This window comes from Rhodococcus sp. WB9 (genome assembly GCF_007558985.1).
GTDB lineage: Bacteria > Actinomycetota > Actinomycetes > Mycobacteriales > Mycobacteriaceae > Rhodococcus_F > Rhodococcus_F opacus.
In genome coordinates, this window is the sequence record NZ_CP041769.1 from 3,982,718 (window position 1) to 4,039,397 (window position 56,680).

General features: G+C 67.6%; 57 protein-coding genes and 1 pseudogene (2 of these 58 cut by a window edge). 14 read left to right on the forward strand and 44 right to left on the reverse strand.

All coding sequences use genetic code 11. From position 1 onward, the window contains the following. From FND50_RS18415 to FND50_RS18440, 6 genes are all read right to left on the reverse strand, one after another. A protein-coding gene (locus FND50_RS18415) for a DMT family transporter (protein WP_144286620.1) crosses the window boundary here: on the reverse strand, positions 1–738 show its 5' portion. It extends 141 nt beyond the left edge of the window; the window shows 738 of its 879 coding nt (coding positions 1–738); it begins with the start codon at positions 736–738; its stop codon lies beyond the left edge, outside the window. Positions 739–743: 5 nt separating this feature from the next. After that, the gene (locus FND50_RS18420; protein ID WP_144286621.1) at positions 744–2,141 is read right to left on the reverse strand and encodes a DEAD/DEAH box helicase; all 1,398 of its coding nucleotides are present in this window, start codon (positions 2,139–2,141) and stop codon (positions 744–746) included. Between the two features lie 96 nt (positions 2,142–2,237). Continuing rightward, a complete protein-coding gene (gene gndA / locus FND50_RS18425) occupies positions 2,238–3,689 on the reverse strand; it encodes an NADP-dependent phosphogluconate dehydrogenase (protein ID WP_005255084.1) in 1,452 nt (483 codons plus the stop codon). A gap of 151 nt (positions 3,690–3,840) precedes the next feature. Then, positions 3,841–5,703: a DEAD/DEAH box helicase gene (locus FND50_RS18430; RefSeq protein WP_144286622.1), complete on the reverse strand. Its 1,863-nt coding sequence runs from the start codon at positions 5,701–5,703 to the stop codon at positions 3,841–3,843. Between the two features lie 225 nt (positions 5,704–5,928). Further along, positions 5,929–6,882 (reverse strand): M56 family metallopeptidase, encoded by a 954-nt coding sequence (locus tag FND50_RS18435; RefSeq protein WP_005255089.1) that lies wholly within the window; start codon positions 6,880–6,882, stop codon positions 5,929–5,931. A 26-nt stretch (positions 6,883–6,908) separates the two neighbouring features. Continuing rightward, a complete protein-coding gene (locus FND50_RS18440; protein WP_005246077.1) occupies positions 6,909–7,322 on the reverse strand; it encodes a BlaI/MecI/CopY family transcriptional regulator in 414 nt (137 codons plus the stop codon). Positions 7,323–7,497: 175 nt separating this feature from the next. Between FND50_RS18440 and FND50_RS18445 the strand changes: the two genes are divergently transcribed. Further along, the gene (locus FND50_RS18445; protein WP_144286623.1) at positions 7,498–10,086 is read left to right on the forward strand and encodes a phosphatidylglycerol lysyltransferase domain-containing protein; all 2,589 of its coding nucleotides are present in this window, start codon (positions 7,498–7,500) and stop codon (positions 10,084–10,086) included. A gap of 6 nt (positions 10,087–10,092) precedes the next feature. Here FND50_RS18445 and FND50_RS18450 read toward each other — a convergent pair whose 3' ends face one another. Genes FND50_RS18450 through FND50_RS18460 form a run of 3 tightly spaced genes read right to left on the reverse strand, consistent with a single transcriptional unit; the run spans position 10,093 to position 13,495 of the window. Continuing rightward, positions 10,093–10,926, reverse strand: a complete 834-nt coding sequence (locus tag FND50_RS18450) for an ABC transporter ATP-binding protein (protein ID WP_007300695.1) — start codon at positions 10,924–10,926, stop codon at positions 10,093–10,095. Continuing rightward, positions 10,923–12,029: an iron chelate uptake ABC transporter family permease subunit gene (locus FND50_RS18455; RefSeq protein ID WP_144286624.1), complete on the reverse strand. Its 1,107-nt coding sequence runs from the start codon at positions 12,027–12,029 to the stop codon at positions 10,923–10,925. The genes FND50_RS18450 and FND50_RS18455 overlap by 4 nt, the downstream gene beginning before the upstream one ends. Continuing rightward, positions 12,026–13,495: an iron ABC transporter permease gene (locus FND50_RS18460; protein ID WP_144286625.1), complete on the reverse strand. Its 1,470-nt coding sequence runs from the start codon at positions 13,493–13,495 to the stop codon at positions 12,026–12,028. Before FND50_RS18460 ends, FND50_RS18455 begins: the two co-directional genes overlap by 4 nt. Before the next feature lie 185 nt (positions 13,496–13,680). Here FND50_RS18460 and FND50_RS18465 point away from each other — a divergent pair, with 185 nt between their 5' ends. Next, on the forward strand, positions 13,681–14,454 hold the full coding sequence (locus tag FND50_RS18465; protein WP_144286626.1) for a hypothetical protein: 774 nt from the start codon (positions 13,681–13,683) through the stop codon (positions 14,452–14,454). A gap of 250 nt (positions 14,455–14,704) precedes the next feature. After that, entirely contained in the window at positions 14,705–15,166 is a 462-nt protein-coding gene (locus tag FND50_RS18470; protein WP_144286627.1) for a PaaI family thioesterase, read from the forward strand. Positions 15,167–15,245: 79 nt separating this feature from the next. On the opposite strand, the gene FND50_RS18475 is transcribed toward FND50_RS18470, so the two are convergent. From FND50_RS18475 to FND50_RS18500, 6 genes are all read right to left on the reverse strand, one after another. Beyond that, entirely contained in the window at positions 15,246–16,640 is a 1,395-nt protein-coding gene (locus FND50_RS18475; protein WP_144286628.1) for an NAD(P)/FAD-dependent oxidoreductase, read from the reverse strand. Between the two features lie 182 nt (positions 16,641–16,822). Then, positions 16,823–16,996: a hypothetical protein gene (locus FND50_RS18480; protein WP_009480519.1), complete on the reverse strand. Its 174-nt coding sequence runs from the start codon at positions 16,994–16,996 to the stop codon at positions 16,823–16,825. A 13-nt stretch (positions 16,997–17,009) separates the two neighbouring features. Next, positions 17,010–17,810: a helix-turn-helix domain-containing protein gene (locus FND50_RS18485; RefSeq protein ID WP_144286629.1), complete on the reverse strand. Its 801-nt coding sequence runs from the start codon at positions 17,808–17,810 to the stop codon at positions 17,010–17,012. A 60-nt stretch (positions 17,811–17,870) separates the two neighbouring features. Continuing rightward, positions 17,871–18,695 (reverse strand): MBL fold metallo-hydrolase, encoded by an 825-nt coding sequence (locus tag FND50_RS18490; protein ID WP_144286630.1) that lies wholly within the window; start codon positions 18,693–18,695, stop codon positions 17,871–17,873. Between the two features lie 17 nt (positions 18,696–18,712). Further along, the gene (locus FND50_RS18495) at positions 18,713–19,036 is read right to left on the reverse strand and encodes an AzlD domain-containing protein (protein WP_144286631.1); all 324 of its coding nucleotides are present in this window, start codon (positions 19,034–19,036) and stop codon (positions 18,713–18,715) included. After that, entirely contained in the window at positions 19,033–19,707 is a 675-nt protein-coding gene (locus tag FND50_RS18500; RefSeq protein ID WP_144286632.1) for an AzlC family ABC transporter permease, read from the reverse strand. The genes FND50_RS18495 and FND50_RS18500 overlap by 4 nt, the downstream gene beginning before the upstream one ends. A 93-nt stretch (positions 19,708–19,800) precedes the next feature. On the opposite strand from FND50_RS18500, the gene FND50_RS18505 reads away from it, so the two are divergent. From FND50_RS18505 to FND50_RS18515, 3 genes are all read left to right on the forward strand, one after another. Beyond that, positions 19,801–20,355, forward strand: coding sequence for a helix-turn-helix domain-containing protein (locus FND50_RS18505; protein WP_144286633.1), 555 nt, complete (start codon positions 19,801–19,803; stop codon positions 20,353–20,355). A gap of 119 nt (positions 20,356–20,474) precedes the next feature. Then, on the forward strand, positions 20,475–20,834 hold the full coding sequence (locus tag FND50_RS18510) for a YciI family protein (RefSeq protein ID WP_144286634.1): 360 nt from the start codon (positions 20,475–20,477) through the stop codon (positions 20,832–20,834). Position 20,835: 1 nt separating this feature from the next. After that, the gene (locus FND50_RS18515; protein ID WP_144286635.1) at positions 20,836–22,047 is read left to right on the forward strand and encodes an RNA polymerase sigma factor; all 1,212 of its coding nucleotides are present in this window, start codon (positions 20,836–20,838) and stop codon (positions 22,045–22,047) included. A 13-nt stretch (positions 22,048–22,060) separates the two neighbouring features. On the opposite strand, the gene FND50_RS18520 is transcribed toward FND50_RS18515, so the two are convergent. From FND50_RS18520 to FND50_RS18545, 6 genes are all read right to left on the reverse strand, one after another. Then, positions 22,061–22,537 carry a hypothetical protein gene (locus FND50_RS18520; protein WP_144286636.1) on the reverse strand — a complete coding sequence of 159 codons (477 nt, stop codon included), beginning with the start codon at positions 22,535–22,537 and terminating at the stop codon, positions 22,061–22,063. 90 nt (positions 22,538–22,627) lie between these two features. After that, positions 22,628–23,176, reverse strand: a complete 549-nt coding sequence (locus FND50_RS18525; RefSeq protein WP_397492099.1) for a Fic family protein — start codon at positions 23,174–23,176, stop codon at positions 22,628–22,630. A gap of 105 nt (positions 23,177–23,281) precedes the next feature. Further along, positions 23,282–24,208, reverse strand: a complete 927-nt coding sequence (locus FND50_RS18530) for a metal ABC transporter permease (protein ID WP_144286637.1) — start codon at positions 24,206–24,208, stop codon at positions 23,282–23,284. A 6-nt stretch (positions 24,209–24,214) separates the two neighbouring features. After that, complete coding sequence (locus FND50_RS18535; RefSeq protein ID WP_005255114.1) at positions 24,215–24,952, reverse strand: metal ABC transporter ATP-binding protein; 738 nt, start codon at positions 24,950–24,952, stop codon at positions 24,215–24,217. Further along, positions 24,949–25,875, reverse strand: a complete 927-nt coding sequence (locus FND50_RS18540) for a metal ABC transporter substrate-binding protein (RefSeq protein ID WP_186301334.1) — start codon at positions 25,873–25,875, stop codon at positions 24,949–24,951. The genes FND50_RS18535 and FND50_RS18540 overlap by 4 nt, the downstream gene beginning before the upstream one ends. Before the next feature lie 335 nt (positions 25,876–26,210). Beyond that, positions 26,211–27,383: an epoxide hydrolase family protein gene (locus FND50_RS18545; protein ID WP_144286638.1), complete on the reverse strand. Its 1,173-nt coding sequence runs from the start codon at positions 27,381–27,383 to the stop codon at positions 26,211–26,213. Between the two features lie 103 nt (positions 27,384–27,486). Between FND50_RS18545 and FND50_RS18550 the strand changes: the two genes are divergently transcribed. Further along, entirely contained in the window at positions 27,487–28,074 is a 588-nt protein-coding gene (locus FND50_RS18550; protein WP_144286639.1) for an ABATE domain-containing protein, read from the forward strand. 27 nt (positions 28,075–28,101) lie between these two features. Here the strand turns inward: FND50_RS18550 and FND50_RS18555 are convergent, their stop codons facing one another. Together FND50_RS18555 and FND50_RS18560 are read right to left on the reverse strand one after the other, a co-directional pair. After that, entirely contained in the window at positions 28,102–28,731 is a 630-nt protein-coding gene (locus FND50_RS18555) for a hypothetical protein (protein ID WP_144286640.1), read from the reverse strand. Positions 28,732–28,940: 209 nt separating this feature from the next. Then, positions 28,941–30,332, reverse strand: a complete 1,392-nt coding sequence (locus FND50_RS18560) for an NAD(P)/FAD-dependent oxidoreductase (protein ID WP_144286641.1) — start codon at positions 30,330–30,332, stop codon at positions 28,941–28,943. A 161-nt stretch (positions 30,333–30,493) separates the two neighbouring features. Between FND50_RS18560 and FND50_RS18565 the strand changes: the two genes are divergently transcribed. After that, positions 30,494–31,039: an Lrp/AsnC family transcriptional regulator gene (locus tag FND50_RS18565; RefSeq protein ID WP_144286642.1), complete on the forward strand. Its 546-nt coding sequence runs from the start codon at positions 30,494–30,496 to the stop codon at positions 31,037–31,039. Positions 31,040–31,091: 52 nt separating this feature from the next. On the opposite strand, the gene nrdH is transcribed toward FND50_RS18565, so the two are convergent. Next, complete coding sequence (nrdH, locus tag FND50_RS18570) at positions 31,092–31,319, reverse strand: glutaredoxin-like protein NrdH (RefSeq protein WP_144286643.1); 228 nt, start codon at positions 31,317–31,319, stop codon at positions 31,092–31,094. A 1,081-nt stretch (positions 31,320–32,400) separates the two neighbouring features. Here nrdH and FND50_RS18575 point away from each other — a divergent pair. Further along, a pseudogene (locus FND50_RS18575) lies at positions 32,401–33,322 on the forward strand (magnesium transporter). A gap of 47 nt (positions 33,323–33,369) precedes the next feature. Here FND50_RS18575 and FND50_RS18580 read toward each other — a convergent pair. Then, on the reverse strand, positions 33,370–33,552 hold the full coding sequence (locus FND50_RS18580; protein ID WP_005257869.1) for a hypothetical protein: 183 nt from the start codon (positions 33,550–33,552) through the stop codon (positions 33,370–33,372). 255 nt (positions 33,553–33,807) lie between these two features. Here FND50_RS18580 and FND50_RS18585 point away from each other — a divergent pair, with 255 nt between their 5' ends. Together FND50_RS18585 and FND50_RS18590 are read left to right on the forward strand one after the other, a co-directional pair. Then, complete coding sequence (locus FND50_RS18585) at positions 33,808–34,689, forward strand: universal stress protein (protein ID WP_144286644.1); 882 nt, start codon at positions 33,808–33,810, stop codon at positions 34,687–34,689. Positions 34,690–34,726: 37 nt separating this feature from the next. After that, positions 34,727–35,320 carry a hypothetical protein gene (locus FND50_RS18590; RefSeq protein ID WP_144286645.1) on the forward strand — a complete coding sequence of 198 codons (594 nt, stop codon included), beginning with the start codon at positions 34,727–34,729 and terminating at the stop codon, positions 35,318–35,320. Positions 35,321–35,336: 16 nt separating this feature from the next. Here the strand turns inward: FND50_RS18590 and FND50_RS18595 are convergent, their stop codons facing one another. The 9 genes from FND50_RS18595 to FND50_RS18635 all read right to left on the reverse strand — a co-directional run bounded on the left by FND50_RS18595 (position 35,337) and on the right by FND50_RS18635 (position 44,882). Beyond that, positions 35,337–36,662 (reverse strand): wax ester/triacylglycerol synthase domain-containing protein, encoded by a 1,326-nt coding sequence (locus FND50_RS18595; RefSeq protein ID WP_144286646.1) that lies wholly within the window; start codon positions 36,660–36,662, stop codon positions 35,337–35,339. After that, positions 36,659–38,086: a wax ester/triacylglycerol synthase family O-acyltransferase gene (locus tag FND50_RS18600; RefSeq protein ID WP_144286647.1), complete on the reverse strand. Its 1,428-nt coding sequence runs from the start codon at positions 38,084–38,086 to the stop codon at positions 36,659–36,661. Before FND50_RS18600 ends, FND50_RS18595 begins: the two co-directional genes overlap by 4 nt. A 61-nt stretch (positions 38,087–38,147) precedes the next feature. Beyond that, complete coding sequence (locus FND50_RS18605; protein WP_144286648.1) at positions 38,148–38,747, reverse strand: hypothetical protein; 600 nt, start codon at positions 38,745–38,747, stop codon at positions 38,148–38,150. 65 nt (positions 38,748–38,812) lie between these two features. Next, on the reverse strand, positions 38,813–39,667 hold the full coding sequence (locus tag FND50_RS18610) for a universal stress protein (protein WP_144286649.1): 855 nt from the start codon (positions 39,665–39,667) through the stop codon (positions 38,813–38,815). Between the two features lie 110 nt (positions 39,668–39,777). Further along, positions 39,778–40,794, reverse strand: coding sequence for an Acg family FMN-binding oxidoreductase (locus FND50_RS18615; protein ID WP_186301079.1), 1,017 nt, complete (start codon positions 40,792–40,794; stop codon positions 39,778–39,780). A 160-nt stretch (positions 40,795–40,954) separates the two neighbouring features. Continuing rightward, the gene (locus FND50_RS18620) at positions 40,955–42,253 is read right to left on the reverse strand and encodes a DUF4010 domain-containing protein (protein WP_144286650.1); all 1,299 of its coding nucleotides are present in this window, start codon (positions 42,251–42,253) and stop codon (positions 40,955–40,957) included. Continuing rightward, a complete protein-coding gene (locus FND50_RS18625) occupies positions 42,240–43,178 on the reverse strand; it encodes a universal stress protein (RefSeq protein WP_144286651.1) in 939 nt (312 codons plus the stop codon). The genes FND50_RS18620 and FND50_RS18625 overlap by 14 nt, the downstream gene beginning before the upstream one ends. Before the next feature lie 2 nt (positions 43,179–43,180). Beyond that, positions 43,181–43,981 (reverse strand): ABC transporter permease subunit, encoded by an 801-nt coding sequence (locus FND50_RS18630; RefSeq protein WP_144286652.1) that lies wholly within the window; start codon positions 43,979–43,981, stop codon positions 43,181–43,183. Next, complete coding sequence (locus FND50_RS18635) at positions 43,971–44,882, reverse strand: ABC transporter ATP-binding protein (RefSeq protein ID WP_144286653.1); 912 nt, start codon at positions 44,880–44,882, stop codon at positions 43,971–43,973. Before FND50_RS18635 ends, FND50_RS18630 begins: the two co-directional genes overlap by 11 nt. Positions 44,883–45,038: 156 nt before the next feature. Here FND50_RS18635 and FND50_RS18640 point away from each other — a divergent pair, with 156 nt between their 5' ends. Further along, entirely contained in the window at positions 45,039–46,052 is a 1,014-nt protein-coding gene (locus FND50_RS18640; protein WP_144286654.1) for an Acg family FMN-binding oxidoreductase, read from the forward strand. 25 nt (positions 46,053–46,077) lie between these two features. Here the strand turns inward: FND50_RS18640 and FND50_RS18645 are convergent, their stop codons facing one another. The 9 genes from FND50_RS18645 to FND50_RS18685 form a co-directional block, all read right to left on the reverse strand. Continuing rightward, positions 46,078–46,545 carry a hydrogenase maturation protease gene (locus FND50_RS18645; protein ID WP_144286655.1) on the reverse strand — a complete coding sequence of 156 codons (468 nt, stop codon included), beginning with the start codon at positions 46,543–46,545 and terminating at the stop codon, positions 46,078–46,080. Next, positions 46,542–47,834, reverse strand: a complete 1,293-nt coding sequence (locus FND50_RS18650; RefSeq protein ID WP_144286656.1) for a Ni/Fe hydrogenase subunit alpha — start codon at positions 47,832–47,834, stop codon at positions 46,542–46,544. The genes FND50_RS18645 and FND50_RS18650 overlap by 4 nt, the downstream gene beginning before the upstream one ends. Further along, a complete protein-coding gene (locus FND50_RS18655; protein WP_144286657.1) occupies positions 47,818–48,603 on the reverse strand; it encodes an oxidoreductase in 786 nt (261 codons plus the stop codon). The genes FND50_RS18650 and FND50_RS18655 overlap by 17 nt, the downstream gene beginning before the upstream one ends. Beyond that, positions 48,603–49,451 carry an FAD/NAD(P)-binding protein gene (locus FND50_RS18660; protein WP_144286658.1) on the reverse strand — a complete coding sequence of 283 codons (849 nt, stop codon included), beginning with the start codon at positions 49,449–49,451 and terminating at the stop codon, positions 48,603–48,605. Before FND50_RS18660 ends, FND50_RS18655 begins: the two co-directional genes overlap by 1 nt. Next, positions 49,448–49,909 (reverse strand): cyclic nucleotide-binding domain-containing protein, encoded by a 462-nt coding sequence (locus FND50_RS18665; RefSeq protein WP_144286659.1) that lies wholly within the window; start codon positions 49,907–49,909, stop codon positions 49,448–49,450. The genes FND50_RS18660 and FND50_RS18665 overlap by 4 nt, the downstream gene beginning before the upstream one ends. After that, positions 49,906–51,063, reverse strand: a complete 1,158-nt coding sequence (locus FND50_RS18670) for a 4Fe-4S dicluster domain-containing protein (RefSeq protein ID WP_144286660.1) — start codon at positions 51,061–51,063, stop codon at positions 49,906–49,908. Before FND50_RS18670 ends, FND50_RS18665 begins: the two co-directional genes overlap by 4 nt. A gap of 126 nt (positions 51,064–51,189) precedes the next feature. Further along, on the reverse strand, positions 51,190–51,477 hold the full coding sequence (locus FND50_RS18675) for a DUF1876 domain-containing protein (RefSeq protein ID WP_005257904.1): 288 nt from the start codon (positions 51,475–51,477) through the stop codon (positions 51,190–51,192). A 69-nt stretch (positions 51,478–51,546) separates the two neighbouring features. Beyond that, a complete protein-coding gene (locus FND50_RS18680; RefSeq protein ID WP_144286661.1) occupies positions 51,547–52,968 on the reverse strand; it encodes a wax ester/triacylglycerol synthase domain-containing protein in 1,422 nt (473 codons plus the stop codon). A gap of 211 nt (positions 52,969–53,179) precedes the next feature. Further along, positions 53,180–53,431, reverse strand: coding sequence for an SHOCT domain-containing protein (locus tag FND50_RS18685; RefSeq protein WP_144289103.1), 252 nt, complete (start codon positions 53,429–53,431; stop codon positions 53,180–53,182). Positions 53,432–53,644: 213 nt separating this feature from the next. On the opposite strand from FND50_RS18685, the gene FND50_RS18690 reads away from it, so the two are divergent. Further along, positions 53,645–54,883 (forward strand): serine hydrolase domain-containing protein, encoded by a 1,239-nt coding sequence (locus FND50_RS18690; RefSeq protein ID WP_144289104.1) that lies wholly within the window; start codon positions 53,645–53,647, stop codon positions 54,881–54,883. Positions 54,884–54,905: 22 nt separating this feature from the next. Here FND50_RS18690 and FND50_RS18695 read toward each other — a convergent pair whose 3' ends face one another. Further along, the gene (locus FND50_RS18695; RefSeq protein WP_144286662.1) at positions 54,906–55,802 is read right to left on the reverse strand and encodes a universal stress protein; all 897 of its coding nucleotides are present in this window, start codon (positions 55,800–55,802) and stop codon (positions 54,906–54,908) included. A gap of 442 nt (positions 55,803–56,244) precedes the next feature. On the opposite strand from FND50_RS18695, the gene FND50_RS18700 reads away from it, so the two are divergent. After that, a protein-coding gene (locus tag FND50_RS18700; protein ID WP_144286663.1) for a flavodoxin domain-containing protein crosses the window boundary here: on the forward strand, positions 56,245–56,680 show its 5' portion. 98 nt of this gene lie beyond the right edge of the window; 436 of the gene's 534 nt are visible here — the first part of the coding sequence; the start codon lies at positions 56,245–56,247; its stop codon lies off the right edge, out of view.

A 56,680-nucleotide genomic window follows, 5' to 3' on the forward strand; every position in this document is an offset into this window, starting at 1 on the left:
GTCGAGGACGGTCATGCCGAGGAAAACGGCGGCGAGTGGTTCGGCGATGGTCAGTGCGGGCAGCGACGCGGACAGCGGACCCACCTGGAACCCGCGCTGCTGCAGATATACCCCGACCAGGCCGGCGGCGACGAGCGCCCACGCCTGCCAGCTGCTCAGCACCGCCCACAGCCCGCGGGGCACCAGTTCGACGACGTACTTGGTGAACGCGACCGCCACCCCGTACAGGATGCCGCCCGCCCCACCGAGCAGCAGCGCCCGCCATCCGGGGTCGATCTTCGACATCCCCGCGGCGGCCGCGACCGCCACCACGGCGAGGAGGATGCCGAGCGGCACCACCCATTCGCGGAACGGGGCGTCGATGTTGCCCTCGGTGGGGTCGCCGATCACCAGGAAGACGGCGAGCGCGACAGCCAGTGCGACGGCGAGGGCCCAGGTGGTGCGGCTGAGCCGGTACCCGGAGAACTTCGCCGACAACGGTAACGCGAACAGCAGCGCCGTCACCAGCAGCGGCTGCACCACGAGCACCGACCCGAGCGCCAACGCCACCGCCTGCATCGCGTACCCGCCGCCGTCGCCGACGAAGCCGGCCCACCAGCGGGGACTGCGCAGCAGGGTGGTCATCAACGCGGCGTCCTCGGGGACCGCGGACGCCGCACTCTGCTGGGCGACCGACGCGCACGCGAACAGCAACGCCGCGATCAGCGCGCACACGATCGACGCGAACGGCAGGGACATGCCTCTCAGTGTGCCCCGCGGTTGCGGTGTCCGTGCGGAGTTGACGCAGGTCCGGGTTTCCGGCCGCGTCGGGCACCCGCCCGCGGTGCTCCGCCGTCCCCGGGCCGGCCGCGGCGGGCCGGGCGCCCGCCGGTGTCGTGCGCCTGCCTGCCCTTCTTCGGGGTGTCCTGGGCCGGTGCCCGGGTGTCGGGTGCGCGGACCGCCTTCCCGGTCGGGCGGCGGGCGCCGGTGAGCTCGGCCAGCACCGTGTCGCCGGGCCGCACCCACACGCCGTCCACCTCGATCCCGGCCTTGCGGGTCAGCTTCTCCACCTCGGCGCGTTCGTCCTCGGTGACGAGGGTGACCACTACACCGGACTCGCCGGCGCGGGCGGTGCGGCCCGCGCGGTGCAGGTAATCCTTGGGGTCGGCCGGGGGGTCGACGTGGACGACGAGTGAGATGTCGTCGACGTGGATGCCTCGCGCCGCCACGTCGGTGGCGACCAGGACGGGGGTGGTGCCGTCGGCGAACGATTCGAGGGTGCGGGTGCGGTTGTTCTGCGCCTTGCCGCCGTGCAGGGCGCCCGCGGAGATGCCGACTTCGTGGAGTTGCTGCGCGAGCCGGTCCACCCCGTACTTGGTGCGCACGAACATGAGGGTGCGTCCCGCACGTGAACCAATATGTGCCACAACGGATTTCTTGTCGACCCGGTCGACGAACAGCAGGTGGTGGCGCATGGTGCCCACCGACGCGGTGACCGGCGCCGTCGAGTGGGTGACCGGGTCTCGCAGGTACCGGCGGACGAGTGTGTCGACCTCCCCGTCGAGGGTGGCCGAGAACAGCAGCCGCTGACCGCCCGCCGGGGTCTTGTCGAGGATCGTCGTGACCTGCGGCATGAACCCCAGGTCGGCCATGTGGTCGGCCTCGTCGAGGGTCAGCACCGTCACGTCGTCGAGCGACACCGACCCCTGCGCCACGTGGTCGGCGAGGCGTCCCGGCGTCGCGATCAGCAGGTCGACACCCCGCGACAGGACCTCGACTTGACGTTTGATGGGAATCCCGCCGACGACGTTCGCCACCCGCAACCCCACGGACAGCGCCGGCTCGTCCAGCGCGCGCTCGATCTGCAACGCCAGTTCACGGGTGGGCACCAGGACGATGCCGCGCGGGAAGCCCCGCCTGCTGGCGGCGCCCTTGAGCCGCACGAGCATCGGCAGTCCGAACGCGAGGGTCTTCCCGGAGCCGGTCGGGGCGCGGCCCAGAACGTCACGGCCGGCAAGGACGTCGGGAATGGTGGCCGCCTGGATCGGGAACGGCGCCCCGATGCCACCACGGGCGAGGGCATGGGTCATCACCGCGGGGAGACCGAGCGCGAGGAACGTCTCACCCACCGGTGCGGGGGAGGAGAACTCGTCGTCGGGCATATCGAGAAGGCTACCGCCTCCGAGCAGGGGCCTCCGACGCCTCGGCCGTGACGTACACGCGGTACGTCACGGCCGGGGACGGGCAGTCGGCGAGGCTCAGACCTGCACTTCGCTGCGGTCACCGCTCCACAGGGTGTGGAACTTGCCCTCCGCGTCGACCCGCTCGTAGGTGTGGGCGCCGAAGAAGTCGCGCTGCCCCTGCGTCAGGGCTGCGGGCAGCCGCTCCGCGCGCAGGGCGTCGTAGTAGGACAGCGACGACGCGAACGCCGGCACCGGGATCCCGAGCAGCGTGGCGGTGGAGACCACCCGGCGCCAGCTGTCGATGGCCGTCTCGATGGCGTCCCGGAAGTACGGGGCCAGGATGAGGCTCGGCAGCGTCGGGTTCTCGTCGTACGCGTCCTTGATGCGGTTGAGGAACCGGGCGCGGATGATGCAGCCGCCACGCCAGATGGTCGCGAGGTCGGCGGGGTGCAGGTCCCAGTCGTATTCGGCACTACCGGCCGCGATCTGGTCGAATCCCTGCGCGTAGGCCACGACCTTCGACGCGTACAGGGCCTGCCGGATGTCCTCGGTGAACTGGGCGGCATCGGTGGGCTTGTCGGCGAGCACGCCGGACGCCAGCCCGACCGCGGCCTTGCGCTGCTCGCGGGACCCGGACAGGGCGCGGGCGAACACGGCCTCGGCGATCCCGGTGACGGGGACACCGAGGTCGAGCGCGGACTTGACGGTCCAGCGGCCGGTGCCCTTCTGCTCGGCGGCGTCGACGATGACGTCGACGAGCGGCTTGCCGGTCTTGGCGTCCTTCTGCCGCAGCACCTCCGCGGTGATCTCGACGAGGTAGCTTTCGAGGTCGCCGCCGTTCCATTCGGTGAACACGTCGGCGATCTTCCCGGCGTCGTAGCCGAGGGCGGACCCGAGCAGGTTGTACGCCTCGCCGATGAGTTGCATGTCGGCGTACTCGATGCCGTTGTGCACCATCTTCACGAAGTGACCGGACCCGTCGGGGCCGATGTGCGTGCAGCAGGGGGTGCCGTCGACCTGCGCGGCGATCGACTCGAGCAGCGGGCCGAGGGCCGCGTAGGACTCCTTCGGTCCGCCCGGCATGATCGACGGGCCGTTGAGCGCGCCCTCCTCGCCGCCGGAGATGCCGGCGCCGACGAAGTGCAGGCCACGCTCCCGGAGGGAGGCCTCACGGCGGATCGTGTCCGTGTAGAGGGCGTTGCCGCCGTCGATGATGATGTCACCGGGCTCCATCGCCGCGGCGAGTTCCTCGATGACGGCGTCGGTGGGGTCGCCGGCCTTGACCATGATCAGCACGCGGCGCGGCTTCTGCAGCGCGCCCACGAACTCCTCGATCGTCTCGGTGCGGACGAAGTCGCCCTCGCTGCCGTGCTCCTTGATGAGGGCGTCGGTCTTGGCGATGCTGCGGTTGTGCAGCGCGACCGTGTGACCGTGCCGGGCGAAGTTGCGGGCGATGTTCGAGCCCATGACGGCCAGTCCCGTGACGCCGATCTGGGCGCGGGCACCCTCAGTGTTGTCGATAGTCATGGATACAGCATTCCCTCTCGCTCGGCGGTAGTGAAATCGGCGGCTACGAAAACCTCAACCGCCTAAGCCAAACATACGAAGGCCGGCCGTCGCACACGCGACGGCCGGCCTTCACTCACACTTCGTTATTCGGTTGTCCGATCAGGATCGATCAGCTGCGTCGCTCACGCCGCGGGCCGTCGAAGCCGTCGTACGAGCGACGATCCGTGCGGCTGCGGAACCCGCCACCGGTCGACGCGGGGCGCCGCTCCGACGCGGCCGCGGGCCGACGGTCGTCGCGACGGAACCCGCCCGCCGCACCGCGGTTGTCGCCGAAGTCGCGGCGCGGGGCGCTGCGGTCGAAGCTGCGCTCGCCGGTACCGCGGTGGCTGTCGCCGCGGTCACCGAAGTCACGGCGCGGGGCGCTGCTGCCGCCGCCGTACTCGCGGCGGGGTGCACTGTCACCGAAGTCGCGGCGCGGGGCCCGATCGATGAACGTCCGGTTGTCCCGGTCGCCGCGGTAACCGCCGCCACGGTTGTCACCGTCACGCTGCGGGCGGTCGCCCCGGTAGCCGCCGGACCGGTTGTCTGTTTGGTCGCGGCGCGGGCCACGACCCTCGAAGCTGCGACCACCCGAGGGACGGTCGCCGAAGCTGCGCTCGCCGCGGTCACTGCGATTGCCGCGGTAGCCGCCGCCGTCGCGGCCGGCGTAACCGCCCTCACGGCGGGGTCCGCGGTCGCCGAACTTGCGGTCGCCGCCACGCTCGCCGCGGGAGTAGGTGTCGCGCACCGGTTCTCCGCTGGGCGCCTTGGCGCCGGTGATGCTGGCCAGCTTCTCCGAGCCGGGGGTGACGGGCACGGCGGTGGCGTCGACGCCGGCCATCCCGGTCAGGCGGCGGAACGTGCGCTTCTGGTTGGGGAGCACGATCGCGACGACGGTGCCCTTCTCGCCGGCACGGGCGGTCCGGCCTGCGCGGTGCAGGTAGTCCTTGTGATCGGCGGGCGGATCGACGTGCACGACCAGGTCGATGCCGTCGACGTGGATGCCGCGGGCGGCGACGTCCGTCGCGACGAGCACCGGGGTGCGGCCGTTCTTGAACCGTTCGAGGACACGGGTGCGCTGATTCTGCGCCTTGCCGCCGTGCAGCGCCTCGGCGGCGATGCCCACCGCGCGGAGGCGGTCGGTGATGCCCTCGCAGCCGAGCTTGGTGCGGGCGAACATGATCGTGCGGCCGTCGCGGGCACCGATCTCCGCGAGGACGTTGTCCTTCTGGCCGCGGTCGACGAGCAGCACGTAGTGCTCCATCGTGTCGACGCTGGCGCGACCGTCCTCGGTGGAGTGCTGCACGTGGTCGGGCAGGAACTGGCGGACCAGCGACTGCACCTCACGGTCCAGGGTGGCCGAGAACAGGAGACGCTGGCCGTCGGCCCGGGTCTCACCGAGGATCGCCCGGACCTCGGGCAGGAAGCCCATGTCGGCCATCTGATCGGCCTCGTCGAGCGCGGTGATCTCGATTGAGTCGAGGATGCAGGTGCCCTGACGCAGGTGGTCGTTCAGCCGGCCGGGGGTGGCGACGAGGATGTCGACGCCGCGCCGCAGCTGGTCGACCTGCTTGGAGAACGGGGTGCCGCCGACGGCGGGGCGGACGGTCAGGCCCATAGCCCCGGCGTACGAGTTGAGGGAGTCGACCACCTGGAATGCGAGTTCCCGGGTGGGCACGAGCACCAGTGCGCGGGGACGCTTGGGTGCGGGCCGGTCCTCGTGGCGGGACAGGCGGGTGAGCATCGGCAGGCCGAATGCGAGGGTCTTGCCTGATCCGGTCTGTGCGCGGCCGAGGACGTTGGTGCCGGCCAGCGCATCGGGCACGGCCAGCGCCTGGATCGGCGATGGGACGGTGATGGAGTTGCGGGCGAGGGCCTGGACCAGGGGGGTGGGCAGGCCGATCTCGGCGAACGTCACGGTGGCGTTCTCATCAGGGGTTTCGGTCTCGGTCTGCTCTAGTGGGGCAGACGTCGTCTGGACAGCGTTGGTCACGCAAATACCTCTCCGGGCATAGGGCGCGTCGCGGAGCGGGGGCTGTCATGCAGCACGCACAAAGGGACGAGCCAGGGCACATGTCACCTGGTCAATCCATTCGCGGAAGTGCGGGGAATTGGGCTGTGTGCCGTTTCAGTGTTGATGGGCCGCAGTGGCGACCGTCGACCAGTGTACGCGACGGGGCACTCGGTTATCGAATGCGGCGGGTTGTGAGCTGGGTGACTATACGGCTCTGAACAACCGGCTCAGTTCGGTGAGCCAGGGGACGGCGACGGCGATGGTCGGCACCACGAGGATCGCCACCGACGCGGCGTAGGCGGCGAGTGCCACCGGGGTGCCCGCCTCCGAGGAGGACAGGCGCTGCACCCGCAGCAGGGTGCTGGGACCACCCGCGGCCATGGCACCCTTCGGGGCGATCGACCCCGAGCAGGCGACGAGTGCGCGGGCCAGTGCGGTCGGCCCGGTGGCGCGGACGGCGGAGTCGTCGGCCAGCATTTCGACCAGCAACTGCACCGACCCCAGCGCGGACTTGCTGCGCACGACGGTGGGGAAGGCGGCGTTGACGGCGGTGAACGCCTCGAGGACGAGGTCGTGCCGGGCCCGCAGATGGGACCGCTCGTGGGTGAGGATCGCGGTGATCTCGGCGTCGTCGAGGTTGGTGAACGTGCCCTGGCTCAGCACGACCCGCTGCCGCAGACCGGGCAGGCAGTAGGCGATGGGCTCGGTGACGTCGAGGACCCGCAGGTCCGGGGTGCGGGCGAGGGGCGACGACGAGTCGCAGCGGTCGAGGAGGTCGACGAGCATCCGGTGCCGGGCGCGTCTGCGCCGGGTGCGAACCCCGACCTGCACGATCGAGAAGATCAGTTTGGCGCCGACGAGGAGGGTGAGCGCGAAGACCACCACGTACAGCAGCCACAGGGGCAGGCCCAGGGCGTCGATCTCGGCGACCGGTGCCGTGGTGGGGCGCCCGTCCGGTCCGGGGACCAGCAGTTGGCTGGCGATCGCGAGACCCGAACTGAACGCGGACAGAACTGCGGCGAGGGCGATTGCCTGCCACAGCACGAGGGCTGCTCGGGGGGCGCGATGCGGCCATCGGGCACGACTCAGCAGCGCAGGGACAGGCCCTGCGAGAAGAAGTGCGAGTACTCCGAATACCAGCGCGGTGGTGGCGTCCATGTCCTACTCATCATGCATGACGAACGTCAGCCGGCGCGAACGGTTCCCGACTGATTGTCTCCGGTGGACCGCTCCTTGGCCTCGAGCGCGGCGAGGGCCTCGCGGAGCGCGTCGGCCTCGTCGGCGCCGACCTGCCCCACGAAGTGGACGAGTGCGGCGGCGCGACTTCCGGACTTGTCGGCCTGCTGCAGGGCATCCACCATGAGGCTCGCGACGAGCTCCTCGCGCTGGTGCACCGGCAGGTACCGGTGGGCACGGTCGTCGCGCTGCTGAATGACGAGGTGCTTCTTCGCCAGTCGCTGGAGCACTGTCATGACAGTCGTGTACGCGAGTTCACGGCGTGCCGCCAGTGCCTCGTGTACCTGCCGTACCGTCTGCGGTTCCGAAGTGGACCACAGGTGATCCATCACTGCGCGTTCGAGTTCGCCGAGTCCAGCCATAAATTGATTCTACGGATACGACGACGCAGATACGTACTACTGGTAGTAGTAAAACTGCGTCACGGCGTGTGGTATTGGCCATACTCCGAACGGGTGGATTACGGTCGAGTTGGCAGCGGCCGACCCGCCGGGCAAGCGTTCGTTCTCGACATCGCGGAGAGTGGGGACCTGGCGGATGAAGACCGACGACAGCGCGGCGACCGGACACGATGCGGCGGCCAGGGTCAAGGGTCAGACCGGGCGGGCAGCGGAACGGGTCTGGGTCGGGGTGCGGGGTGCACCCGTCAGCATCGCGCTGCTGGTCGTGATCTGGATCCTCGCGATCGCCACGTCCAGTGTGATCAGCGGTCCCTCCCACGACCTGTCCCAGCACGTCGCGATCGGGATCCGGGCATTCCAGAACGGCTGGGTGTGGACCCTGTTCACCGCCGGGCTGTGGGGCGACGACGTCCTGGCGTACCTGTCGACGACCGTCCTCGTCCTCGTGGCGGCCGCACCGCTGGAACGTCGCATGGGGTCGGCGCGGTTCGCGCTGGCGGCGGTCGCCACCCAGGTGCTCGGCGGACTGCTCGCACTGTCGGTGGCCGCCGTCGCGAAGGTCGTCGACGCAAACTGGGGTTTCCGGCTGCACGTGGGCATGGCCGTCGGTCCGAGCACGTGGATCGTCGGTGCCGCGATGGTGGCCAGTTCGAACATGGGCACGCTGTGGCGTCGGCGGATCCGCGTCGGCGTCCTCGTGTTCACCATCACCCTGGCACTGTTCAGTGGTTCGCTGCAGGACGTGGTCCGGCTCGCCGCGGCCGTCGTCGGCCTGGTGATCGGCCGCTGGATCGTCGGCCGCTCCGCCCGCGGCGAACGGATCGCGGGCACCCAGCGTGAGGGCCGGGTACTCGTCGCGATCATCGTGGCGGCCAGCGCGATCGGCCCCATGATCGCGGCACTGTCCGCGGAGGCGGTCGGTCCCCTCGCCGTGCTCCGCGACCTGTTCCGCGGCATCCCCTACACCGCCGGCGAAGTGCGCGACCTGTGCGAGGTGTCGGCGTCGGACCCCGAATGCCGGCGCGGGCTGCTCGAACTGCGCCTGTCCGGGGTCGGACCGACCCTGCTGAGTCTGATGCCGTCCCTGTTCCTCCTCACCCTCTGCGACGGCCTCCGACGGGGCCGTCGCTTCGCGTGGGTCGCGTCCGTGATCGCCCAGGTGATCCTGCTGATGCTGTCGCTGCTGAACTTCGCGGTCCGGTTCGTCGACTCCCTCGACGAGGACTCCCTGTTCTACGGTCTCGCCGACCCGAACCTGTACCGGACGCTGGTGCCGTTCCTGACACCGCTGGCGATCCTGATCGTGCTGCTCGCCACCCGCCGGTTCTTCGACGTCGCCGCCCCGGCCGGAACCTACCGCCGGCTGGCGATCGTCCTGGTGTCGCTGCTGGCCGGTCTCGCCGTTCTCTACGTGTTGGGCGGATTGTGGGCGCGGCACGGTTTCGATCCCCGGCCGGGGTTCACGACGCTGCTCGCCGACTTCCCGGAGCGGCTGATCCCGCCCGTGTACCTGCAATGGCTCGACCCCCGGCTGCTGCCGGAGAGCATTCCCGCGACCCTGCTGTACGAGTGGACCGGGGTGGTGTTCTGGGTGGCGGCGTGCGCGCTGGTCGCCGCGACGTTCCTCAGTCCCGCCATCGGATCGGACTCGGCGGCCGCCGAACGCGCACGCACCCTGTTGAAGTCGGGGAGCGGAAGCCCGCTGTCCTGGATGACGACGTGGCGCGGCAACCACTACTGGTTCTCCGCCGACGGCACGAGCTACGTCGCGTACCGGGTCCTCGCCGGGGTCGCCCTCACCACCGGTGACCCGGTCGGCCCGCCCGACCGGCTGCGGGACAACGTCGAACACTTCGCCGAATTCGCCGCCGCCAACGGGTGGATCCCGTGCTTCTACTCGGTGACCGGCGAGGTCCGCGCCGTCACGGACGCCCTCGGCTGGAGCGGTATCCAGGTCGCGGAGGAGACGGTGCTGGATCTGGGGCAGATCGCGTTCACCGGCAAGCGGTTCCAGGACGTCCGGACCGCCCTGAACAAGGCCAAGAAGTCGGGGATCACCGCGGAATGGGTCAGCTTCCCCAGCGCCCCGCGGTCGATCACCGACCAGATCACGGCGATCTCCGAGGAGTGGGTGGCCGACAAAGGGATGCCCGAAATGGGGTTCACGCTCGGCGGACTCGACGAGGTCGACGACCCGGAGGTGCGCTGCCTGATCGCCGTCGACGAGGACCGCACCGTCCACGGCGTCACGTCCTGGTTGCCCGTGTACCAGGATGGGCGGGTGGTCGGCTGGACGCTCGACTTCATGCGGCGGCGCTCGGAAGGGTTCCGGCCGGCGATGGAGTTCCTCATCGCGTCCGCGGCGCTGAAACTGGAGGAGGAGGGTGCGCAGTTCCTGAGCCTGTCCGGCGCCCCGCTCGCCAAGGTCGAGCAACCGGACAGCGACGCCGACGAGCGGGAACGGTCGGAGTCGTCGAGCCTGTCGGCGGTGATGGACAGCGTGCTGGATCTGCTCGGCCGGACCCTGGAACCGGTGTACGGGTTCCGTTCGCTGCTGGCGTTCAAGTCGAAGTTCCAGCCCCGGTACGTGGCCATGCACATGACGTTCGCCGATCCGGCCGCCCTGCCGAGCATCGGCAACGCCGTCGGCAGGGCGTATTTGCCGACGGTGTCGCTGGGGCAGAGCTACCGGCTGGTGCGGACGATGATCGGCGGCCGGCGCTGACGGCCGCTACTTCGGCTCCGGTCCGCCCACCGCCCCGTACACGTGGCGGGTGCCGATCGGCACCACCAGCGGGCGATCGGACACCGGGTCGGCGATGACCGCGGCCTCGAGACCGAACACCTCGAGCAGGAGTTCGGCGGAGATGATGTCCTTCGGCGCGCCGGCCGCGACGATGGTGCCGTCCCGCATCACGATCAGCTGATCGCTGTAGCGGATCGCGAGGTTCAGGTCGTGGAGCACCATCACCACGGTGCGGCCCAACTCCTCGTGCATCCGGTCCACCAGGTCGAGCACCTCGATCGAGTGCGCCAGGTCCAGGTAGGTGGTGGGTTCGTCGAGCAGGAGGATGTCGGTTCCCTGCGCGAGGGCCATCGAGATCCAGGCCCGCTGACGCTGACCGCCCGACAGCTGGTCGACGGGGCGGTCCGCGAGGTCGGACACCCCGGTCAGCGCGAGCGCCTCCGCGACCTCGCCCTCGTCGTCGGACGACCACTGCCGCAGCCACGACTGGTGGGGGTGTCTGCCGCGGGCCACCAGGTCGGCCACCGTCAGCCCCTCAGGGGCCAGCGGCGCCTGGGGGAGCATGCCCAGCGTGCGGGCGACGTCCTTGGTGCGCATCGATCCGATGGCCTTGCCGTCGAGCAGAACCGAACCGTTGCGCGGCTTCAGCAGCCGCCCCAGCGCACGCAGCAGGGTGGACTTGCCGCAACCGTTCGGCCCGATCACGGTGGTGATCACCCCGGTCCTCACCTCGAGGTCGAGATTGTCGACGATGACCCGGTCGCCGTACCCGAGGCTCAGGTTGTCGGCGATCAGTCGAGAGTCAGTCTGCACGGTCATGCCGAGACCTTCCGATTGTTGCGAACCAGCAGATACAGCAGGAATGGGCCGCCGAGCGCCGAGGTGACGATACCCACGGGCAGCTCGACGGGCAGGATCGTGCGGGCGACGACGTCGCTGCCCACCACGAGCACGGCGCCGGTCAGCGCCGACGCGATGAGCGGCGGGCCCGCGGACCGCACCAGCCGCAGCGCCACCTGCGGCGCGGCGAGCGCGACGAAGCCGACCGGACCCGCCGCCGCGGTCGCGATGCCGGCGAGGGCGACGGCCATGAGCAGGAGCCGGGCCTGCGACCACTGCAGGCGCACACCCAGCGACACCGCGTTGTCGTCGCCGAGGCGGAGGGCGCCCATCGTGAACGACGAGATCACGGCGTAGCCGCCGACGACGACGACGGCGATCGTGACGGGCCACACCTGACTCCAGGCGGCGCCGTTGAGGGAGCCGTTGAGCCACACCTGGGCCCGCGACGCGTCGTTGATGTCCGCGGAGATCAGCAGCCAGCCGGTGACCGCGATCAGCATGGCGTTGATGCCGATGCCGATCAGGATCAGCCGGTAGCCCTCCACTCCGCCGTGCCACGCGAGCACGTAGATGACCAGCGCGGTGAGAAGTCCGCCGAACAGGGCGGCCAGCGGGATCCCCAGGGTGGCGAGGAGGCCGACGAAGCTGCCGCCGCCGCCGAGGACGATCAGCGCGACCGCGGCGGCGCTGGCACCGGACGTGATGCCGAGGATGTCCGGGCTGGCGAGGGCGTTGCGGGCGATCGACTGGGTGATGGCGCCGGCCAGGCCGAGGGCCATGCCGATGAACACACCGGTCAGCGACCGCGGCAGGCGCAGATCCATGACGATGAAGTTCTGGGCCTTCGTGCCGCCGCCGAACAGCACCCTGGTGACCTCGGGGATCGACAGAGGGTAGTCGCCGCGGCCGATGTTGAGGCACAGCACCAGGAACAGCGCCACCAGCAGGGCCACGTTGACGGCGATACCGAGGGGCCGCAGGACCAGGGAGATCGGTCCGAGCCGGAACGCGGGGCGCGCCGGGACGCGGGACGCCGGGGCGGCCTCGAGGTCGGGGCGCACTTCGTCGCGAGTGCTCACAGGCTTGCCAACTTTCTGCGCCGAACCAACGCGATGAAGAACGGTGCGCCGAACACGGCGAGCACGATTCCCACCTGCAACTCACCCGGCCGGACCACGACGCGTCCGATGACGTCGGCGGTCACGAGCATGACGCCGCCGAGGAGGCCGGCGTAGGGGACCAGCCACCGGTAGTCGGGGCCGGTGATCGCCCGCGCGACGTGGGGGACCACGAGACCGATGAATGCAATCGGGCCGCACGCCGCGGTGGCCGCACCGGTGAGGAGGGTGATGGCGACGATGCCGAGTGCGCGGCTGGCCGCGATGTTGGTGCCCAGCGACCGTGCCACGTCCTCGCCGAGGCTGAGCACGTTCAGCCCGGGTGTGCTGACGAGGGCGAGGATCAGACCGATGATGAGGAACGGCAGCACCTGCCAGAGCACGTCGAAGCCGCGGCCGGCCACCGACCCGACCACCCAGAATCGGTAGGAGTCGAGGCTGGACTGGTCGACGATGATGATCGCGTTGGTCATCGCCTGCAGGAAGAACGCGACGGCGGCGCCGGCCAGGGCCAGGCTCAGCGGGCTCGCCGCCCCGTTGCCGATCGACGACAGCCCGAACACGACCACGCTGGCGGCGAACGACCCGGCGAACGCGAACCACAGGTATTCGCTGGGTGCGCTGAACCCGAACAGGTACATCGACAGCACGACGAGGAACGCGGCGCCCGCGTTGAGGCCGAGGAGTCCCGCGTCGGCGAGCGGGTTGCGGGTGTGTCCCTGGATGAGGGCGCCCGCGACGCCGAGCGCCATCCCGACGACGAGTCCCAGCGCGGTCCGCGGGCCGCGGAGTGTGCGGACGATGATGTCGGTCTGCGAACCGTCCGCATCGAACAGTGCGTGGAAGATCTCCGCGAACGACAGTGGCCGCGCCCCGACCGCGACGCTGGCAAGCAGGACCAGCCCGAGCAGGATCACGAGGACACCCAGCCCGATGAGCCGACGACGCCGGATCGCCGCGATGGACACGTCCTTCTCGCGGACGGTGAAGCCTTCGTCGGACGCGGTGCTTTCCTGGACGACCTCGGTTCCGGAGCGCCGGAACACCCGCTGCAGAGACCGTTTCGGGCCGATCGCGTCGTGGGTGTGGGTGTCGCGGGTGACGAGGCCGACCCAGCCCTTGCCCGAACTCTGCCCGGTGTTGCCTTCGCGAAATCCGCGGTTCCACAGGGCGAGCCCGAGGGCGATGGCGACGGCGGCGCCGCCGAAGACGACCCGGTCCGCCTGCCCGCCGCCGTTGTCGTCGCGGAGGGAGTCGACGATGTACCACCCGAGGACGAGGGGGATGGCCACTGTCCCGATGTCGAGCAGTCCCGCGAGTGCCCGGAGGTACAGCGGGGCGGGACCGCGCGGGACGTCGCGCTTCCCGTAGGGCTCGTCGGTCGGCAGGTGCGGGATGTCGCTGCCGAACTGTCTCGTCGTCGTCACTGGCGGGGGAAGCTCCTGACGTGTGTGCCTGTGCACCGGATCTGCACCGAATTCAACTACTTAGGTTACGGAACCCTATCCCTGATGCCACATCCGGCGGGACGTCCCGGGCGTTGCGGTCGGCGGGGGTGCCTCACATCACATGATGTCAAGTCTTGATATTTGGTTAGGCTCACCTATGTTTGGTGGTGTTCCATCCCGACCGATTGGAGTGCACGGTGACTTCGACCCTGTCCGCCCCCGCGACCGCACTGGACGTGTCCTGTTCACGACTTCGCGCGCTGAACGCCGAATATCCGCGCATGTACGCGGTCGCGACAATGGCAGACGAGGGTAAACGCCGGTGGTGGTCGCTGGCGGACGACCTCGACGGCGACCGGGTGTCCCGGATGTGGGCCCGGTCGCTCGAGGATGTTCCCGACCCGGACGTCGCCGCGATGCAGGTGGCCACCGCGCTCATTCACGCAGTGGTCGGGCGTGTCACCGCGCTCGTCGTCCTGCAGGGGCGCGCGTGGGATCCGGGGCTCGAGAACCTGTGGATCCACATGGACAGCGACGAGGGAATCGACTGGGCGGGTGTCGCCGACGACACCCTGCGCGTGCTGCCGGACGACCCGTATGCCGGCGCACCGCGGACGGTCACCGTGCCCTGCGAGCGGGCGCTGCTGCTGTGGACGGTGCACCGCAGTCTCACGTCGCTGCATGCGGTGTTCGACGCGATCGCCCGGTTGACGCCGATCGACGCGTCCCGATTCTGGGGGCTCGTGGGGGAGGCCGTGCTCGGGGCCGCGACGTACGTGCCAATTCTCGCCGGTGGCGGCGAGGCTGCCGCGCAGCGCCGCGGGCAGGGGATCCTGGACGCGTTCGTGGCGGCCGGGGTGCCGGTCCGCTCGAAGAGCCGGATCACGCGCCCGAACTGTGGCCGACTCGGGCAGGCGAGGAAGCGCTTGCTAAATTAGGGAAGCCTTGCCTATACTCGTTCCAGACGTCGAGCAGAAACACCGACGCCGAGAACCGAACTACCGGACCGCGCCGGAGTCCTGAGGGCTGCAGAGACTCCCAGGTCCATCCCACGGCGGGCCTCACTCTGACACAGTGTGGGGCCCGCCGATCCGTTTGCCCCACCTGCTTTTCCCACCGCCCGCCCCGTCGTGTAGGCAGGAGATCGGGTGCGCCGCGAGAGCGCACAGCGATCCGATGGAGAGTGTGATGGTGGATTCCGGGGAACAGCAGGCATCGAACGGTGACGGGCGGATCGACACCGCCGCACTGGCCGATCAATTGGGCAAGGGCTTCGACGCCCTCATCGGACTCGAATACACCGAACTCTCACGCGACCGCGTGCGCGCGCAGTGGACCGTCACCCCCGACCTGCAGCAGCCGGCCGGAATCCAGCACGGCGGCGTCTACTGCTCCGTCATCGAATCGGTGGCCAGCGCTGCGGGCACGGTGTGGCTCGGCGGCCGCGGACACGTCGTCGGCGTCAACAACAACACCGACTTCCTCCGCGCGACGCGGGAGGGCACGCTGACCGCCGAAGCCAGTCCCGTTCACCGCGGACGCACTCAGCAGCTGTGGGAGGTTCGGATCACCGACGAACAGGATCGACTCGTCTCCAAGGGGCAGGTCCGACTCGCGAACATCACCGACACCGGACGTCTCGGCAACTGAGACACCCCGCGCACGGTGGAGGGGACGGACCCGACAGGTCCGTCCCCTCCGCTCTGTTCACGTCAGGTGTGAAGCGGTGTCACCCCGCGGCTTTGCGCTGCGCGCCGCCGGACGACTTCTCGGCGGCCTCTTTCTCCCGCTCGTGCCGCTCCAGCTGCTCCATCGCATTGCGGGCGAACACCCACTGCTCGGTGGATGCCATCTGCGCGCGCCCGCGGCCGAGGAACGTCACCGTCCACGACAGCAGAGTGGACAGCCGGCTGCGGAACCCGACCAGGTACATCAGGTGGATCGCCAGCCAGGCCACCCAGCCGATGAAACCGCTGATCTCGAGCTTCCCGACCTTCGCCACCGCACTGAATCGCGAGATGGTGGCCATGCTGCCCTTGTCGAAATACTTGAACGGCGGCCGGTCCTCCGGCTTCTGACCGCTCAGGCCGGCCTTGATCTGCTTGGCCGCGTACTTGCCGCCCTGCATCGCGACCTGCGCCAGACCCGGCAACTTGTCGAGCGCCATCATGTCGCCGATCACGAACACCTCGGGGTGGCCGGGCACCGACAGGTCCGGGTTGACCAGGACGCGACCGGCCCGGTCGATCTCGGCGTCCGACTGCTCCGCGATCTGCTTGCCCAGCGGGCTCGCCTGCACACCGGCCGACCACACCTTGCACTGCGACTCGATCCGGCGCTGCGTGCCGTCCTTGTCCTTGACGACGAGGCCGTCCACGTCGACGTCGACGACCATCGCCCCCAGCTGGATCTCGATGCCGAGCTTCTCCAGCTGCTGGCGGGCCTTGCGGCTCAGCTTGCCGCCGTAGACGGGCAGCACGTCGTCCGCGCCGTCCAGCAGGATCACCCGGGCCTCACGGGGATCGATGTTGCGGAACGCCCCCGACAGGGTGCGCCGCGACAGTTCCGCGATCTGGCCGGCGAGCTCGACACCGGTCGGACCGGCGCCGACGACGACGAACGTCAGGAGCCGGGCGCGTTCGGCGGGATCACTCGACAATTCGGCCTGCTCGAACGCGCCCAGGATGCGGCCGCGCAGTTCGAGGGCATCGTCGATGGTCTTCATGCCCGGCGCGAACTCGGAGAAATGATCGTTGCCGAAGTAGGACTGGCCTGCGCCCGCCGCGACGATCAGGCTGTCGTACGGGGTGACCGTGGTCCGGTCCAGGAACCGGGAGGTGATCGTCTTCGCCTCGAGATCGATCTCGTCGACATCGCCGAGCAGAACCTTGGTGTTCTTCTGCTTCCGCAGCACCAACCGGGTGGCGGGAGCGATGTCGCCGACGGAGAGAATGCCGGTCGCCACCTGATACAGCAACGGCTGGAACAGATGGTGAGTGGTGCGCGCGATCATGGTGATGTCGACATCGGCATTCTTCAGCGCCTGTGTGCCGAACAACCCACCGAAGCCGGATCCAATGACCACGACGCGATGGCGGCGTGACTCTACCGACTTGATACTCATTCCGTGCTCCTCGAAAAATAGACGACTCCTGTCACGGTAGTCGCCTTGTCCCCGAGCGTCTCAGTAAGCGTTGCTTCGCCCGGCCTGCACAGCGGAATCGATCCAGAAACCGGCGGCCCGTCCATATGTGAAGGCGGGCAGCCCCTCCGTGAGGAACTGCCCGCCTTCCGGTGCGTACGCGGCTATTCCGCCCTGCCGATCCGCTTCCGCCCCGTGGGAGTCCCCGGGGATTCCGGCGGAATGAAATCCGATTTGATCGAGAACACGAACAGTGCCGACACCCCGACCACGACGACAAGAATGGTGAGGACTACGACCACGTAGCCGAAACCGACACCAATTGCTGTCAAGTCCATCAGACCTACCTCCTCAGTCGCTGCTCACGCTACTGCGGAGGGTAGCCGCTGTCACCGCGTCGGCGGGAAAGAACGATTCGATGGCCAGCTCCGCGACCGTCACGTCGAGGGGAGTGCCGAACATCGTGGTCGTGCTGAGGAACGCCAGCGCCGTGTCGTGGTGCCGGATCCGTAACGGCACGACGAGCGACCCCGGCAGTTCGGCGCTGCCGACGGTGCCACCGGGGTAGCCCTCCAGCTCGCCCAGCAGGTCACGCAGTCCGTCGTCACCGGTGACCGCGATTTGGTGCCGCAGCCGGTGCAGGAGATGCCCCCGCCACTGCGCCAGGTCCAGGATGCGCGGTGCCATGCCGTCCGGGTGCAGGCTCAACCGCAGGACGTTCACGGGCGGCTCGAGCAATTCCGCGGCGCACCCCTCGGTCAGCACTGCGACCGCGTCGTTGGCGTCCACCATGTTCCAGTGCCGGTCGACGACCACCGCCGGGTACGGGGAATGCGCGGTGAGGATCTTCCCGATGGCGTCGGCGATCGACGCCATCGGCACCTCCGACAGCCGGTGCTCCGGGTAGGCGGGCGCGAAACCGCCCGCGAGGAGCAGTGCGTTGCGTTCACGCAGGGGAATGTCGAGATGCTCGCTGAGGCGCAGCAGCATCGCCCGGGTGGGATTCGACCGTCCGGTCTCCAGGAAGCTGACGTGCCGCGCCGAGATGTCCGCCCGGTTCGCCAGTTCCAGCTGACTGAGCCGGCGGCGTTCCCGCCACGCCCGCAGATGGGTACCGACATGCGACGTTCGCCGATCGTCGAGGGTGGTCATGCGGCCAGCCTAGGTCGGGCGGATCGCCGCGACCATTACCTCGGACGTCATGGTCAGCGGTCACGTGAGGTGATCGAACTCCCCGGTCACCCACGCGCAGTGACGGGTGGCCGAGTATTCGAGCGCCTCCCGGCCGTCGCTGTCGATCACGTTGTCGAAATTGCCGATGATGCGGTCGAATTCGAGGTGCGACAACTGGTCCGCGATGCGCCGCACCACCGCCGCGGACAGCGGCAGCCGGTTGGGGTACGACCGGAGGAACGACACCGTGCGGCGGTCCGGGTTGGGGAACACGCCGTCCCCGGTGAGGAGGACACCCCGGCCGTCGGCGCCGTCCCGCCAATGCGCGACGGCGCTGCCCGGGAAGTGCCCACCGATCTGGTGCAGGGTCAGACCCGGCGTCACCTCGTGAGTGCCGGACCAGAACACGATCGGGCCGTCGGACCGCGCCAGCCATCCGCGGTCCGCGTCGGCCACCAGGATGGGCACGTCGCCGAGCGCCTTGGACCACTGCGTCTGGACGCCGAACATGTGCGGGTGGCTGCCCGCGACGGCGACGATCGGGCCGTGCGCGCCGACGGCGGCGACGGCGGCCTCGTCGACGAACCCGATCGGATCCCACAGCAGTGACCCGGCGGGGGTGCGGATCACGAGGGACTGCTGGCCGATCGCGGTCTTCGGGTCGACGTACAGGCCGTGCAGCCCCGGCTCGACCTCGTGCTCGACCGCGCGGTACCCCGCACCGGCCAGCTTCTCCACGGTGGTCCACTCCTGACCGCCCAGCGGAATGTACTGCCGTTCGTCCGCGCAGATCGCGCACTCGTCGGGGAGCGGGGTGTTCGGGTCCTGTTCGACGCCGCACGTGGCGCAGAGATGAAATAACACCCCTCGATCATGCATGCTCACGGCACGCCGAGGAGCCGCAATCCGGCAGCGGTGGCGGCCGCGGACAGGACGACGACGACGAAAGGCGCCTTCCGCCAGGCGAGTATGCCCGCGACGGCGACGCCGGTGGGACGTGCCACTCCGGCGAGGTCGTGACCTTCGGTGAGCGTCGTCGTGCCGACCAGCGCGGTGAGCAGAACGACGGCGGCCGTCGCCATGGTTCGCTCCACCCAGGGCCGGGTGGCGATCCGCGGCCGCAGCGCCGGGCCCGCGAATCGGAATGCGAAGGTGCCTGCCGCGAGAATCCCGACCGACCCGATCAGCACGAGGTTCCCGGTCACCGCAGCATCTTCCGCCGCACACCCGCGAGCAATCCGACCAGTGCCGCCAGCACCGGAAGCCCCGCGGGCAGGAAGGGAGTAGTGGCCAGGGCGACGACCCCGCCGGCCAGCGCCGGCACCCGCACAGTCCGCTCGCGCAACGCCGGCAGCACCAGCGCCAGCAGCACCGCCGGGAACATGGCGTCCAGTCCCAGCACGGCGGGGTCGCCGATCGCCGTGCCCGCCACCGCGCCGAGCAGGGCCCCGAGCGGCCAGCACACCGCGATCCCCACACCGCAGGCCCAGTACGCGGCGCGCCTGCGGCCGGGGTCCGTCTCGCCGAGTGCGAACACCACCGACTCGTCGTTCATCAGATGAGCGCCGAGGACGCGTCGCAGCCCGCGCCCCAGCACGTCCCCGACCGCCAGACCGAACGGCACATGCCGCGCGTTCACCAGAAGCCCGGCGATCGTCGCCGCGATCGGGCTGCCGCCTGCCGCGACGATGCCGATGAACAGGAACTCCGCAGAACCGGCGAGGACCAGCACCGACAGTGCGACGGGCAACCATGCGTCCAGGCCCGACCCCACCGCGATGGCGCCGTACGACATGCCGACCAGTCCGTCGGCGAGGCACACCAGCGCGATGTTCCGGAGTACCCGCGAATCGAGTGTTCGCTTCATCGAACGCATGACTTCTATACTGAACACATGGTGCGGTGTTCGTCAAGACGAACGCAGCGCACAAAATAATGAACACAATGTCGGAAGTCGGGAAGGGAAACCATGGCAGGGCAGTCCCCGCTGGGATATATCGGACCCTCGCTGCGTCGCGAACGGGAACGGTCGGGCATGTCCCTGACCGAGGTCGCCCGCCGCGCCGGGGTCGCGAAATCCACTCTGTCCCAACTCGAATCGGGGGGCGGCAACCCGAGCGTCGAAACCCTGTGGGCCCTCTGCGTCGCACTGGACGTGCAGATGTCGCAACTCCTGGACCCGCCCCGGCCCCGCGTCCAGGTCGTCCGGGCCGACGAGGGCCCGGAACTGACGTCCGACCGGTCCGACTACCGCGCGACTCTCGTCGCGTCCTGCCCGCCGTCCGCGCGCCGGGATCTGTACCGCCTCGCCGTCGAACCCGGCCCGGCGCGGGAATCCGAACCGCACATGCCCGGCGTGGTCGAACACGTCATCCTCAGCGCCGGGCGCGCACTGGTCGGCGTGGCGGGCGATCCGGTCGAACTCGGACCCGGCGACTACATCGCCTACCCCGGCGACGTCGCACATGTGTTCGAAGCGCTGGAGGCGGGCACCCGCGCCGTCCTGGTGTCCGAGCACAACTGAGGCCATTCGGCGAAATTCCTCCGTGCAGAGTGTCGAATCGGAAGGGTGACGTTCGTATAGGAGGTGAGGGCCGGCCACATCCGGAGGTGCCGGCCGGCCGATCCGAGGAGGAACCCGAGATGACCCAGTACCTGTTGAGCGTGTACCAACCCGACGGCCCCGCCCCCGAACCCGACGTCCTCGCGAAGATCGGGGACGATCTCGACGCCCTCAACCAGGAGATGGTGTCCGCAGGCGCGTGGGTGTTCAGCGGGGGACTGTGCGCCCCCACCACCGCGACCGTGCTGCGGGCCAGGGGCGGTGACGTGCTCGTCACCGACGGCCCGTACACCGAGGGCAAGGAGCATGTCGGCGGATTCACCATCGTCGAGGCGCCCGACCTGGAAGCCGCCCTCGAATGGGGTCGCAAGCTCACCCGGGCGACGACCCTCCCGATCGAGGTCCGGCCGTTCGCTCACCACGACGGAGCCGGCGACTGACGTGATCGCGTCCGCCGACATCGAACACGTGTTCCGTGAAGAACACGGTCGCGCGGTGTCCGTCCTGGTCGGGGTGTTCGGCGACATCGACATCGCCGAGGACGCCGTCCAGGACGCGTTCACCGAGGCGGTGCGGCGCTGGCCGTCGTCCGGGCTGCCGCCGAGCCCGGCCGGATGGATCATCACCACCGCCCGGCGCCGCACGATCGATCGGCTCCGGCGCGAGGCCTCCCGGCACGACCGCCACGCGCAGGCCGCCCTGCTGCTCGCCTGCGACGAACCGGTGGAGGAGGGCGTCGTGCACGACGACCGGCTACGCCTGATCTTCACGTGCTGCCACCCGGCGCTGGCCCCCGCCGCCCAGGTCGCGCTGACCCTCCGCCTCCTCGGCGGGCTCGGCACCGCGGAGATCGCGCGCGCATTCCTGGTCGCCGAGCCGACCATCGCACAGCGCCTGGTCAGGGCCAAGGGGAAGATCCGGGACGCCCGGATCCCGTACCGGATGCCGAACGAGGCCGATCTGCCGGACCGCCTCCGCGCCGTCCTTGCCGTCGTCTATCTGATCTTCAACGAGGGATACACGGCCAGTTCGGGGGACCGGCTGACGCGAGCGGACCTGTGCGCCGAGGCCATCCGCCTCGGCCGGGTCCTGGCCGCGCTGATGCCCGACGAACCGGAGGTCACCGGGCTGCTCGCGTTGATGGTGCTGATCGAGTCGAGGCGAGACGCCCGCACCGACGGCGACGGCCGGCTCGTGCTCCTGCCCGATCAGGACCGCAGTCGGTGGGATCGTGACCTCGTCGCCGAGGGGCAGTCGCTGGTGCGGAAATGCCTGCGACGGAACACGCCTGGGCAGTATCAGATTCAGGCCGCGATCAACGCCGTCCACAGCGACGCGGCGACGGCCGCTGACACCGACTGGTGGCAGATACTGCAGCTGTACGACCAGTTGATGCCGCTGGCGCCGAGTCCGGTGGTGGCGTTGAACCGGGCGGTCGCCGTGGCCGAGGTCAGGGGACCGGAGGAGGGGCTGGCGCTCGTCGACCAACTCGACCTCGACAACTACCACCTGTACCACGCTGTGCGGGCCGATCTGCTCCGCCGCCTCGGCCGTTCCGGTGAGGCGGCGCGCGCCTACGATGCGGCGCGCGACCGCACCGAGAACGTGGTCGAGCGGGAATTCCTTCGGGTACAGCGCGATTCGCTCCAGTGATACGGGCTGCCGGTCAGAGACCCAGCTCCGGTGGCAGGCACACCGAGCCGAAACACGTCTCCGTGCGCACAGTGACGGGGAGAGGGTCCGCCGTCGCCGGCTTCGCGTACGCGGTCTCCGGGAGCGGCGCCGAACCCCACACCTCGTCACCGGGGCCCGCGTTCTCACTGCAGATCCAGTGGATCAGGTAGTCGCCGTCGGGCACCGCGTCGAACACGAAGTCCCGCGGTCCCGGCCCGATCACCACATTCGATTCGTGGAACACCGCCACGGATTCGGGGTTCACGATGTCGTCCGCCGCATGCAGTCCGCCGAAGCCGCACACTACGTCGGCACCGGTGTCGTTCGTGATCGTCGTCGTGACGGTGCTCCCGGCCACGGCGGCGGTGAGGGTCACATCGGGCGGGTCCGCGGCGGCGGGAGCGGTCAGGAACAGGGCGAGGGGGCCTGCGGCGATCAGCGTGACCGCGGCCCGGGGCACGAGTGTCATCAGCGGAACCTTCGTTCTCGGCGGTCTCACTCCGGACGTCACGGTATTGATACCCGCCGTGTGGGCGGATAAACGGCGGCGGGCGACACGTCATGTTTCCGCCGGCGGATCATTCGACGGCACCCGCCGGGGATCGGAGCAGTCAGTGTCGGCGGCGTTTGGCGCGGGCGGCGAACTCGTCCAGCACCTGGACCACGTCCTCGGCCTGCCAGATCCGGTTCCGTCGCCCGTCGGTGAACTGGGCGAGTATCCCGGCGTCGACCAGGCGGTCGATCGCGATCTGGTGGATATGACGAGCTTGTTGTCGGCTCGAACCGCTTCCAGGTCTTCAACGAGGGTGCGGCCGTTGGCGACTGCACCGAACGATGCCTCTGCGATCGACCGGACGATCGGCTCGACGTTCCCGGACCGGTACTCGCCGAGCGCGTCGCAATACTCTGCGGTGTCGTGTAGGAGGCCCGCGGACACCGGAACGGCAACGCTGCGGGTGAGCTGTCCGCCGCGCGGCATCGCCTGGATCAGGGCGCGTCCGACACGCCCGTTGCCGTCCAGGCACGGGTGGATGGTTTCGAACTGCGCGTGCGCGACCGCTATCTGCGCGATCACGGGCACATCGACGTGGTTGGCGAAGACGATCAAGTCGTCGATCAGTTCGGGAACCCGGTCATGGTGCGGGGGACGAATTGCGCGGTGTGCGGTCCGAGGCTTCCGCCGCCGATCCAGACCTGCTGCTGCCGCCCTCGACTACGACTTCGGTTCCGGCGCCCAATCGCGTTCCTCGTGCATCTCGGTATTCCTGTGTTCGTCACGTGGTGTCCGGCGTCGCCGGGAGGCGGTGATTCGGCGACCGATGATTCCGTGCTGGGGTGCGAACAGATAGACCAGCGTGAATGCCGCGCCCTGGGACAGCACCACCATGCCGCCGCTGGCGGTATCGAGGTGATAGCTCAGGTACAGGCCGATGACGGCACAGGCCGCCGAGATCGCCGGGGCGATGACCAGCATGCGGTGGAAGCTATCCGTCAGTAGGTACGCGGTTGCCCCGGGAATGATCAGCATCGCGACGACCAGGATGACGCCGACGGCCTGCAGGGCCACCACCGCTGTCAGGGCCAGCAGCCCCAGGAGCGCCGACCCGAGTAGGCGCGGGTTCAGGCCGATGGCGTGGGCATGGGTGGGGTCGAAGGCGTACAGCGTGAAGTCGCGGCGCTTGACAATCAGGGCGATGAAGACGAAGGCTGCGAGTACGGCGATCTGGACGAGGTCGGAGCGGCTCACGCCCAGCAGGTTGCCGAAAATGATGTGGTTGAGATCGGTTTGGCTCGGGGTGACCGAGACCAGCACCAGTCCGAGCGCGAACAGGGTGGAGAAGACGATGCCGATCGCGGCGTCCTCCTTGACGCGGCTGGTGTCGCGGACCACCCCGATCAGTGCCACTGCCAGGAATCCGAAGATCACCGCGCCGATCGCGAACGGGGCGCCGACGATGTAGGCGAGGACGACGCCGGGCAGGACGGCGTGTGAGACCGCATCACCCATCAGTGACCAGCCGATCAGAACCAGCCAGCACGACAGCACCGCGCAGACCACGGCGGCGATCAGGGTGGTGATCAGTGCGCGGACCATGAAGTCGTAGCGCAGCGGGTCGACGAAGAAGTCGATGACGTCCATTGATTCTCAGGTCCTTGTCATCACGTCGAGGCCGAAGGCGGCCGCCAGGTTCTCCGGTTGCAGCACGACCGTCGGGTCGCCGTGCATGAGGACGGTGCGCATCAGCAGGATCGCCTCGTCGGCCAGGGTGGGCAGCGCGTGCAGGTCATGTGTGGAGACCAGGATCGCCGCGCCCGCGGCGGCGAGTTCACGCAGCAGCGCGGTGATGGTGGCTTCGGAGCGTTTGTCGACCCCGGCGAACGGTTCGTCGAGGAGAAGGATGGTGGCGCCCTGCGCGATTCCGCGGGCGACGAAGGTGCGTTTCTTCTGGCCGCCGGACAGTTGCCCGATCTGCCGGTCCGCCAGTTCCGTGAGTTCGACGCGTTCGAGGGCGTGGTCGACGGCCTCGCGGTCAGCTCTGCCGGGCCGCCGGGTCAGGCCCATGTGTCCGTACCGGCCGGTCATCACCACGTCACGCACCGAGAGCGGGAACGTCCAGTCCACGTCCTCGCTCTGCGGAACGTAACCCAGCACACCGGTCTTGCGGGCCGCGGCCGGCGCCGTGCCGTTGATCCGGACCGTTCCGGAGTCGGGTTTGACGGTGCCCATGATCGTCTTGAACAGGGTGGACTTTCCGGAACCGTTCATGCCGACGAGGCCGCAGACCCGTCCGGGCTGCAGGGCGAGCGAGACCTGTTCGAGCGCAAGGACATCACCGTAGTGGACGGTGACGTCCTGTACCTCGACGGCCGGCTGGGTGGTCATGATTGCTGCCCGTTCAGCGCGGCGGTGAGGGTGTCGGCGTCGTGCCGGATCAGATCCAGGTACGTGGGCACGGGCCCGTCCGCCTCGGACAGCGAGTCGACGTACAGAGTGCCACCGAACGCGGCGCCCGTCGCTTCGACGACGCGTTGCATCGGCGCATCCGACACCGTGGATTCGCAGAACACCGCCGGAACCCGATTGTCCTTGACGAACTCGATCGTCGAAGCGATCTGCTGGGGCGTGGCCTGCTGTTCGGCGTTGACCGGCCAGATGTACTTCTCGGTCAGCCCCGCGTCCCGAGCCAGGTACGAGAACGCTCCCTCGCACGTGACCAGCGCCCGTTCGTTGACCGGCAGCGCACCCAGCTCGGCCACCAATTCGTCCTGCACCTTCTGCAACTGCGCCTTGTAGGCGTCGCCGTTGATGCGATAGTCGGCCGCATGCGCGGAATCGAGTTCGCTGAACGCGGCGACCATGTTGTCGACGTAGATCTGCACGTTCAGTGGTGACATCCAGGCGTGCGGATTCGGTTTGCCCGCGTAGGCGTCCTCGCCGATGGCGATCGGCTCGACGCCGTCGCTGACGACCACGTGCTCGACGTCCACACCGTCGACGAACTGGGCGAACCACGCCTCCAGGTTCATCCCGTTGTCGAGAATCAGGTCGGCCTGGGCTGCCTTCTTGATATCGCCCGGGGTGGGCTCGTATCCATGGATTTCGGCGCCCGCCTTGGTGATCGATTCGACCGTCACGTGCTCACCGCCGACGTTCGCGGCGATATCGGCGAGAACGGTGAACGTCGTCAACACTACCGGTTTGTCGTCTGCAGGCCCGTCGCTCGTCCCGCACCCGGACAGCATCAGCGCTGTGGCAAGAGCTGTCAGTGCTGCGGCAGCCGTCGCCGACCACCGTCGCACACCCACCTTGAAACCCGTTGTTTTCACGGTCGAATCATAATGTTCGGGTCGCCGAAACCGCAAGGGTGTGACGCCCACGCAACGCCGTGAGATGCCGCAGTCCGGCGGTGAAGGGCCCTGCCAGCGGCTCGGGGTTCGCCGGTCGAGCTGACTACGCCACCGCGGGCGGCACCTGAGCACAGGGGGCAAGTGCCCCATGCGATCAACCCGGGCACACAACGACGGGGAAGAAGTCCATGAAGCTACCGCACAGGGTCTCACCGAGACTCCAAGCCGCGCAGAGTATTCGGCGCACAGCTCAAATCCCCGGACTAATTCCGAGTCCCCGCAGCCAGCCGCGTTCACCGATCAGCGGCCAGCACTGCCGCGAGGCCTTCTCGTAGATCCTTGACGAAATACTCGGGAACCTCCAGCGACGGGAAATGTCCCCCGGATTCGGGCGACCTCCATCGGACGATGTGCCGGTACCGCTCCTGCGCCCAGGGGCGCGGACACTTCTCGATGTCGCGGGGATACGTTGTGATTGCTGAGGGGACGTCGACCCGAAGTTCGGGGTCGAGCGAGTTGTGGCTTTCGTAGTAAATGCGGGCCGACGATGCGCCGGTCCGCGTCAGCCAATACAGGGTGACGTTGTCAAGAACGCGGTCTCTCGAAATCGCCTCGAACGGGCTGTCTTCGGTATCTGTCCACTCGGCGAACTTGTCGAGGATCCAGGCAAGAAGCCCGACCGGTGAGTCGACGAGCGAGTAGCCGATGGTCTGCGGGCGGGTCGCCTGCTGCTTCGCGTACGCCGCGCGGTGGCGCCAGAAATCACGGGTTTCCTCGGTCCATGTGCGCTCGACCGCCGTCAGCCCGTCCGTTGTCAAGCCGGGCGGTGCCTCCGCGAACGTTGTGTGGATGCCGAGAACGTGCGCCGGGAACCTGCCGCCGAGGACGGTGGTGATATTGCCTCCCCAGTCGCCGCCTTGGGCTGCGAACCTGCTGTAGCCGAGCCTTCCCATCAGTTCCACCCATGCGGCCGCGATCTTTTCGGTTCCCCATCCGGTGGTGGCCGGCTTGTCGCTGTAACCAAAGCCTGGTAACGACGGCGCCACGACGTGGAACGCCGGCGCGTCTGCATCTTTCGGGTCTGCCAGCTCGTCTACTACATCGATGAACTCGGCAATGCTGCCTGGCCAGCCGTGCGTCACGATCAGAGGAGTGGCGTCTGCGCGCGCGGATCGGCGGTGCAGGAAGTGGATTCCCAGATCATCAATTGTCGTGCGGAACTGGCCGATACGGTTGAGGCGCTCTTCGAACGACCGCCAGTCGTACCCGGTGCGCCAGTAGTTCACGACATCGACGAGGTCGGCGAGAGGAACGCCCTGTTCCCATCGGCGAGGGTCGGGCGCGGCGCGATAGACCGTCTCGGCCTCCGGTAGCCGCGCCGCGGCTAATCGCGCGCGCAGATCATCGAGGTCAGCGTCAGTTGCGTGGGCTTCAAATGCTTGCACGCCGCTGGTTGGACGGGGCATGAGACCTCCTGGCCATCGCGGAACCGGCAACGACCTATCGTGAACCGGCTAAGACGGTTCTAGCATGCCCGGGAGCCGGCATGCAACCTGCTAAGGTGGTTCCATGTGCGCTCGATTCCCTGACTTTCGTCTCGGAAACGTGCTGGCAACCAGCTTCACGGCGACTCTGACGGAGCGTCGTGGCGACGCCGTGGAGCGCATTCCGACGCCGCAGCGACTCGTCGACTGGCTGGCAGTGAACGGCCTGACCGTGGAGTCCTGCACCACCGCCCAGCTCGAACTCGCTCGGGAACTGAGGGAATCGATTCACGCCGCCGCGACCGCGACCGCGACCCAGGACGCTCTCCCTGCGTCTGCCATCCACACCATCAATGACTGCAGCATTCGGGGTCGGGCCGCGGCGATCCTGACGCCCGAGGGCAATCGTCAATGGCGACTGAGCTCGGCTACCTGCGTAGAAGACGCCCTGAGCGTGATCGCCGCCGACGCGATCAGCATCATCGCAGGCGAACGAGACGGGAAAATGGCCTTGTGCGCATCGCCAACCTGCCAGGCCGCCTTCTTCGATACCAGTCAAAGTCGCACCCGCAAGTGGTGTGACATGAACACGTGCGGGAATCGTCAGAAGAAGGCGCGGTTCAATGCCAACCAGCGCAAGAACGGGACTGCCGCACGAACGGGTGTCATCTGATCCGACTGGGCGGTCGCACCGAACTGATCACTTCGGCGTCCAACCTCGGGCCCGCCCGATCGTGGGCGCGAGCCGCCACAATCCTGCGGCGGCGAGAACATGCCACAGCGCGTGCCCCTGCAGGACACTGCTCGGCCGGCAGATCGACGTCCGGTCGCCGATGGTACCGAGTAGAGCGCCGGACGCGAGAAGCAGCACCGCGACGATGGTCGCGCGCCGCAGTTGCGGACGGATGCGGGCGCGTTCCAGACCGGATCCCACGGCGACCGCGGCGAGCATTGCCTGCACGATCGTGGATACCGTCGGGCCGGCCGCCACGGCGGGAATCATCACGACCGGGACGACGAACCACCACACCGGCGACAGTCGACGGCCGATCCGGTCGGAAGCGGCGTCGACGGCGATGTAGGTGAGCAGTGTCGCGATCGGGATGTCGTGTGCGTAAGCCTGCCACGGCGGGTTGGGTCCGTGCGCAACGAGCGACCCGGCGCCCACTGCGACGACGAGCAGACCGTAGGTCACGGTCGGTGCGCCGTGCGGACGACGTGCGACGACCGCGAGGCCGGCAACTACGAAGGCCAGGCTGGTGACAGCGGCGGCCGGCTGCCCGATGAAGCCTGCGTCTCGATACAGCTCGCAGGCGTTCGCCAACATCATGGATGCTGGTCCGTCAACGCCCATTCTTCGAGGTTTCCAAAGTGGTCCTCCGGTCGCAATCGCGCTCGGCGTGATCGCGCCACGATGCACACATCTGTCGGACAACACGGCCGCGCCCGGCCGGGGGTTGGGCGGACAGTGCCTGGATCCGCGTGGTTGAGCTTCGTCGCATGGGGATTCGGGAAGGCAAGGCCTCAGTCAGTGGTGCGTCAGCTCGCTCGCGCGACGTCGGCTTCCGTGTCCTCGATGCGGCGTTCGAGGTAGTGCAGCTGCGCGATCGCGTTGCGGGCGGTGATCTGCTGGTGGGTGTTGGTCAGTTGACCGCGCCAGGTGCCGAGGAAGGTCCAGGCCCACGAGAGCAAGGTGGCGAGGCGGCTGCGGAAGCCGACGACATAGACGACGTGCACGGCCAGCCACATGATCCACGCGAGGAAACCGGTCACCTCGAGGCCGCCGATCTCGGCGACCGCGTTGAATCGGCAAATCGTTGCCATCGAGCCTTTGTCGCGGTACCGGAAAGGGGTCCGTTCCGGTACCGGGCGCCCCTTCGCTGCCGCGGTGACCTCGGCGGCGATCTGTTTCGCGGCGTAGCGGCCCCCTTGGATCGCGACCTGGGCGACGCCGGGGAGACGGTCGCGCGACATCATGTCGCCGACAACGAACACGTTCGGATTGCCGGGCAGGGTGAGGTCTTCGTCGACGGCGACGCGACCGGCACGGTCGATGTCGGCACCGGACTGTTCGGCGAGCCGGCGACCGAGGGGACTCGCTGCCACTCCCGCGGACCAGACCTTGCAGACGGACTCGATGCGGTGCTCGGTGCCGTCGGCATCGCGAACGGTCAGTCCGCCGGCGTCGACGTCGGTCACCGACGCACCCAGCCGTACCTCGACGCCCAGCTTTTCGAGGGTTTCCGCCGCCTCGGATCCGAGGTTGTCTCCGAACGGCGGCAGTACCGCCGAGGCTGCGTCGAGCAGGACGATCCGTGCATCCCGCGGATCGAAGTTGGAGTACGCCCCGACGAGCGTGCGGTGTGCGAGCTCGGCGATCTGGCCGGCCATCTCGACGCCGGTGGGACCGGCGCCGACCACGACGAAGGTGAGCAGGCGTGCCCGCTCCTGCGGGTCGGTGGTGACCTCTGCCTGCTCGAACGCGCCGAGGATCCGGCCGCGGAGTTCGAGGGCGTCGTCGATCGTTTTCATGCCGGGTGCGTGTTCGGCGAAGTGGTCGTTGCCGAAATAGGACTGCTGAGCGCCGGCGGAGACGATGAGGCTGTCGTACCCGGTCACCGTGGTCTGTCCGAGATGTTCGGACGTCACCGTACGTTCGGTCAGGTCGATGGTGGTGACGTCTCCGAGTCGGACGGCGGCGTTGGCCTGGTCCTTGAGGATCATCCGCGTCGACGGGGCGATCTCGCCTTCGGAGAGGATGCCGGTGGCAACCTGATACAGGAGCGGTTGGAACAGGTGGTGGGTGGTGCGGTCGATCACCGTGATGTCCACGTCCGCGCGGCGGAGGGCTTTGGTCGCGAACAACCCGCCGAAGCCAGATCCGATGACGACGACGCGGTGACGCGCGGGCGGTGACTGGTGGTTGCTCATGGTGAGCCTTTCCGATCACGCCCAGGGGCGACGATCTCGGTGTCGGGGGAGATGCGGGTGTTGTGTTCACTTGCGACCAGAATTCGACCAATAGGCATCAATAGTGAACAATCGGCACAGAGAATCCAAGGTGATGGAACAAAATTCTTTAGACTGAGTCGATGAAGAAGAATGTTCCGAGCAAGCCGTATTCGGAAGGCTCTGTATCGAACGATGTTCGGGCCGGGGCGCCGATCGATGACATCGACCGGATACTCCTCGATCAACTCTCGCGGGACGCGCGTACCCCGAACAACGCCCTCGCCGCCCTCGCGGGCATCGCCCCCTCGACCTGCCTGGGCCGCGTGCGGTCTCTGATCGACCGCGGAGTGATCCGCGGCTTCCATGCCGACATCGATCCCGCCACCCTCGGCAGGGACCTGCAGGCAATGATCGCAGTTCGAGTGCAAGCCAATGCACGACAGCATCTCGGGCAGCTCGCCGAGCAACTCGCCACCGTCGACGAGGTGCTGAACGTGTACTTCATCGCCGGCGCCGACGACTACCTCATCCACGTCGCCACCGCGAGCAGCGAGGAGTTGAGGCGCTTCGTCCTCGACCACCTCAGCGCGCATCCTGCGGTCGCCTCGACCGAGACCATCCTGATCTTCGAGCACGTGCGTCCACGACATCGAGCGCCGGCGACCGAGCACTCCTCGGGCCGCTGAGGATCTCCCCGTGGGCGCTGTCGTCGTTTCAGGGCGCCGAGGCCCGCACCTGTCAGGCTGCGGCGAGCGCTTTGATGCGGTCGGGCCGGAAACCTGCCCAGTGGTCGTCGCCGGCTACGACCACTGGGGCCTGCCGGTAGCCGAGACCCCTCACGTAGTCGTGGGCGTCGGGGTCTCGCGTGAGGTCGACGATCGTGTAATCGAGCCCCTCGTTGTCCAGGGCACGGTAGGTGGCGGTGCATTGCATGCAGGCTGGTCTGCTGTAGATCGTAATGATCAAGGTGCGCTCCGCTCCGTGTGTGGTGTGACGGCGAGGGACCGGAAGCATATGCGCTCCGGCCCGGGTACGCGCGGTGCGACGGAGGTAGCGACAGCCCTCCGCGCTGATCGAATATAAGTTCGACTATCTGTAATGGCGATCGTTCGGTGCCAGTGGCGGTGTAGGGAAGACTCCGTCGCTGGCGCCGCCAACGGGTTCGGAACCTGCGATTAGCGTTGTCGCTGGAGGGTTATCGCTGGATTTCGACAATCGGCGTGGGGGAGAAGCGTCGAGATGCGGCCTGCATCCATGCCTCAGTGAGTCCAGCACGGCGTGGGACCGGCCGCCGGCAAAGTCCGGTGGCAGCACACGCCCATGACTTCGTGTCAGGTTCCTCGCGAGCGAACCGGCGGATTCTCGACGAAGGACGTCGCGGCCGGTTCGGCCCGGATGTTCTCGCGTCATGTTCTCGCGTCCAATCGGTTCTGGTCGCCGCGTCGTTCAACCGATCGCAGGGCCAGCGGTGCGCGGCGGAGGGCGGATGGACCCGGCATGCCGCGGGGGCGGGTCCTGCCTTCAACTAGTTGACATAATGTCGATTATCGGCAAAAAGTGGCGTTCTATCACCGCAGGTCAGAGACCCGGATTCGGCCTGCCTCTATACCCACACAGCCTGTTCTGCGACGGCCTGGTGTCCGGGTCCGTCCGGCGCTCGTTCGTCACCCATTCGGCTCGGTGCGTCGACGTCGAACCGTCGCGGCGCGATGCGTCCGTCGGCGTGCTGAATAATATTCACGTCGCCGGATGTGCGGCGCCGGACCGCTAAGGCCAATTCGGCGTCGTCGCCGAGTGGTCGACTCTTCCGAATGAATGTTCGGTTTCGGGTGTCCCCTCCTCCCGCCCACCCTCCTCATTTCGTCACTGTGACGTAATGACGGTGGCTTGGTTCATGTGGAATGTGGCCGGTGTCGGATAACGCGCACCCCCTTGCCGTGCCAGGATCGAAGGGCATTCACAACACGTTCGGAAAGGTGTGCCGGTGTCCGAATTGCTGGCCTTCGACGATGGGCCCGAACCCAGGACCGCGCTCTGGCACGCCTGCATGCGGGTTCCGACCGCCGCCCCGGGCGACTCGGTGAGGGCCGTACTGAGCGACATGGCCACCAAGCGATACGACTGCGCTTCGGTCGTCGCCGTACTGGTCGCCGGCCGGCTCGTGGGTGTCGCACCGAATCGAACGTATGTTCGGTGCCCCCGGCTGTGCGGCGCTACGCGACGTCATGGATCCGAATCCGCCCGCGGTCCGACCCGATACCCACCAGGAACGGGCCGCGTGGCAGGCGGTTCAGCACGGGGAGCCGGGGCTGGCCGTGGTCGATGACGACGGTCGGTTCCGTGGTCTGATAGCGCCACAACAACTTCTCACCGTGCTGCTCCAGGAGCATGAGGAGGATCTCTCACGCCTGGGTGGCTTCCTCCATTCGGTCGAGACCACCCGTGAGACGAGCGTGGAGAGCGTGCGGCGCAGGCTGTGGCACCGTGTGCCTTGGCTCCTCGTCGGATTGCTGGGTGCCATGGTCTCGGCCGTGTTCATGGCGGCGTTCGAAGTCACTCTCGAAGCGAACGTGGCCGTCGCCTATTTCATACCCGGAATCGTCTATCTCGCGGACGCGGTGGGGACGCAGACCGAGACTTTGGCGATCCGTGGCTTGTCCGTCGGAGTGGGAATTCGACGTATCGTGCGGCGCGAAGCGCTCACCGGTCTGTCGGTGGGTGCGCTCCTCGGAGCCGTGATGCTCCCGGTCGTCAGCCTGATGACCGGTGACGCGATGCTCGCGGTCGCGGTGGCCGCAGCGGTTCTCGCCGCGAGTGCGATCGCGACTATCGTCGCCATGGTGTTGCCGTGGCTCCTGCAGCGACTCGGCAGGGACCCGGCATTCGGCTCCGGTCCACTTGCGACTGTCGTACAGGACCTGCTGTCGATCATGATCTATTTCGCGGCCGTCACGGCGCTCGTGAGTTAGATCCCCCTGCCCGAACCCGCAGCGGGGAGGCGGGACACCGAAAGCGCCTACCCTGCAAGGACCTTGAACACGTCGTAGACCATCCACGCCGGCCAGAACAACCCTTGGATGATCGCGAGAACATACTCCCAGAATGCGTCCGCCTGCTGCCAGAACCATACCCAGGCTCCGAAGATGCCCAGCGCGTAGATCGCTCCGCCGCCCGCGGCGCCGGTGTTGCCGTCGCTCATGGTCACATACCTTCCCCAGGCCGAAGTGCGTGACACCGGATCGCGGGAAACACGATCGGGCGCCTCGTCTCAGTGTCATTACCGCCGGTCTGCGGTGACAGAGTCATTGGTCACCCGCGGCGCTGCGGCTTTGCCGTAGGGAATCGGGTCCAGGGTCTCAGCCTGGTGACCTTCTCCCCTACGGGTATCACCCGCGGGCCGCAACGATGAAGATCGAGGCAGAAACTCGGCGCCAGGAACCCGTAGGAGTGAATCATGTCCGGCCACCGCCCGATCGTTGTAGGGATCGACGGCTCCCCATCGTCGCTGCAGGCCGTTGCATGGGCGGCGAGGGAGGCCGCGCTCCGCAGCTCGCCCCTGTCACTGGTCACGACGATGTTCGTTCCCGGAAGGTACGGCGTCCCGATCGGTGTGCCTGCCAGCTTCTTCCAGGACGAGGAGCGCGACGGTAAGGACAGGTTGGACCGCGCGGCGCAAACGGCCCGTGCCGCAGTGCCCGAACACCACATCGAGATCGAGACCACCCTCTGCTCCGGGACGCCGGCCGGTGAACTTCTGGAACGTTCGGCGGATGCCACGATGCTCGTTGTGGGTGCGAACAGACGGGGAATCGTAGAGCGCGCCGTCCTGGGATCGGTCAGTTCGGCGGTGGCGACCCACGCCTCATGCCCGGTCGCGGTGATCCGCGGTGAACCTGATCGCAATATCAACGACATCCCCGGACCGGTTGTCGTCGGTGTCGACGGATCACAACACAGTGAACCGGCCATCTCGATGGCCTTCGAGGAAGCATCCCTACGGCAATCGGAACTCGTCGCCGTTCACGCATGGTCCGACATCGTCTTGGAACTCTCCTTGGACGGAGGCAGCGAAGCCGAGTGGACGCGGGATGCGGCCAACGAAACGGCCCTGTTGTCCGAGAATCTCGCCGGTCGTGCGGAGAACTATCCGGATGTGAAGGTGCGCACCATCGTGGTCAGGGATCGCCCCACCCGGCACCTGCGTGAGCAGGCCGAGAATGCGCAGCTTCTCGTGGTGGGGAGCCGGGGGCGAGGAGGGTTTTCCAGCATGCTGCTGGGGTCGACCAGCAGGGCGTTGATGCATTCGGTCGTCTGCCCACTCCTCATTGTTCGCTAGCCCTACCGCGGGGATGCCGCCCAGCAGGAGATGTATCGTGCACGACCCCGGCCTCGGATCAAGCCTGATCGAGTCTCAGCTGCCGAGGTATGAGCAACGCATTCTGCGCACGCAGGTCGTCCGTGCGTCTGCGCCGACGACCTTCGCCGCCATCCGCCGCGTCGACTTCTTCCGGTCGCCGGCGGTCGCGCTCCCGAACCGGGCCCGAATTGCGATCGACACCGTCCGCGGACGTCGGGGTGCCCGTCTTCAGGGGAGTCGGTCCGAATTCAGGTTCGACCAGCTGCTGGAACCCGACGGCGGGTTCCAGCTTCTCGCGGAGGAGCCGGGACACGCGATGGTGCTCGGGTTCATCGGTCGCTGGTGGGAGAAAGGCTACGGCCGCGTCGAGTGGTCGCCAGCAGACTTCGGCCGGTTCGCCCTTCCCGGATATGGCATCGGCGCTTGGGGTTTCACAGTTCTCACGTACGACGCCCACACGTCCGTCCTGGTCACCGAGGTGCGCGTACACGGCACGGACGACGAGGCACGGCGAAGCTTCCACGGGTATTGGACGGTGGTGGGTCCGTTCGTCAAGGCGATGGGTGGGCCGGTATTGCGCCTGATCCGGGACGAGGCCGAGTCTCTCTGAGTCGCGGCCCAGCTCGTCACTCGATGGCGGCCCGGAATTGTTCGTGCAGAGCTGCGGCGAGCTCGCGGACCTCGGGTACGACGTCGGGGTCGACGATGATCGTTATTGTCAGCGTGCCCGCATAGGATAGTGCCGCGAACGCGACGCCGACGTTCCCCGCGGTGACGGTGATCGGGGTGATGCCTGTGATCGGTGCCCCGGCGATGACGACTTGCCCAGGGGGACCCGGGAGGTTCGTCAGGAACGAGTTGACGAGTCGCTGACGGTCGACGAACCACCGAAACAACCGCAGCGCGGCCAGGATCCGGAAAAGTGGTCCGATCAGTGCGGAGGACGTACCTCGGGTTCGCATCTTCTGAACGCGGGTGACGCCCGAAACAGTGGTCAGCCGTTCCTGGAAACTTCCTACCAGCGGTACACGTACCGGCATTACACCGACCTGGTTCCCCAGGTGCCCACTCGTTGCCGAACTCCGGGCCGAGACGGGCACCGACACCACCAGCTCCTGCGGAAACTCCATCCGCTCACGTAGGAGTTCGGCCAATGCCCCAGTGACGGCGACCAACAGAACATCGTTGACGGTGGCCCCCGACCTCCGCCCCGCTGCCCGGACACCGTCGAGACCGACGTCGACGGTCACTACCCTGCGACGGGGGCCGGTGGCAGCGTTCAGGGAACACCGCGGAGCCCACCCGCCGCGACCACGACCGAGTTCGGCCCAGCCGCCTCGTATACGAGCAATCCTGCGCGGAACTCGGCGCAGCGTGCGGCACCGTTCGCAAACGCCGTCGACGAACCGGCCCCGAGGCGGGGCCGCCGACGGCGGGTTCTCGTTATCGGCGGCCGGTCCAGTCGCGTCCGCGCCGTCGACCAGGCGCGCGAGCACGGCGAGGCCACCGATTCCGTCGGCCACGACGTGATGCAGCACCAGCACCAGACCGGTGTGATCGTCGATGAGACCGGTGACGACGACCGCCCGCCACAACGGTCGCGACCGGGGCAGCGGCCGGGTCACCGCGTCCAGCGCGATTGCCAGCGCAGCGTCACGGTCCCCCGGGCTCGGGCACCGCACTCGGGACACATGGGCGTGGACGTCGACATCGGAGTCGTCGACCCAGTACGGCCGTCCCGGGCCCCACCGTGGCGTGGCCAGGCGCTGCTGCAGGCGCCGAATGCTGGTGAGCCGTCGTGTGAACGTGGCCTCGACGGTCGCCGCGTCCACGTCACCTTCACCGGCAACGAAAAGTATCGCGCCGAGGTTCATGGGTACCGGTCCGACGTCCGAGACGAGCGTGATCAGGTCGCCCGAGCCGAGTTGCTCGCGACGGTCGTCGGCCATCATTCGGAGGCTGCGTCAGCCGCGCGCGACGAGGCGAGGAGGGTCAGGACACCGCGTTCGATCGAGTCGGAGAGGTCGGTGAGGTCCGGTGTGGTGTCGTAGTCCCCGGTGAGACCGAAGGCGAGATGGTCGCTGTAGCTGAGGATCGCGATCCCGATCCGCAGCCGCAGCGCGATCGGCACGTACGGAAAGATCTCCAGGATCGTGCGGCCCATCACGTGTCGTGTGGCTTTCGGACCGGGGACGTTGGTTGCGACGGCGACGACACTGTGCTGAGGAAACCGGGTTGCGAGTCGAACGGCCCAGGCCATGGGCATGAACGGCCCGTACTGGGCCACCGCGGTGAACGCCTTGCCCCCTTCCGCTTCCTTGCTCGCCTTGTGCGTCGTGAGGCGTTCGTGGACGGCGACCAACTGCTCGACCGGGTCTTCGATGTCGACTGGCAGAAAGGGCAGCATGAGCGAGACCTGATTGTGGATCGCATGTTCCTCGGTTGCGGAGCGGACGGACACGGGAACGAGCGTGCGGACCGTGTGGGGTTCGGGACGCTCGCCCCGTTTCAGGAGCAGCTGCCGTAGTCCGGTGGTGATCGCCGCGAGTGCGACGTCGTTCACGGTGACCTGGTACGTGGCGCAGATTTCGCGAACGTCATGCATCCTGACTCGCGCGGCGCAGTAGCGGCGCTGGCGACCGATCGGTCCGATCAGCGAAGTATCAGTGGATGAGGTCAGTATCTCGGACAGCAGGTGGGTGAGGCCGGTTGCGACGCTGATACCGGCGGCCGTCAGCCGACGTGGAATTGCCAGTGCCGCCGAGACGAGCCGGAGTTGCCGCACCGGGGACAGGAACTCGATCGTCGAGCGGACCAGGCTCTCGACGCTCTCGAGGCGTGTACCGACGGTCGGTACGGGCTCGGCGTCGGTGTCGGGCTCTGCGGTCCCCGACGTTTCGGTCACGACTTCGTCGCACATGGCCTCGAACAGTTTGGTTCCGGTGATCCCGTCCGCCATGCAGTGATGAATCTTGGTCAGTATGGCCCAGCGGTCGTCGGTGAGGCCTTCGACGACCCAGCATTCCCACAAGGGGCGGTCACGGTCGAGTCGGTGCGCCATGACTCGGGCGACGAAACCGAACAGGGACTCCTCCTCCCCTGGTTCCGGGACGGCGACCCGTCGCAGATGATGGCCGAGGTCGAAATGCGGATCCGGTGACCAGGAGGGTGAGCTGAAGTCGAGTGGGACCGTGTGAACCCTGTCTCGGGCGTGCGGGAGCTTCGCGAAACGTGCGGCGACTGTGTCACGAAATTCGTCCTGCCCGGGAACGGGGCCCTCCATGATGGCGAGAGCACCGATCGTCAGGCTCGCGTGTGGGTCGGAGTCCTCCGTCTCGAGAAAACCCGCGTCCAGGAAGCTCAAGTTGTCGTCCACTGGCTCTGGCCTCATCATTCGGAAATCGTCGTCGTCTTCTTGTGTTCGACGTCAATGGGCGTCAGCTGACCGGCCACCCGGGGGCCTTTCCGAGGTTCCTCCACTCGCGGTCCCACTGTGACATCCGGTATCTCGTTCCTGCCCAGCGAATTCCGATCAACATCGTGAGACAGATCGTCGCACCCATTGTCCACAGTGCGAGTGCGGCGCCCACGGCCTCGAACGCGTTCTCGGTGCCTGTCTTCGGCGGATCGACGATCTTGCCGGCCGGGTCGATCCACATGCTGATCGTTTGTCCCGCCTTCGCTTCCGGCGCGGTCAGTACCTGCCCGGTGCGTGTGGTTCCATCCACTGCCCACCGGGCCTGTGCCTGTCCCGTGGCACCCGTTGCCGGGGTGGTATCCGCCAGGTTCACAGTTGGGTCCTCGAGGAGCAGTGCCGCGATCTGATGCCGGTTTTCGCGGTCGGCGCGGGATTGGTCGTCGAGGCGTGTGTGAGTAACGGTTCCGAAGGCTGCGGCGAGGGGAACCAAGATCAGCACCAGGGCGACGACGACGAGGAAGACCGAGGATTCGAGGCGATAGCTTCCCCGCATCAGTCTGTTCCCGCTCCACGGCCCCAATCGCCACATCCGCGATACCAGTGTCTGTTCCCCGATCATGACGACCTCCTGCGATTGCTCCTTCGAGTGTCGCGCCGGGACAGATGCCGATGTAGGGCCCAAGGTCATCGCTCTGGTCGGATCGGTCCGGCGATCAAGAGGGGACACGGGGTTATGTGCACCAAGGCTGCGCTGGTCGAGCCGAGCGTCATCCCGGAGAAGCCGCCCCGTCCGCGGCTGCCGACGACGATCATCTGGGCTTCGTCGGCCATTTCGAGGAGGTGGCGAACCGGTCGGTCCCGAACGAGGGTCTGTCGCACCCGGACCTCGGGGAATCGTTCACACCATTCGGCGACGCCGGCTTCGAGCACTGACCGCTCCATGGTCTGCTCTTCACCGACGGGGAGTATCGACAGGTCCTGGTCGGACCACGCGTGCAGTGCGATCAGTTCCGTGTTGTGGAGGGAACACTCCTCGAACGCCAGACCGACGGCCCGTGCACTGCTCGGAGATCCGTCGACGCCGACGACGACGGGTCCCGTGCCGTCCGCGACTCTCGACCAGCCGTCGATCACTGCTACCGGGCACTGCGCATGACGCGCCACGGCCGAGGTCACGGAGCCGATCAGCCCGTCGGTGAACTCGCCGAGTCCGCGTCTGCCGAGTACGACCATTATTGCGCCGGCGGATCGGTCGACGAGTGATCCCGGGGCGTTCTGATGGGACACTTCGGCCCGAATGTCGATGTCTGCGTCTGCGGATCCGGCTCGGGCGGTCTCGAGTGCTTCGGCAAGGTCCCGCTCGGCTCGCGCGTGGAGGATTTCAGCGAGTCGCGGCCCATCTTGTGCACCGCGGTACGTGATGCAGGACAACAACAGTAGCGGCGCCCCGCGCACTCCAGCCTCACGTGCGGCCCACCGCACCGCATCCAGCGACGACCGGGATCCGTCCACTCCCACAACGATCCCCGGATCGACCATGGTGACCTCCTCGTCGATTCCGCTCGCTGCCCGAGCCGCATTCGTGTCATCGATCTGCGTCGCATCGTTGGGTTGACGCTCGTCGTATTGCCAGGGGTGGCAGCCCTCCCCTACTCACCGGACAGGTTTCCCGGCGCCGGCCGTTCTCGAACCAGGACTTCCGATAACGGGCGTCTGGGTGTGGGCGACGGTTCCCCCACCCCGGTGCCCGCTCCCACCCGGATCAGAACCTGCGGCATCCCGTCCCCGGAAGACAGCTCCCGCAGCATTGTCCGTGTCGCGGCGCGTTCGGTCAGATGGGTGACGGGGCAGGTGGCGAGTCCGCGGTTCGTGCAGGCGAGCAGAACGGCGGAGAGTGCTTCGCCGCTCCGTAGCCAATCAAGTCTCGAATCCGTGGATGTGGAGAGCAGGAGGATCGCGGCGCGGTCTTCCGACGGGCTGCCGTCGGGTGTGCTCGCGCGGCCGGGTGGAAACTCTCGTGAGAGGTGCACCGAGTGCTGCTGCGAGTCGGACGGACGCGCCTGCTCCGGCACTCCGTCGGGGAACAGTCCGCGCCCCGACCACCACCGCAGTTCGGCTTGGTAGGTGGGGTCGTCGTGCCGTAGACCGGTCATCCGGCGTGATGCGTCCTCGAGTGCGGGACGGCTTCGCTCGCCGAGGTCTTCGAGTTCGACGCCTGTTCCTGCAATGATTCGCACCAGCTGCTCGAGTGTCTCCGTCCACGCGGACGGTGCGTCCAGTGGCAGTCGTTCGGTTCGCCTTCGTTCGATCGCCGCCGCCATTCGGGCGACGAAATCTGTCGGTGTCGGAGCCGGGACGAAGCCGATCGTCGACAGGAGTTGCCGGTCGGAAGAACGCGGCAGCCGCTCGATCACAGGACGCCAGCGATTCGCCGTGAATGCGTAGTCGAGGTGATTCAAGGCCGCACCGCAGGAGATCACCATCTGACGGCCAAAGCCATCGGTGGCGGGCAGCAGCCGGTCGGGATCGCTGTACAACCGCAAGGTAGTGCCCATCACCCAACGCCACGGTTGGCTGTTGTGCAGCGACGGCGCGCGGCACGCCAGCGCCACAGCTGATTCGACGGTACGTCGGTCGGGTACCACGGGCAGCTCCCGCGTGTTCACAGTGTGTCCGTGTGTGTGGTGGGTGCTCCGCCGGTCATCGTGTGTCTCCTGCTTGTCCTGGCTTCGAGTGTTGTGCTCGCGGCTCGGTGGCTCTAGGGCCGTAGGTCATCGACACCGTCCGGCGGAGACGGCACGGTCCGACCAGCGCATCTGCGGCTGATCACTGGATGAGCACGACCCACACGGTCGCGGCTGTCAAAGCGACCGGTGGGGCCAGCCACGCCGCCAGCGTCACGGCGAACCGGAACGAACCGGCAACGGCGGCGAGGACCAGTTTGGTGAGCAGGTTCGTTCCGACGGCGACAACTGCCGCCACGGTCGCGGTGTCGACGGTGATCTCGGCACCCGCCGCGGACGCTGCGGCGAGCGACGAGGAATGGGCATCGGCCAATCCGCCGACAGCCGATGCAGCGACCACACCGCCACCTCCGAAGCTGTCCGCGGCGCCCTTCGTCAGGACGAGGAGGACGAGCAAAATTCCTGCCAGTGAGAGTGTTGCCGGAACCGAGATCGGGCGGTCGAGCAAACCCGTGGCCGGCTGTGTCCCCTGGGCGCGGCTGCCCGACGACCGGTCGCGCGAGCCCCGGAGCACGAGAACGGCGGTCTCCGCGACGACGAGTGCGGCAGCTCCGCCGAGTATCAGTGCCAGCTGTGCCGACACCTCGGAGTTGACGACCCAGGTGATACCGACGACGAGCAGGATGGTGGACAGATTCACGATCAGTGCCGCAGGTAAAGCATCCGGCGAATCCCGTTCTCGGCGCGCTGTCCGCGCCATGACGGCGGTGGTCGCAGCGCCGGAGACGAACCCGCCGCCGAAGCCGACGATCAGCAGTCCCCAGCGTGGGCCGAGGATCCGGGTGGCTACATAGCCCACCCAGCCGATCAGGCTCAGCATGAGCACCAGTCGCCCGATCGTCGCAGGGTTCAACGCGCCGTAGGGCCCGACGTCACGGTCTGGTAGCAGGGGGAGGACGAGGAAGCCGATCGCGAGCAGTACGCAGAAGTCCGTGATGTCGCGTTCGTCGATCATGTGCTCCGCGAATTCGTGCATGGGGTATTTGACGGAGAGGAGGACGAGCACGATCACGCCGAGCGCAACGGCGAGTGACGGATAGTGCCAGGCGAGGGCACCGAGCAGGAAGGCCACCAGGGCGGCGAACGCGGTGGTGGTCCCGACGTCCGGTCGCGGCGGGATATGGGTGCGTACCCAGTACCACCCCACGACGAGGGCCGCGATCCCCACGAAAGCCGCCGTGACCACGGCGGTGCCGAGGTGCGCTGCGATGGCGCCGGCGAGGGCTATGAGCGGAAAGGTACGTGCGCCGGGCAACTCCCAAGACCCCGGGTCCGCACCGTCGGGTGGGGTCCGGGCCGCGTGTTCCCGCTCGATTCCCAGCCCGAGCCCGATCAGCAGGGCGGCGGCGTAGCCGTAGGCGTGGAACTCAGCGATGTCCACGGTCGCCGAACTCCGTGGCGCGATCATGAGCCGTACCGGTGTTTCGGGGAACCTTGCTGATCATGACCGGACAGCGGGCCCGGTGAAGCATGTCCTGGCTCGTCGACCCGAGGATCGCACGGCCGAGCGCGCCGTGCCCATGGCTTCCGACGACGAGAAGTTGCGCGTCCTCACACCAGCGGAGCAATACCTCACCTGCACCACCGGACTCGACAATCTCTCGCACGACCACGTCGGGATATCGCTCGACCCAGCCGGCGAGACTTTCCGCCAGAACTGCCCCTTCCCGTCGGCATGCCCCGACCCCGACCGCGTCGTTCTCGGTATCGTGTGGAAAATCCGACCTCCACGAATGCACCGCGATCAGCGGCGCGTCGAATCGCCCGGCGAATTGGAAGGCGTCGGCCACGGCGGCGACACTGCACCGGCTGCCGTCCACACCGACGACGACCGCGCGTCGGTCGGGAATCGCGTGCTCTTCGGCTCCCCGCCACACCACGACCGGGCACGGTGAGTGATGGGCGAGTCGCAGCGCCGTCGCATTCAGATACCCCTCCACCGGGCCTCGTGCCGTCGACCCGATCACCACCATCGACGCTGAGTCCGCCAACGGCAACAGGATGTCAGCCGCCGTCGACCCGGTAGGCAGGGAACACTCCACGGCGAGGGCACGCCGGTCGGCCCTGATGCCGCGCAACGCACCGGCCAGGAACGTTTCCGCTGCGATGCGGTCCTCGTCTTCCGACGGCAGGGGCCTGGGCTCTGTGTAGAAGACGGGGGGTGGGGTCAGCACGCGAACCAGGTGCAACGTTGTTCCCTGCTTCTCCGCGACCGCGGCGGCCCAGCGCGCCGCAGCTCTCGCTGCCGTCGAGCCGTCGACTCCGACGACAACCGGCTCGAGAGAAGGTGTCCTCGCGTCGGTCACGGTTATCTCACCACATCGCGCTGGGCGAACCCCACGAGCGCGACTCCGAGCAACACTGCAATGGTGAGCAAGGAGACGGATGCTGCCGCGAACGAGAACCCATGGCGCAACGGATCATGGCCGGCGTACTGATAGAACGGTGAATATCGTTGCCACGGCGCCAACCACGACACCACAGGCCCGAGCCCGTTGAGCACATATGCCAGTATCGCGGTCACGGCAGGAACCGAACGACTCAGTGCGGGGCGGCCGGTGACGGCGCCGATCGCGAATGCGAGTGCGCCGAAGACCAGCGCCAGAAGCGCCAGGTGAGTCATTGCCGCCGCGACGTTTCCCACCGGCAGATCCATGTCGGCGAGTATCCCCTCCCCGAGCAGGGCGAGTCCCATGACCGCCGACAGTGCCACGGTGCCCACGGCGAGGGCACCGAATTTCTCCGTCAGGATCCGCCAACGGCTCAGGGGCGTGACGAGCAACTGATCGAGCGTTCCCCGCTCCTCCTCTCCGGCGACCGCCGCCGCGCCCGTTCCGACGGCATAGATCAGAAGCAGCAATGGACCCATGAACGACAGCAGTTCGATCTCGATGTATCCGACCGGGGTAGACATGTCGGCCCCGGACATCGCGAACAGGGCACGAAACGCCTCGGGCATTTCGTCGAGGAACTGATTCATCGACGGCTGGTCGCGAACACTGGGCCAGATTGCCACGTACATCGCCACCAACAGCGCGAGCCCGACGACCCATGCAGGGAACGCGCGGCGCTGATCGTACAACGTCTTGGTGAGCACGCTACGCAGCATGTCGGTCTCGACTCTCGTAGAACGCCATGAATGTCTCCTCGAGGTCGGCCTCGGCGCACTCGAAGTCGACGATGCGGAATTGCGAGATCCGACGAATCAGGGCGTCCAACGCGGACTGCGGTGCACTGCACGTGAGCGACGTGCCCGCGACGGTGAGGTCGCGGAGGCCGGCCACTTCGCGGAAGTCCGATTCCACGATCGGCGTCGCACATTCGGCGGTGACATGGTGCAGCGACTTCTGGCGTAGCTCGTGAAGACTCTCGACGGCGATGAGGCGACCCTCCCGCAGTACACCGACGCGGTCGGCTACTTGCTGAACTTCGCTGAGTACGTGAGACGACAGCAACACCGTTCCGCCGGATGCGGTGTGCTCGCGAACGATCGCATGGAACTCGTGTTGCACGAGCGGATCGAGGCCGCCGGTAGGTTCGTCGAGAATGAGCAACTGCGGGCCGGACATGAGCGCGAGGACCAACGCGAGCTTCTGGCGGTTTCCTTTCGACATCGTCCGGACGGTTCGGTCGAGGTCGAGATCGAGCCGATCGGCGAAAACTGTCGCCGCTTTGTCGCCCGGCTTGCCACGCAGGTGTCCGAAGTACGTGATGTGCTGGCGGCCGGTCATGCGGTCGTACAGTGCCAATTCACCGGGGACATAGCCGATCAGACGATGAACCGCCGGCGCCGCCGACCATGCGTCGAGACCGAACAACTGGGCCGATCCCGCAGTCGGACGCAGCAAGCCGACGAGCAGACGCAGCGTGGTCGACTTTCCGGCGCCATTGGGGCCGAGATAACCGAAGACCTCACCCTCGACAATATTCAGGTCCACCGCGTCCAGGGCGAGCACGGAGCCGAACCGCTTGGTGAGGCCGACCGTGCGAATGGCGATGTCGCTGGACATCTTCTCAGGCTTACAGCGGGCAGTTGCCGTCAGTAGGGTCTTCCGGCCCGAATCGTCGGCAGGTGTCCGGCAGTGACCATCGGCCCTAACCCCAGGCCACCCAGAAGGCGAACACTGAGGTGAACGCACCGACTGTCCGACCCGGGTCTGGGCGGAGTGCGATTCACCGAGGAGGCGATCGTGGACACCACCATTCCCGACGAGAACGTCGTCCGCATTGCCGTGGACCTCGCCTGCCGGGCACCGTCGGTACACAACAGTCAGCCGTGGCAGTGGACGTACGCCGACGGGCAGCTCGACCTCTACACCGAACGCGGCCGGCTCTTGGCTTCCACCGACCCGTCGGGCCGGCAATTGGTCGTCAGTTGTGGTGCGGCGCTGAATCATCTCCAGACGGCATTGACCGGGCTCAAATGGTCCGTCGACATTCGGCGCGTCCCGGAGGGTCCACACTCGGGGCATCTGGCGACGATTCGGTTCCGCCACGACGCCCGGCCTCAGTCGCACGACTTCGATCTGCTTGCAGCGATCCGGCACCGATATTCCGACCGCAGGCCCTTCGGCCCGGTCAGCGTGAAAACCCCGCTGCCCGCGGCATTGACCGATATGGCGCGGGGCATGGACGTCCACCTGACGGTGCTGGGACAGGACGCTCGTCCGACACTCGCGAAGGCGACGGAGCTGACCGCGGCCGCACGGAAATACGACTCCGCCTACCAGGCCGAACTCCACTGGTGGGCTGGTCATTCCATTCCTCAGGGTGGAATACCGTCGGATTCCCTCGCAACCGCGGAGAACCGTGACCGCGTCGACATCGGACGTCGCTTCCCGGCAGGCCGCGACAATGACGCGAGAACGGCGATCGACCGCTCGACGGTTCTCGTGTTGAGCACCGACACCGACGGCCGCGGTGCGTGGCTCCGGGCCGGTGAGGCCCTGTCCGCGGTGCTGCTGGAGGCTACCGTCGGCGGTCTCGCGACGTGTCCCTTGACGCACACGACCGAACTCCGTCAGAGCCGGGAGATGATCCGCGGACTACTCCCCGACCGCGGCTTCCCGCAGGCCCTGATTCGGGTAGGCACGACTGAGAAGAAGTCTCCGCCACGGCAGACTCCGCGACGCCCCGTCGAGTCGGTGTTCTCGATCGGCCGCCGCCACTCCGCTCGTTGACGATTCCGGCGACACCTGCGCACGGTCAGGCCATTCGGTCGGAGGGCTCACCGATCACCGACAGCACCGCCGACACCGCCGTGTCGACAGCTCGACCCACCGCGGGTGAGAGCCCGCGGCCACCGCCCAGATCAGCGACCTCCACCGCCAGGACGATCATTCTGTGGGGCAGCCGATCGAGCACGGCGCCGAGGCGGATTGTCTGGTCGAGCGCGATTCCGTGGGTGCTGAACGTCCCCGCCCGAACGTCGCCGAGTTCGTCCGGAGTGAGCCGATAGACGGTGCCGGGTCGAGGCGGGTCGCATACGACGGCGTCCACGATGACGGCCAGCTGCGCACCGGTCCACGCTTCGAGCAGAGTGGCCGGGTCCCCATCGGACACCGACACGTACACGTCCGGGGCGACGTGGTCCGCGACCTGCCGCGCAACCGCCGGGCCGATCCCGTCGTCGCGGCGGAGATCGTTTCCCAGCCCGATCACCACGACGGTCATCGGCGGTCGACCGTGAGGGTCAGAAAGTGGGTGGCGCAGGAGATGCACGGATCGTAGTTGCGGATGGTTCGTTCGCACAGAGTTGTCAGATCGTCATCGGCCAGCATGAGATTCCCGTCCACCGCGCGCCGTAGATCGTGTTCGATGGCAGCCTGATTCTGCGAGGTCGGAGGAATGATGGTGGCGGCGCGGATCAATCCGGTGGGATCGAACTCGTATCGGTGATACAGCAGTCCACGGGGTGCCTCGCTGACCCCGTGCCCGACCGTGCGTATCGGTGGCCCGGCGGTGAACGGCTCCGCAGGCCGCTCGTAGCGGTCGATGATCCGCAAGGCTTCCTCGACGGCGTAGACGACCTCGACGGCGCGGACGACGATGCTACGGTACGGGTTCCGGCACTGCGCGCCCAGCCCGGCGTCGGCGGCGGTCTGCGCCGATACTCCGGAAAGCTGCGACGAATTGAGTGAGTATCGAGCCAGTGGTCCGGTGAGGTAGCGGCGGCCGTCGAGCTCGGCATGGAGTGCGGTCGAGTGCGGCACCTGACGCTCGACCACGTGTTTCGGGAATTCGTCAGCGGTGCAACGCAATCCAGTCGACGACCAGATCTCGCCGTCGTCGATCGCGTAGCGGGAGTCGTCGTGAAGTGCGAGGAGGTCGTGGTCGAGTTCCACGTCGGGGAAGTCGAAGGACGACACCCATCGGACGGTGGCCACGGCGTGATCGAGTGCCGTGCGCAGTTGGTCGGACAGGGGAATCAGTTCGGCTGTGGTCGGCATCCGGTGGAACCCACCGATTCGGACGTTGACCGGGTGGATCGGTCTGCCACCGATCACATCGAGGATCGCGTTTCCGGCCTTCTTCAACGACAGGCCCCGCTCGACGGCCTCCCGATCGCGCCGGGCGAGGGCAATCGAATCCGGGAGCCCCAGAAAGTCGGGTGCGTGCAGGAAGTAGATGTGCAGCACGTGACTGGCAATCCACTCGCCGCAGTAGAGAAGTCGCCGCAGATCCCTCACCGCGTCGTCGAGTTCGAGTTCGCATGCCTGCTCGATGGCATTGCATGCGCTCACCTGGTAGGCGACCGGGCAGATACCGCAGATACGCGAGGTGATGTCCGGGGGTTCGAGAAAGTGGCGGCCGCGGAGGAAGGATTCGAAGAAGCGGGGCGGCTCGTAGATGTTGAGTTCGACGCGTTCGGCTCTCCCCTCGCGCACGGTTACGTCGACTCGGCCCTCACCCTCGACCCTGGCGAGGGCGCGCACGGTCAGTTCCCTATTCCGGGGCGCCACGGTCGTGCCCTTCCGATCCGTACGCCGCCACGTTGAACGTGGCGAAGATGCGGCCGATGGCGTCCGCGTTCATCCCGCACGTGCGCAGCCAACCGCTCATCGCGGCGAGATTCGGGTCGGTGGTGGGACCGAAGCAGCCGTAGCACCCGCGGGAGACCGACGGACACAGCGCCCCGCACCCGGAGTGGGTCACCGGGCCGAGGCACGGTGTTCCATCGGCGACCATCACACACGTCAGTCCGCGCCGCTTGCACTCGGTGCACACGCTGGTGTCGGGGATGTTCGGTCGCCGGCCCGCCAGGTACGCGGTGATGACCTCGAGGAGCTGACGCCGGTCGATCGGGCAACCGCGCAGCTCGAAGTCGACGGGGACGTGCGCCGAGATCGCGGTCGAGGTGGCGAGGGTGTCGATGTACTCAGGCCTCGCGTAGACCACCGACAGGAAGTCGTCGATGTCGGCGAAGTTGCGTAACGCTTGGATGCCGCCGGCCGTCGCGCAGGCCCCGATGGTGACGAGAAACCGGGACTGCGCCCGCACCGCGCGGATGCGGTCCCGGTCGGCGGCCGTGGTGATCGACCCCTCGACCAGCGACAGATCGTACGGGCCCGCGGTGATCGTGTTCGACAACTCCAGGAAGTGGGAGATCTCCACGGCCTCGGACAGCGCGAGTAACTCGTCTTCGCAGTCGAGCAACGTCAGTTGACAGCCGTCGCAGGAGGCGAACTTCCACACGGCGAGTTTCGGCTTGGTGGTCGGTGGTGCGCTCATCACAACTCCGGTACCCGTAGGAGTGGTTCGGCGGTGGCGTAGTCGACGACGGGACCGTCCCGGCACAGCAGCAGTTCGCCGAGCTGGCAGTGTCCGCAGGCCCCGACGCCGCATTGCATGTTCCGTTCCACGGACACTTGAATGTCGCGCGGACTCACCCGGTGGTCCGTCAACGCCCGGGCGCAGAACCGCATCATCGGCTCCGGCCCGCACAACAGTGCGGTGGTGTGTTCGGGGTCGACATCCACCCGGTGGAGGGATTCGGTGACGAATCCGACGCCTCCCGTCCATCCCGCGATCGGCTGGTCGATCGTCAACTCCACGGTGAGGTCGGTGCGGGCCTGCCATGCCGCGAGTTCGCTGCGGTAGAGGATGTCGGCGGGGCTGCGCGCGCCGACGACGAGAGTGAGTCGGCGGAACTTCTCCCGCGCGGCCAGTGCGGCGAGCACCACGGGGCGCAGAGGCGCCAACCCCACTCCCCCGGCGACGATCACGACGTCGCGGTCCGAGCCGGCCGGCAGGTTCCAGCCCTGCCCGAAGGGGCCCCGCACGCCGATGATCGTGCCGAGCGGGGCGTCGTGGAGTGCCCGGCTCACGGCCCCGACGTCGCGGATCGTGTGGACGAGGGTCCCATCGGTTCGGGAGGGGTCTCCGGACACCGAGATGGCGACCTCGCCGACCCCGTGGGCGTACAGCATCATGAACTGGCCGGGGGTGAACCGCGGGAGCGGCATCGGAGGTTCAGAGGCCGGGACGAGGGTCATGGTGACCGAGTCGCGTGTCTCCACCGAACGGGACACGACCCGGTATCCGGTCGGCAGCATGCGGTCGGCCGGCACGACAGTCACCGTTCCCCTCGGTTCGCGTAGAGATCGAGCAGGCGGGCGCGGGTGGACTGCAGTCGGGCGATCAGCACCCCGGACAATGCGCGGGTGACGGCGTATCCGAAGTCGGGTTGGGAGAGCGCCATCTGCTCGAGCGCGGCGACGTCCACTTCCGCGGCGTCGGTGGTCGTGGTGGCCTGTGCATCGAACTGCCACAGCTGCCGGGTGCCGAGCCAGGACCAGCCGAGAACGTCACCGCCGTGCAGGGTTTCGAGTGCGACGGTGCCGCGGCCGGGTACCAGCGTGGTCAGGACGACACTACCGGTACCGAGCAGCCAGCACCGGGTCGCCGGCTCGTTCTCGCGGAAGACGAATTCCCCCGCGGTGAATCGAACCGGTGTGCTGAGTTCTGCGAGCCGCAGCCGGTGCCCGTGGCCGAGGTGGCCGAGGGCAGGGGGCAGCGGCGCTTCGTCGGCGTTCACCGTTGCTCCCGGTCGTCCTCCGGCCGATACGCCGGCATGAGCTGGACGAGCCGTGCGGCCTCTTCGGTGATGTCGATACCGACTGGGCACCAGTCGATGCACCGTCCGCATCCCACGCACCCGGAGCTGCCGAACTGGTCGAACCACGTGCCGAGTTTGTGGGACATCCACTGCCGGTACCGACTCTCCCCTGACGTCCGGACGTTCCCGCCGTGGACGTGGCTGAAATCGGGTTCGAAACACGACGACCAGTGCTGCCAGCGCTCGGCGTGCTCGCCGGTCAGATCGGTGACGTCCTCACTGGTGGTGCAGAAACAAGTAGGGCACACCATGGTGCAGTTTCCACAGGTCAGGCACCGGCTGGCGACGTCCTCCCAGACGTCGGCTCCGCGCGCGTCGCGGAGCAGGGCATGAAGATCCACCTCGGGCATTGCCCGTCCCATCCGGCCGGCTGCGGTGCTCACGGCGTACCGGGCCTCGTCGACCTCTGCGGTCGCGGCGGTGCGGTGGGCGACCTCGGCGAGGACGGCGGCACCGGATTCGGTGCCGGCCTCGACGACGAAGCGGTGACCGTTGTCGTCGATGCGCTCGGTCAGTGCCAGGTCGTATCCGGGCCCGGCCGCCGGTCCGGTCCCCATCGAGGCGCAGAAACACACACCTCCGGGTTCGGTGCAGTGGGCGGCCACGATGAACAGTTGCCGGAACCTGCGGGCGGTGGTGCTGTCGGAATCGGGGTCCGGGCACAGCACCCGCCGCAGGACCGCGATCGCCGCGAGATCACAGCCTCGGACCCCCACGAATGCGTAGGGCCGCTCGTCGGATGCCGGTGCGATGAAGGCACCGTCCCGGTCAACGGACCACTGCTGCTGCCGTGGCGGATGGAGGAAGCGTTTCCACGACTGCGGGCCGGCCGAGTGGCCGAAGACCGCGGCGTCGTCCCGCCGACGCAGCCGATACGTCCCGGGTCCGGTCGTCACACCCCAGCCGGACGGCAGCTGCGCGCCGGATTCGAGTTCGGCGAGAACGATGGCCGAGTCCTCGACGGTGGGACCGACGACGCAATAGCCGCGGGCGCGGAGTGTCTCGATCAGTTGGTCGAGGCCGCCGCGATCCAGAACACTCGCATCGGGGTGGACGGTCGGTTGCCCATCCATGCGCTCACTCCTTTGCCGACCCGGCGGGTGTGGGCCCTTCGTCCATTGAGCCAGGCGCATCACCCCGGAACCAGGGCCGTTCGGCCTTTCCTCGGTTCGCGTCGAAGCCCACCCCGGCGGGCCCGGTTATTCGGTGAGGTGAACGCTGCTGTGAGTGGCCGCTTCCACATCGGCGGCGGTGAGCTCGATCAATTGGTGGGCAAGGTCGGCCAACGCACGTGCCGTGGCCAGTTCGTCCCCGATCTCAGGGATCTCGGTGTCCGCGGGATTCCGGCGTGCGAGCCCGACCCCGACGAGGGTGTGGGTATCGCGGGTTCGGAGCCGGGCCTGTGCCCGGGTCTTGGATCCGCCCTCGTCGGCGTCGTGTTCGTCGATGACGATCTCCACGGACCACTTCTTCTCGTTCATGTTCATCGGCCTCCGTTCGGTGTGGACGCGGTGTCGCGCCCTCGATGTGGTTCTCGGGTATTGGGTGTGCCGCGATCACGAGGCCACGACCACCCTCGTATCGGTTGTCTTCGCGCACAGCCCGAGGACGGAGCGAAACCCGTCGGCTATCGAATCGGTCAAGGCGGCGAGATCCGGGACGGCATCGGCGTCGGCGTTGATCCCGACACAGCATCGTGAGGTGTAGGACATCAAGGTGACGTTGAACGCCGATCCGAGTGTGGGGCTGAACGCGTAGTAGTGCAGAATCTCCGACCCGGCGATGAACAGTGGCACCGGCGATCCGACGACGTTCGAGGCGACGAAGTCGACGTGTTTGAGCATGTTTCCGAGTGTCGAGGCAGGAAGCAGGTTCAAGGCGCCGGCGATCGTCGGTGACAGCGGAATCGCGGACTCGTGGCGCCAGGCATCCACGGTGGCGTGCACCCGGCGCATCAACTCGGCGGGGTCGTCGACGTCGGTGGGTAGTGCAAAACGTGCCAGGGTGATGCGGTTGCCTCCCATCGGGTCCGTCTCGGCACGCAGGCTGATCGGCAGCGTCATCCGCAGTTCACTGATCTCGGCGCCGTGCAGTCGGTGGTACTTCGCCATTCCCAGCAGGACAGCAGCGAGAAACGCGTCGTTGAGGGAACAGGCACCCGCCGCGGCCGCCTGAGCGAGTGCGTCTACCGGCACGTCGAGCACCGCGCAGTGACGCCGCGTGCTGCGTTTCGTCATCACCGGGGACAGTGTGGAGACCACGGGACGCGTGAGGCGCAGTGTGGAGCCGGCCAGGGCGACTGCGTCGCGCCAGGCGGTCCTCGGAGTCCGAAACAGTCGAACACCGTTGCGGCCGAGCGTGTTCGATGCCCGACGGGCCACGTCCGTGGCCGTGTCCCGGTACCAGGAGAGGCGGCCCGGCGGGTCAGGCGATGCACCGTCCGGCGTGGCGGTCCGTTGCTCGGTCCGGTCCGGCCGTGCCCCCCCGTCGCGGGTGAAATCCACGATCTCCCGGGCAATCTGCATTCCACTGACACCGTCGGTGAGAGAGTGATGCACCTTCATCACGAGGGCGGACCTGCCGTCGTGTAATCCGTCGAGAACGGTGAACTCCCAGAGCGGACGGCGCTTGTCGAACGCGGTCATCTCGGCGGTCCGGGCGAAGTCGAGAACCCCGTCCCATGTTCGGGGTTCGGGAAGGGTGTAGCGGCGCAGGTGCCAGCTGAGATCGAAATCCGGATCGTCTGCCCACCTCGGCGGCGCCAAGCCTATCGGGGCCTCGATCGCCGCCCGCCGGAAGAGGGGTACCAGGTCGACCGCCCTCCGCATCATGTCGACGAATAGGCTCTGATCCGGACTGCGGTCGAGTAGCGCGACCGCCACAATGGTCGAACGGAGGATCGGATCTTCCTCCATCCGCCACGACATGAAGTCGGTCTGGGTCATGTATCGCTGATGCGTCGTGCTCACGTCGGTCAACTCGCTCGTGCTCGGATCTGCGGTCGGTCTGGGTCGATGGGCTCGGGGTTGCCGCCGGGGACTCGATCCCTGTGGTTCCCGGCGGGCCACGGAGTCACATCGGCATCATGTGCATGGGTGGTAGAACACCCATGCTGTGCAGCCACATCATGAACATGTGGAACATCGGCATCGCATCCATCACGGTCACCTCCTTCGACGTGCTCTCATGTCAGGGTGTCGTCCCGGCGCGCAGAATGGAGAGGCGACTCCGGTATTCCTGCTCGTCGATCTCGCCGCGTGCGAACCGCTCGGCAAGGACCGCCTCGGCACTGCGAAGCGGTGCCCCGCCGGGCGGTGCCGGGAACGGATGACTCACATAACGGATCAGCAGGATGATCCCCACGATCAGTAGGCCCCAGAACAGCGCCATCCCGGTGAACATCAGTGCATACCCCCAACCGCCGAAATCGTTGTCGTACATCACGGGGCGGCCTCCTCCGGTCTGTTCGGCGGTGTGTGTCCAGGTCGCTCCGCCGTACTACCAGTGTCCAACCGTGCGAGGGGTCGTTCACAGGGTCTTTCGGCCGTTTCCGGTGGTTTTCGCCCGGCGGAATCAGGGCGCCGTATCCGGCGTTGTATACAAGCATTGGTGGTGGCATCGGGCGACCGCCGAAGGATAGAAGACGTGCACACCATGACGAACCCTCGCGAACTCGCCGCAGGAAATCCGCCGGCCCGCAAGCGTACGGTGGCGCGTCCGGACCTGCCCACGCCCAGCATGATGCTCGTCGATCCTCGGTTCGGTGAGCTGGCCGGTCAGTTCTTCCGACTGTTCGGGCAGCCCACCGACGGGGGTGGCGCCCTCGCGCTCTACCTGCACGGTGAGCCCGTGGTCGACATCTGGTCGGGATGGGCGGCGCGCGACACGCGCTGGCAATCCGACACCGTGTCGGTGTCCTTTTCCACCGGCAAGGGTGTGGCGAGCACGGTGCTCCACCGGCTGGTGGACCGCGGGCTGATCGACTACGACGCACCCGTTGCCACGTATTGGCCGGAGTTCGCGAGTGCCGGCAAGGAGTTGGTGACGGTACGGGAGCTGCTGACCCACCGGGCCGGGCTGCACCGTGTGCGCGGACTGGTACCGGGGCCGTCGGCCCTGTTCGACCACGACAGCGTCGTCGGTGCCCTCGCATCCGCGGCACCGGATCGCCGCCGCGCCGTCATGCCGGGCTATCACGCCGTCACGTTCGGATCACTGGTCGCGGAACTCACCACTCGGGCGAGCGGCTCGTCGTTCACCGACCTGGTCCGCACCGAGATCGCCGAACCCCTCGGAATCCGCGAGTTCTGGTTCCAGGTTCCCGCGGAGGAACGTCACCGCATCGCGAAGTCCTTCCCTCGCATCACTCCGTTCGGGGTGCCCTGGGAGACTGCGTCCTTTGCTCTGTCGTGCTTGCCTGTGCTGCGGAACATCGCACACGCAGGCATGCCGGAGGGGTTCGACGAACTGGTCCGCAATCCGGCCATTCACGACTACGTGATGCCCGGCTGGAACGGTGTCTTCAGTGCCCGCGCCCTCGCCCGCATGTATGCGGCGATCGCGAACAAGGGCATGGTGGGCGGCAGGAGGTTCCTGACCGAGGAAACTCTCGCGCAGATCGGTGAGGTGCAGACGACGGCACGCGACTATGTGCTCGGTATCCGGATGAACTGGCGCCTGGGCTATCACGCGGCGTTCGTCGCCAGCCGCAATCAGTATCCACACGCATTCGGCCACTACGGACTCGGTGGTTCCGGTGCGTTCGCGGACCCTGAGACGGGGCTGTCGGTGGCGTTCGTGACGAACAGGATGGGCGGTGCACTGACCCCGCTCGCCGACCTGCGGCTGGCGAAACTGGGCGCGCAGGCAGAATCGATCGCTCGGCGACTGTAAGCGTGGTGCCGCAGCTGTGGGTCTAGCTCGCCCGGCGGCAGATCGTGATCGGGCAGGCGACGTGATGAAGCAAATTCTGACTGGTCGATCCCAGAAACGCGCCGGCCAGACGGTTGTGGCCGTGGCTGCCGACGACGACCAGCTGCGCGTCGCGGGCATATTCGAGGATCAGCTCGGCCGGATGGGCCTGTTCGACGACGGTGGTCAGTTGCAGATCCGGACACTTCTCGCGCCAGCCGGCGAGATTTTCCGCCATCAGAACGGATTGTTCTTCTTCGACGACGGCCCAGTTCACCATCGGCAGGGCGGCAGGGCGCTCCGAGAGGTCGCCGGCGCCCCAGCCGTGCACCGCGAGGAGCGGTACCTCGAAGAACGTGGCGAATTCGACGGCCGTGGTGATGGCGAGTGAGCTCAGTTCGCTGCCGTCGACTCCGACGACGACAGGACGGTGGTCGGGCACCGGGGACGGTGCCTCCGATCGGAACACGGTAACCGGACAGTGCGCACGGTTGACCACCTGCATGACGGTGGAGCCGGTGACGAGCGTTTCCAGCGCCCCCGCACCGGTGGAACCCACCACCACCATCTCGGCGTGCGCGCTCAATCCTGCGAGTGCCGGTCCCGCAGGGCCGGGATGGGTGCTGCACGAGACCGTGACGTCGGGGAACGCGCTCTTCACGTGCCGTTCGGCCCGATCCAGGATCTCGTGGGCAGACTTCTCGACTTCCTGGGCGAACTCGTTCTGGAAGAGAAGCGCGGCTTCGCTGTAGTGGTATCCCGGACTCGGCAGGACGTGAGCCACTCGCAGTGGCACGGACTTCCGCTGAGCGACCGCCGCTGCCCACACAGCGGCTCTCATCGCTCGTTCCGAACCGTCGACACCGACGACGATGGACTTTCGTTGCGCGAGAACGCTCATATTCTCAACTCCTCCGGTCACCGTCACGGTCCCAGACGCGGCAACGGCGCCGGTAGAGGCATAGGTCATCTGCCTGCAACGCGGCGGTGCCCGACGCCTGCGCACGCGGCAGGGGCGTGCAACGTCCCGGAAAGTGACGGTAGACCCTACTCGGTGGGCGACATCGTTGGTTGAATCCGAAGTGACACGACACCTCGGAGTTCGCCATGAATCCCCCACCTCACCATCGTCGACAGGGAAGTCGGTCGACGACGAGACAAACACAGCCATCCGCGCCGGATACCGATGACGATCGGATCGATTGGCCCGATCCGAGTCCGCTGGCCGACTGGTGGGCACGCGTGATGTTCGGTGCACACCAGTCGACTTGACACCATCGGCCGGAACATCCTCGTGCACGGAGCGCCTGGACCGAGCGGTACCACCCATAGAAGGAGTCGACATGCGAACACTTGTGGTCTACGAATCGATGTTCGGAAATACCCGGCACGTGGCAGAGGCGATCTCCCGCGGTCTCGAGTCCGCGGGCGCTGTGACGGCGATCCCGGTCGCCCGAGTCGGCGACGAAGACTTGTCCGGTTACGATCTCGTGATCGTCGGCGGTCCCACGCACGTCCACGGGATGAGTCGCGAGTCGACCCGCCACGGGGCCGCCGTGACCGCCCACAAACCGGACAGCACCGTGGCCTTGGAACCCGACGCGGAAAGCGAAGGCCTCCGCGAGTGGCTCGACGGGCTCCCCCCGAGCCACGGGAAGGCGGTGGCCTTCGACACTCGGTCAGGCGGCCCTGCGCTCCTGACCGGCCGAGCATCGAAAGGTATCTGCCGAAAGCTGCGCCTGCGCGGGTTCGATCTCGTCGCCGAGTCCGAGAGTTTCC

Excerpts from the sequence above, each read along its gene's own strand:
- FND50_RS18420 (WP_144286621.1), bottom strand. The coding sequence starts at position 2,141 with ATGCCCGACGACGAGTTCTCCTCCCCCGCACCGGTGGGTGAGACGTTC.
- gndA (WP_005255084.1), bottom strand. The coding sequence starts at position 3,689 with ATGACTATCGACAACACTGAGGGTGCCCGCGCCCAGATCGGCGTCACG.
- FND50_RS18435 (WP_005255089.1), bottom strand. The coding sequence starts at position 6,882 with ATGGACGCCACCACCGCGCTGGTATTCGGAGTACTCGCACTTCTTCTC.
- FND50_RS18440 (WP_005246077.1), bottom strand. The coding sequence starts at position 7,322 with ATGGCTGGACTCGGCGAACTCGAACGCGCAGTGATGGATCACCTGTGG.
- FND50_RS18445 (WP_144286623.1), top strand. The coding sequence starts at position 7,498 with ATGAAGACCGACGACAGCGCGGCGACCGGACACGATGCGGCGGCCAGG.
- FND50_RS18450 (WP_007300695.1), bottom strand. The coding sequence starts at position 10,926 with ATGACCGTGCAGACTGACTCTCGACTGATCGCCGACAACCTGAGCCTC.
- FND50_RS18470 (WP_144286627.1), top strand. The coding sequence starts at position 14,705 with ATGGTGGATTCCGGGGAACAGCAGGCATCGAACGGTGACGGGCGGATC.
- FND50_RS18475 (WP_144286628.1), bottom strand. The coding sequence starts at position 16,640 with ATGAGTATCAAGTCGGTAGAGTCACGCCGCCATCGCGTCGTGGTCATT.
- FND50_RS18480 (WP_009480519.1), bottom strand. The coding sequence starts at position 16,996 with ATGGACTTGACAGCAATTGGTGTCGGTTTCGGCTACGTGGTCGTAGTC.
- FND50_RS18485 (WP_144286629.1), bottom strand. The coding sequence starts at position 17,810 with ATGACCACCCTCGACGATCGGCGAACGTCGCATGTCGGTACCCATCTG.
- FND50_RS18500 (WP_144286632.1), bottom strand. The coding sequence starts at position 19,707 with ATGCGTTCGATGAAGCGAACACTCGATTCGCGGGTACTCCGGAACATC.
- FND50_RS18505 (WP_144286633.1), top strand. The coding sequence starts at position 19,801 with ATGGCAGGGCAGTCCCCGCTGGGATATATCGGACCCTCGCTGCGTCGC.
- FND50_RS18510 (WP_144286634.1), top strand. The coding sequence starts at position 20,475 with ATGACCCAGTACCTGTTGAGCGTGTACCAACCCGACGGCCCCGCCCCC.
- FND50_RS18520 (WP_144286636.1), bottom strand. The coding sequence starts at position 22,537 with ATGACACTCGTGCCCCGGGCCGCGGTCACGCTGATCGCCGCAGGCCCC.
- FND50_RS18530 (WP_144286637.1), bottom strand. The coding sequence starts at position 24,208 with ATGGACGTCATCGACTTCTTCGTCGACCCGCTGCGCTACGACTTCATG.
- FND50_RS18535 (WP_005255114.1), bottom strand. The coding sequence starts at position 24,952 with ATGACCACCCAGCCGGCCGTCGAGGTACAGGACGTCACCGTCCACTAC.
- FND50_RS18545 (WP_144286638.1), bottom strand. The coding sequence starts at position 27,383 with ATGCCCCGTCCAACCAGCGGCGTGCAAGCATTTGAAGCCCACGCAACT.
- FND50_RS18550 (WP_144286639.1), top strand. The coding sequence starts at position 27,487 with ATGTGCGCTCGATTCCCTGACTTTCGTCTCGGAAACGTGCTGGCAACC.
- FND50_RS18555 (WP_144286640.1), bottom strand. The coding sequence starts at position 28,731 with ATGATGTTGGCGAACGCCTGCGAGCTGTATCGAGACGCAGGCTTCATC.
- FND50_RS18560 (WP_144286641.1), bottom strand. The coding sequence starts at position 30,332 with ATGAGCAACCACCAGTCACCGCCCGCGCGTCACCGCGTCGTCGTCATC.
- FND50_RS18565 (WP_144286642.1), top strand. The coding sequence starts at position 30,494 with ATGAAGAAGAATGTTCCGAGCAAGCCGTATTCGGAAGGCTCTGTATCG.
- FND50_RS18580 (WP_005257869.1), bottom strand. The coding sequence starts at position 33,552 with ATGAGCGACGGCAACACCGGCGCCGCGGGCGGCGGAGCGATCTACGCG.
- FND50_RS18585 (WP_144286644.1), top strand. The coding sequence starts at position 33,808 with ATGTCCGGCCACCGCCCGATCGTTGTAGGGATCGACGGCTCCCCATCG.
- FND50_RS18595 (WP_144286646.1), bottom strand. The coding sequence starts at position 36,662 with ATGATGGCCGACGACCGTCGCGAGCAACTCGGCTCGGGCGACCTGATC.
- FND50_RS18605 (WP_144286648.1), bottom strand. The coding sequence starts at position 38,747 with ATGATCGGGGAACAGACACTGGTATCGCGGATGTGGCGATTGGGGCCG.
- FND50_RS18610 (WP_144286649.1), bottom strand. The coding sequence starts at position 39,667 with ATGGTCGATCCGGGGATCGTTGTGGGAGTGGACGGATCCCGGTCGTCG.
- FND50_RS18630 (WP_144286652.1), bottom strand. The coding sequence starts at position 43,981 with ATGCTGCGTAGCGTGCTCACCAAGACGTTGTACGATCAGCGCCGCGCG.
- FND50_RS18635 (WP_144286653.1), bottom strand. The coding sequence starts at position 44,882 with ATGTCCAGCGACATCGCCATTCGCACGGTCGGCCTCACCAAGCGGTTC.
- FND50_RS18645 (WP_144286655.1), bottom strand. The coding sequence starts at position 46,545 with ATGACCGTCGTGGTGATCGGGCTGGGAAACGATCTCCGCCGCGACGAC.
- FND50_RS18655 (WP_144286657.1), bottom strand. The coding sequence starts at position 48,603 with ATGAGCGCACCACCGACCACCAAGCCGAAACTCGCCGTGTGGAAGTTC.
- FND50_RS18670 (WP_144286660.1), bottom strand. The coding sequence starts at position 51,063 with ATGGATGGGCAACCGACCGTCCACCCCGATGCGAGTGTTCTGGATCGC.
- FND50_RS18675 (WP_005257904.1), bottom strand. The coding sequence starts at position 51,477 with ATGAACATGAACGAGAAGAAGTGGTCCGTGGAGATCGTCATCGACGAA.
- FND50_RS18685 (WP_144289103.1), bottom strand. The coding sequence starts at position 53,431 with ATGTACGACAACGATTTCGGCGGTTGGGGGTATGCACTGATGTTCACC.
- FND50_RS18690 (WP_144289104.1), top strand. The coding sequence starts at position 53,645 with ATGACGAACCCTCGCGAACTCGCCGCAGGAAATCCGCCGGCCCGCAAG.
- FND50_RS18695 (WP_144286662.1), bottom strand. The coding sequence starts at position 55,802 with ATGAGCGTTCTCGCGCAACGAAAGTCCATCGTCGTCGGTGTCGACGGT.